This window comes from Pseudomonas sp. IT-P218 (assembly GCF_949767605.1).
GTDB lineage: Bacteria > Pseudomonadota > Gammaproteobacteria > Pseudomonadales > Pseudomonadaceae > Aquipseudomonas > Aquipseudomonas putida_AE.
Window position 1 is genome coordinate 283,947 of sequence record NZ_CATKQQ010000011.1, and the last position, 55,879, is coordinate 339,825.

Annotated in this window: 55 protein-coding genes and 1 pseudogene (2 of these 56 only partly in view); 32 read left to right on the top strand and 24 right to left on the bottom strand. The window is 60.4% G+C overall.

The features are described 5' to 3' along the window. From ACM6I6_RS07915 to yaaA, 9 genes are all read right to left on the bottom strand, one after another. On the bottom strand, positions 1-100 hold the 5' end (the start) of the coding sequence (locus ACM6I6_RS07915; protein ID WP_323625983.1) for a mannuronate-specific alginate lyase. 1,013 nt of this gene lie to the left of the window's left edge; 100 of the gene's 1,113 nt are visible here — the first part of the coding sequence; its start codon is at positions 98-100; its stop codon lies beyond the left edge, outside the window. Positions 101-108: 8 nt separating this feature from the next. Next, positions 109-1,560 carry an alginate O-acetyltransferase gene (locus tag ACM6I6_RS07920; RefSeq protein ID WP_323605619.1) on the bottom strand — a complete coding sequence of 484 codons (1,452 nt, stop codon included), beginning with the start codon at positions 1,558-1,560 and terminating at the stop codon, positions 109-111. A 10-nt stretch (positions 1,561-1,570) separates the two neighbouring features. After that, positions 1,571-3,145, bottom strand: a complete 1,575-nt coding sequence (gene algG, locus ACM6I6_RS07925) for a mannuronan 5-epimerase AlgG (protein WP_274073926.1) — start codon at positions 3,143-3,145, stop codon at positions 1,571-1,573. A 26-nt stretch (positions 3,146-3,171) separates the two neighbouring features. Continuing rightward, positions 3,172-4,656 carry an alginate export family protein gene (locus ACM6I6_RS07930; RefSeq protein ID WP_274073925.1) on the bottom strand — a complete coding sequence of 495 codons (1,485 nt, stop codon included), beginning with the start codon at positions 4,654-4,656 and terminating at the stop codon, positions 3,172-3,174. After that, positions 4,653-6,164: an alginate biosynthesis TPR repeat lipoprotein AlgK gene (gene algK, locus ACM6I6_RS07935; RefSeq protein WP_406592064.1), complete on the bottom strand. Its 1,512-nt coding sequence runs from the start codon at positions 6,162-6,164 to the stop codon at positions 4,653-4,655. The genes ACM6I6_RS07930 and algK overlap by 4 nt, the downstream gene beginning before the upstream one ends. 9 nt (positions 6,165-6,173) lie before the next feature. Beyond that, a complete protein-coding gene (locus tag ACM6I6_RS07940; protein ID WP_274073923.1) occupies positions 6,174-7,343 on the bottom strand; it encodes an alginate biosynthesis protein Alg44 in 1,170 nt (389 codons plus the stop codon). Between the two features lie 36 nt (positions 7,344-7,379). After that, complete coding sequence (gene alg8 / locus ACM6I6_RS07945; RefSeq protein ID WP_406592065.1) at positions 7,380-8,861, bottom strand: mannuronan synthase; 1,482 nt, start codon at positions 8,859-8,861, stop codon at positions 7,380-7,382. A 198-nt stretch (positions 8,862-9,059) separates the two neighbouring features. Beyond that, the gene (locus tag ACM6I6_RS07950; protein WP_274073922.1) at positions 9,060-10,376 is read right to left on the bottom strand and encodes a nucleotide sugar dehydrogenase; all 1,317 of its coding nucleotides are present in this window, start codon (positions 10,374-10,376) and stop codon (positions 9,060-9,062) included. Positions 10,377-11,188: 812 nt separating this feature from the next. Then, positions 11,189-11,968 (bottom strand): peroxide stress protein YaaA, encoded by a 780-nt coding sequence (yaaA, locus tag ACM6I6_RS07955; RefSeq protein WP_274073921.1) that lies wholly within the window; start codon positions 11,966-11,968, stop codon positions 11,189-11,191. 287 nt (positions 11,969-12,255) lie between these two features. On the opposite strand from yaaA, the gene ACM6I6_RS07960 reads away from it, so the two are divergent. The 6 genes from ACM6I6_RS07960 to ACM6I6_RS07985 all read left to right on the top strand — a co-directional run bounded on the left by ACM6I6_RS07960 (position 12,256) and on the right by ACM6I6_RS07985 (position 17,602). Then, the gene (locus ACM6I6_RS07960) at positions 12,256-13,380 is read left to right on the top strand and encodes a polysaccharide deacetylase family protein (RefSeq protein ID WP_274073920.1); all 1,125 of its coding nucleotides are present in this window, start codon (positions 12,256-12,258) and stop codon (positions 13,378-13,380) included. Positions 13,381-13,715: 335 nt separating this feature from the next. Further along, on the top strand, positions 13,716-15,110 hold the full coding sequence (locus ACM6I6_RS07965) for a PhoH family protein (RefSeq protein ID WP_046820461.1): 1,395 nt from the start codon (positions 13,716-13,718) through the stop codon (positions 15,108-15,110). Positions 15,111-15,336: 226 nt separating this feature from the next. Continuing rightward, entirely contained in the window at positions 15,337-15,810 is a 474-nt protein-coding gene (gene moaC, locus ACM6I6_RS07970) for a cyclic pyranopterin monophosphate synthase MoaC (RefSeq protein ID WP_323605626.1), read from the top strand. Continuing rightward, on the top strand, positions 15,807-16,049 hold the full coding sequence (moaD, locus tag ACM6I6_RS07975) for a molybdopterin converting factor subunit 1 (RefSeq protein WP_046820459.1): 243 nt from the start codon (positions 15,807-15,809) through the stop codon (positions 16,047-16,049). The genes moaC and moaD overlap by 4 nt, the downstream gene beginning before the upstream one ends. 3 nt (positions 16,050-16,052) lie before the next feature. Further along, complete coding sequence (gene moaE, locus ACM6I6_RS07980) at positions 16,053-16,505, top strand: molybdopterin synthase catalytic subunit MoaE (protein ID WP_274073918.1); 453 nt, start codon at positions 16,053-16,055, stop codon at positions 16,503-16,505. 320 nt (positions 16,506-16,825) lie between these two features. After that, positions 16,826-17,602: an ABC transporter substrate-binding protein gene (locus ACM6I6_RS07985; RefSeq protein ID WP_274073917.1), complete on the top strand. Its 777-nt coding sequence runs from the start codon at positions 16,826-16,828 to the stop codon at positions 17,600-17,602. Here ACM6I6_RS07985 and ACM6I6_RS07990 read toward each other — a convergent pair whose 3' ends face one another. Next, entirely contained in the window at positions 17,603-18,541 is a 939-nt protein-coding gene (locus ACM6I6_RS07990; protein WP_414919703.1) for a DMT family transporter, read from the bottom strand. Between the two features lie 122 nt (positions 18,542-18,663). On the opposite strand from ACM6I6_RS07990, the gene ACM6I6_RS07995 reads away from it, so the two are divergent. The 9 genes from ACM6I6_RS07995 (at position 18,664) to ACM6I6_RS08035 (ending at position 26,612) form a co-directional block, all read left to right on the top strand. Continuing rightward, positions 18,664-19,557, top strand: coding sequence for a LysR family transcriptional regulator (locus tag ACM6I6_RS07995; RefSeq protein WP_323605631.1), 894 nt, complete (start codon positions 18,664-18,666; stop codon positions 19,555-19,557). A gap of 108 nt (positions 19,558-19,665) precedes the next feature. Further along, positions 19,666-20,175 carry a disulfide bond formation protein B gene (locus tag ACM6I6_RS08000; protein ID WP_274073914.1) on the top strand — a complete coding sequence of 170 codons (510 nt, stop codon included), beginning with the start codon at positions 19,666-19,668 and terminating at the stop codon, positions 20,173-20,175. 805 nt (positions 20,176-20,980) lie between these two features. Continuing rightward, positions 20,981-21,916 (top strand): ubiquinol oxidase subunit II, encoded by a 936-nt coding sequence (gene cyoA / locus ACM6I6_RS08005; protein ID WP_046820452.1) that lies wholly within the window; start codon positions 20,981-20,983, stop codon positions 21,914-21,916. A gap of 3 nt (positions 21,917-21,919) precedes the next feature. Then, a complete protein-coding gene (gene cyoB, locus ACM6I6_RS08010) occupies positions 21,920-23,950 on the top strand; it encodes a cytochrome o ubiquinol oxidase subunit I (RefSeq protein ID WP_274073913.1) in 2,031 nt (676 codons plus the stop codon). Between the two features lie 3 nt (positions 23,951-23,953). Next, positions 23,954-24,577 carry a cytochrome o ubiquinol oxidase subunit III gene (locus tag ACM6I6_RS08015; RefSeq protein WP_033038499.1) on the top strand — a complete coding sequence of 208 codons (624 nt, stop codon included), beginning with the start codon at positions 23,954-23,956 and terminating at the stop codon, positions 24,575-24,577. Then, on the top strand, positions 24,577-24,912 hold the full coding sequence (cyoD, locus tag ACM6I6_RS08020; RefSeq protein ID WP_007916940.1) for a cytochrome o ubiquinol oxidase subunit IV: 336 nt from the start codon (positions 24,577-24,579) through the stop codon (positions 24,910-24,912). The genes ACM6I6_RS08015 and cyoD overlap by 1 nt, the downstream gene beginning before the upstream one ends. 10 nt (positions 24,913-24,922) lie before the next feature. After that, positions 24,923-25,810, top strand: a complete 888-nt coding sequence (cyoE, locus tag ACM6I6_RS08025; protein ID WP_274073912.1) for a heme o synthase — start codon at positions 24,923-24,925, stop codon at positions 25,808-25,810. A 146-nt stretch (positions 25,811-25,956) separates the two neighbouring features. Beyond that, positions 25,957-26,301 (top strand): toxin, encoded by a 345-nt coding sequence (locus ACM6I6_RS08030; protein WP_323605635.1) that lies wholly within the window; start codon positions 25,957-25,959, stop codon positions 26,299-26,301. Further along, positions 26,298-26,612, top strand: a complete 315-nt coding sequence (locus tag ACM6I6_RS08035) for a helix-turn-helix domain-containing protein (protein ID WP_008060552.1) — start codon at positions 26,298-26,300, stop codon at positions 26,610-26,612. The genes ACM6I6_RS08030 and ACM6I6_RS08035 overlap by 4 nt, the downstream gene beginning before the upstream one ends. A gap of 60 nt (positions 26,613-26,672) precedes the next feature. Here ACM6I6_RS08035 and ACM6I6_RS08040 read toward each other — a convergent pair. Further along, positions 26,673-26,943, bottom strand: a pseudogene (locus ACM6I6_RS08040) (DUF3077 domain-containing protein). 228 nt (positions 26,944-27,171) lie between these two features. Further along, positions 27,172-28,590 carry a PLP-dependent aminotransferase family protein gene (locus ACM6I6_RS08045; RefSeq protein WP_274073910.1) on the bottom strand — a complete coding sequence of 473 codons (1,419 nt, stop codon included), beginning with the start codon at positions 28,588-28,590 and terminating at the stop codon, positions 27,172-27,174. Positions 28,591-28,738: 148 nt separating this feature from the next. Between ACM6I6_RS08045 and ACM6I6_RS08050 the strand changes: the two genes are divergently transcribed. From ACM6I6_RS08050 to ACM6I6_RS08095, 10 genes are all read left to right on the top strand, one after another. Continuing rightward, positions 28,739-29,839 carry a hypothetical protein gene (locus tag ACM6I6_RS08050; RefSeq protein ID WP_414919704.1) on the top strand — a complete coding sequence of 367 codons (1,101 nt, stop codon included), beginning with the start codon at positions 28,739-28,741 and terminating at the stop codon, positions 29,837-29,839. Positions 29,840-29,881: 42 nt separating this feature from the next. Then, positions 29,882-31,162: an ATP-grasp domain-containing protein gene (locus ACM6I6_RS08055; RefSeq protein WP_414919705.1), complete on the top strand. Its 1,281-nt coding sequence runs from the start codon at positions 29,882-29,884 to the stop codon at positions 31,160-31,162. Positions 31,163-31,210: 48 nt separating this feature from the next. Then, complete coding sequence (locus ACM6I6_RS08060; RefSeq protein ID WP_274073907.1) at positions 31,211-31,705, top strand: RidA family protein; 495 nt, start codon at positions 31,211-31,213, stop codon at positions 31,703-31,705. An 84-nt stretch (positions 31,706-31,789) separates the two neighbouring features. Further along, complete coding sequence (locus ACM6I6_RS08065; protein ID WP_414919706.1) at positions 31,790-32,275, top strand: cupin domain-containing protein; 486 nt, start codon at positions 31,790-31,792, stop codon at positions 32,273-32,275. 199 nt (positions 32,276-32,474) lie between these two features. Beyond that, positions 32,475-33,131: a glutathione transferase gene (gene yfcF / locus ACM6I6_RS08070; RefSeq protein WP_414919707.1), complete on the top strand. Its 657-nt coding sequence runs from the start codon at positions 32,475-32,477 to the stop codon at positions 33,129-33,131. A gap of 34 nt (positions 33,132-33,165) precedes the next feature. Further along, complete coding sequence (locus ACM6I6_RS08075; RefSeq protein WP_414919708.1) at positions 33,166-34,518, top strand: KamA family radical SAM protein; 1,353 nt, start codon at positions 33,166-33,168, stop codon at positions 34,516-34,518. A 31-nt stretch (positions 34,519-34,549) separates the two neighbouring features. Then, a complete protein-coding gene (locus tag ACM6I6_RS08080) occupies positions 34,550-35,422 on the top strand; it encodes a branched-chain amino acid aminotransferase (RefSeq protein WP_408599806.1) in 873 nt (290 codons plus the stop codon). Between the two features lie 21 nt (positions 35,423-35,443). Then, the gene (locus tag ACM6I6_RS08085) at positions 35,444-36,202 is read left to right on the top strand and encodes a TauD/TfdA family dioxygenase (protein ID WP_274073902.1); all 759 of its coding nucleotides are present in this window, start codon (positions 35,444-35,446) and stop codon (positions 36,200-36,202) included. 65 nt (positions 36,203-36,267) lie between these two features. Continuing rightward, positions 36,268-37,227 (top strand): diiron oxygenase, encoded by a 960-nt coding sequence (locus tag ACM6I6_RS08090; RefSeq protein WP_414919709.1) that lies wholly within the window; start codon positions 36,268-36,270, stop codon positions 37,225-37,227. Positions 37,228-37,241: 14 nt separating this feature from the next. Continuing rightward, positions 37,242-38,042, top strand: coding sequence for an N-acyl homoserine lactonase family protein (locus tag ACM6I6_RS08095; RefSeq protein ID WP_414919710.1), 801 nt, complete (start codon positions 37,242-37,244; stop codon positions 38,040-38,042). A 183-nt stretch (positions 38,043-38,225) separates the two neighbouring features. On the opposite strand, the gene ACM6I6_RS08100 is transcribed toward ACM6I6_RS08095, so the two are convergent. The 4 genes from ACM6I6_RS08100 to ACM6I6_RS08115 form a co-directional block, all read right to left on the bottom strand. Further along, positions 38,226-39,656, bottom strand: coding sequence for a PLP-dependent aminotransferase family protein (locus ACM6I6_RS08100; RefSeq protein WP_406592076.1), 1,431 nt, complete (start codon positions 39,654-39,656; stop codon positions 38,226-38,228). 200 nt (positions 39,657-39,856) lie between these two features. Then, positions 39,857-40,561: a hypothetical protein gene (locus ACM6I6_RS08105; protein ID WP_323605653.1), complete on the bottom strand. Its 705-nt coding sequence runs from the start codon at positions 40,559-40,561 to the stop codon at positions 39,857-39,859. Between the two features lie 304 nt (positions 40,562-40,865). Continuing rightward, on the bottom strand, positions 40,866-42,386 hold the full coding sequence (locus tag ACM6I6_RS08110; RefSeq protein ID WP_414919711.1) for a sensor histidine kinase: 1,521 nt from the start codon (positions 42,384-42,386) through the stop codon (positions 40,866-40,868). Then, complete coding sequence (locus ACM6I6_RS08115; RefSeq protein ID WP_274073896.1) at positions 42,383-43,102, bottom strand: response regulator transcription factor; 720 nt, start codon at positions 43,100-43,102, stop codon at positions 42,383-42,385. The genes ACM6I6_RS08110 and ACM6I6_RS08115 overlap by 4 nt, the downstream gene beginning before the upstream one ends. Positions 43,103-43,387: 285 nt before the next feature. On the opposite strand from ACM6I6_RS08115, the gene msrB reads away from it, so the two are divergent. Then, entirely contained in the window at positions 43,388-43,906 is a 519-nt protein-coding gene (msrB, locus tag ACM6I6_RS08120) for a peptide-methionine (R)-S-oxide reductase MsrB (RefSeq protein WP_414919712.1), read from the top strand. Positions 43,907-43,936: 30 nt separating this feature from the next. After that, positions 43,937-44,644 (top strand): peptide-methionine (S)-S-oxide reductase MsrA, encoded by a 708-nt coding sequence (gene msrA / locus ACM6I6_RS08125; RefSeq protein WP_414919713.1) that lies wholly within the window; start codon positions 43,937-43,939, stop codon positions 44,642-44,644. Positions 44,645-44,650: 6 nt separating this feature from the next. On the opposite strand, the gene ACM6I6_RS08130 is transcribed toward msrA, so the two are convergent. Both ACM6I6_RS08130 and ACM6I6_RS08135 read right to left on the bottom strand, forming a co-directional pair. After that, the gene (locus tag ACM6I6_RS08130) at positions 44,651-45,664 is read right to left on the bottom strand and encodes a diguanylate cyclase domain-containing protein (RefSeq protein WP_414919714.1); all 1,014 of its coding nucleotides are present in this window, start codon (positions 45,662-45,664) and stop codon (positions 44,651-44,653) included. A gap of 78 nt (positions 45,665-45,742) precedes the next feature. Then, on the bottom strand, positions 45,743-46,648 hold the full coding sequence (locus ACM6I6_RS08135) for a LysR family transcriptional regulator (RefSeq protein ID WP_323626808.1): 906 nt from the start codon (positions 46,646-46,648) through the stop codon (positions 45,743-45,745). Positions 46,649-46,750: 102 nt separating this feature from the next. Between ACM6I6_RS08135 and ACM6I6_RS08140 the strand changes: the two genes are divergently transcribed. After that, positions 46,751-47,938 carry an aspartate aminotransferase family protein gene (locus ACM6I6_RS08140; protein WP_406592081.1) on the top strand — a complete coding sequence of 396 codons (1,188 nt, stop codon included), beginning with the start codon at positions 46,751-46,753 and terminating at the stop codon, positions 47,936-47,938. Here ACM6I6_RS08140 and ACM6I6_RS08145 read toward each other — a convergent pair. From ACM6I6_RS08145 to ACM6I6_RS08160, 4 genes are all read right to left on the bottom strand, one after another. Beyond that, positions 47,906-48,160, bottom strand: coding sequence for a Txe/YoeB family addiction module toxin (locus ACM6I6_RS08145; protein WP_274073890.1), 255 nt, complete (start codon positions 48,158-48,160; stop codon positions 47,906-47,908). The genes ACM6I6_RS08140 and ACM6I6_RS08145 overlap by 33 nt on opposite strands. Next, positions 48,157-48,411, bottom strand: coding sequence for a type II toxin-antitoxin system Phd/YefM family antitoxin (locus tag ACM6I6_RS08150; RefSeq protein WP_020795569.1), 255 nt, complete (start codon positions 48,409-48,411; stop codon positions 48,157-48,159). The genes ACM6I6_RS08145 and ACM6I6_RS08150 overlap by 4 nt, the downstream gene beginning before the upstream one ends. Positions 48,412-48,564: 153 nt before the next feature. Then, a complete protein-coding gene (locus tag ACM6I6_RS08155) occupies positions 48,565-49,047 on the bottom strand; it encodes an adenylate kinase (protein ID WP_414919715.1) in 483 nt (160 codons plus the stop codon). Positions 49,048-49,087: 40 nt separating this feature from the next. After that, positions 49,088-51,007, bottom strand: a complete 1,920-nt coding sequence (locus ACM6I6_RS08160; RefSeq protein WP_414919716.1) for an alkaline phosphatase D family protein — start codon at positions 51,005-51,007, stop codon at positions 49,088-49,090. A gap of 259 nt (positions 51,008-51,266) precedes the next feature. Between ACM6I6_RS08160 and ACM6I6_RS08165 the strand changes: the two genes are divergently transcribed. From ACM6I6_RS08165 to ACM6I6_RS08180, 4 genes are all read left to right on the top strand, one after another. Beyond that, on the top strand, positions 51,267-51,635 hold the full coding sequence (locus ACM6I6_RS08165) for a PH domain-containing protein (protein ID WP_406591664.1): 369 nt from the start codon (positions 51,267-51,269) through the stop codon (positions 51,633-51,635). Between the two features lie 347 nt (positions 51,636-51,982). Continuing rightward, complete coding sequence (locus ACM6I6_RS08170; protein WP_323626801.1) at positions 51,983-52,870, top strand: nitrilase family protein; 888 nt, start codon at positions 51,983-51,985, stop codon at positions 52,868-52,870. Between the two features lie 17 nt (positions 52,871-52,887). Then, entirely contained in the window at positions 52,888-54,087 is a 1,200-nt protein-coding gene (locus ACM6I6_RS08175) for a hypothetical protein (RefSeq protein ID WP_414919717.1), read from the top strand. Positions 54,088-54,164: 77 nt separating this feature from the next. After that, positions 54,165-55,160 (top strand): asparaginase, encoded by a 996-nt coding sequence (locus tag ACM6I6_RS08180; protein ID WP_414919718.1) that lies wholly within the window; start codon positions 54,165-54,167, stop codon positions 55,158-55,160. A 121-nt stretch (positions 55,161-55,281) separates the two neighbouring features. Here the strand turns inward: ACM6I6_RS08180 and ACM6I6_RS08185 are convergent, their stop codons facing one another. Next, a complete protein-coding gene (locus ACM6I6_RS08185; protein WP_248687421.1) occupies positions 55,282-55,497 on the bottom strand; it encodes a formate dehydrogenase subunit delta in 216 nt (71 codons plus the stop codon). Next, positions 55,494-55,879, bottom strand: the final stretch of a protein-coding gene (gene fdhF, locus ACM6I6_RS08190) for a formate dehydrogenase subunit alpha (RefSeq protein ID WP_323605669.1). 2,497 nt of this gene lie beyond the right edge of the window; only the last 386 of its 2,883 coding nucleotides appear in the window; its start codon lies beyond the right edge, outside the window — the gene reads right to left on this strand; it ends in the stop codon at positions 55,494-55,496. Before fdhF ends, ACM6I6_RS08185 begins: the two co-directional genes overlap by 4 nt.

Here is a 55,879-nt window from a genome sequence, read left to right on the forward strand (position 1 = left end):
AATAGCCCTGTGGCGGGCGCAGTGGCGCCGCGGCCTGGGTCGCACCGGCGAACATCGCCAGGCTCAACAGCGTCAATGTTGCAAGTTTCGGATTTCGCATAGCAGACCTCATTGCCCGGCTGAAGCAGTACGTTGCTCAGCGTTCGGGAATACGTTGCGTTTGCAGATTTTCGCTTCGACTTTCTGTGGCGCGGTGCCCGCTTTTTCAGGGCCCTGGATTTCGACGGCCAGCAGGTTCTGCGAGGCCCAGTCTTCGTCCGTGCGCAACTCGAAGGCGAAACGTCCGTCAGTGTCGGAGGTTTCCGGTTTGTCAATCTTGATGTCCTCGTGGCGCCCGTTCATGTACCAGAGGGTGGCTTGCAAGGTTTTCACCGAGGTGTCGGCGAAGCGGATGTCGACCTGGTGACTGCTGTTTTGCAGGTTCAGGTTTTTGCTGTTGACCATAAGCTCGTTCTTGCCCGGCTTCAGCGTGGTGCTGGCGGACATCTGTGCATCCTTGCCTTCGCAACCGTTGTCCAGCAGCGCCATCATCTGGCGGTAGATGGTTTCCTGGTCGAGGCGATAGAGCGGCGAGAATTCCCAGATGAGAATCTTCGGCGGGTTCTTCTGGAACTCTTCGCTGCCCAGGTACTGCAGCATCGAACCTTCCAGGCCACCGCCGGGGAACGCCACGTTGAGAATGTCGGCGCCGATGGCCTCTTCGAGGAAACCGGCGAAGTTGTAGTTCTTGCCACTGTGGCTGGTGCCGACCAAGGTGATTTCCGGATTGCCGGAATCGCCGAACAGATCGCCATCGCCTGCTTCGCCTTTCGGCTCGGTGGTGAATTGATCCATGTACTGGATCGCGTAGCTGGTGCCACAGAGTTGACCAGCCATGTTGTGCAATGTTCCGGTCTTGCCCATGCGACCCGACTTGTGGGTCTCGAATTCACGCTTGGGAATGTCGGCGAAGGCCGGGATCTGCTTGACCTTTTCGGCCACGATTTTTGCCGTGCGCTGGGCGCCATACGGCGTCCAGTGCTGGTCGCCGCGGAAGTAGAAATCGTGGGCGGGCAGGGTGTCGGGCAGCGACTCGTTGGTCAGCGGCGACAGGTCCGGTACCACGTAACCCATCTGCGCGAAACGGCCGAGCATGGTCTTGTAGTTCTTCAGCGCCTTGTCGAAATCGAAGCTGGCTTTTTCTGCCGGGTTCAACTTGTTGCGGTTCACCAGGCCACGGGTCGGCTGGTAAACCACCACCAGCTCCACGCCTTTGCTCTTGAACGCATCGTGCAGTTGCTTCATGCGCTTGTAGCCGGCAGGTGTGGTGTCGAATTCGGTGCGCAAGTCTTCTTGCGTACGGAACAACCAGTCGCCCTGGGCCTGTACCAGCGTGGTGAAGTTCTGCTGGTAACGCGTGGTGTAGTTCTTCGCGTCGTGGGCGGCGGGGCACAGGCTGCAGCACGGCTCGGCGCTGAATTTCGGTGCTTGCACTTCATCGGCGCGAACACCACCGCTGGCGGCGAGAATGCCGGCGGTCAGGGCCGACAGGCTGAGTAATTTGATCAAGTGTGGGTGCATAAAATTATCCTCAGTCCCGCATTTCGGTCTGGCGTTCGACAGGGTCGATCAGCACGGCTTTCTGCTGGCGCACCAGCAGGTCGAGAATTTCATCCTGGCGCTCGCCGAGAATCCCCGAGAAGCTGATGCCGCTGGATTTGGTCGGGGCGAGCATGGACACGCGATACAACTCGACGCTCAGCGGCGAGTCGATGGACAGTGGGCCACTGCCATTGGCCGCCAGTTCACCGCCGACCACGATCAGCGACACCTGGGCGTCGAACGGGTCGAGCTTGATGTCACGGTCGGTGTTGGTCAGGTCCTTGATGTGGCCGTAGACGCCGGTCAGGCCGTTGGCCATGGCGACGTTTTCGTACAGGCGAATGTTCACGCTGTTACGAATGCGGATGCCGTGACGACGGTTGCTGATCACCTTGTTGCCCCACAGCAGGTTGTCGGCACTCTCGTAGAGGGTGATGCCGTCGGTGTGGTTCTGGTAGATCTCGTTATGGGCGATCAGGTTGTTCACGCTGTTACGGTCGATCACCAGGCCCGACAACTTGTTGTCGTAGCTGCGGTTGTTGAAGATGAAGCTGTCGTTGACCTCACGGGAAATGATGATCCCGTGCTTCTTCTTGGTCCCGAACACCGTGTTGTCGGCAATGATCAGGCCGTGGGAACGGTCGTGGGGGTCGATGCCGTAGACGATGTTGTCTTTGTAGGTGTTGCCCTTGACCACGAAGTCGCGGGTTTCGTAGCAGTAGAAGCCGTACCACATGTCCGAGAACTCGGAACCGACGATCCAGCCGGTCGGCTCAGGACGCTTGAGTACCTTGGCCATGTTCGGCGTGTACTGGGAAATACTCACGCCGTAGGACTTACTGTTGGCGTAGCCGAAACTGGCGATCTTGCTGTTGGCGATGTAGGTCTCGGTGCCGCCCCAGGACAGCAGGAACGGACGGAATTCCTTGGGCGACTTGAAGGCCGCCGGGCCGTTGGCCTTCTCACTCCAGCCAGTGATTTTGGTATCACGCACGAACAACTGGCCGTCGTTGACCAGGAACGAGCCGGCCTCCTGGGACAGGCGCAGTTCCTGGGTCTGCTTGTCGATTTCCAGGATGCCCTTGTTGCCCACCACGATCGGCAACTTGGCCAGGAATACGCCCGGCGAGGTTTCGCTGAAGTACTGCTTGGGCAGCTTCTTCGCCAGGTCCTTGAGGTTCATGTAGCCGTCGTCAACGAAGATCGCCTGGGGGATGCCGTGCTGGCGCACGACCCACTCGGCCATCTTGTTGTCGCCGCCGATGAAGTCCTTCAGGGCGTCTTCCTGCATCATGCGGCGCACGCTGATCTTGCCGGCCTTGCTGCGCACGACTTTTGCGGCGATGGCTTCGGCGGTGTAGCCCGAGGTGTCCGGCAGTTTCGGCGTGGCCAGCTCCAGCGGCGCGGTCGGTGCGCTGCTGACGGTATAGGTCTTGGCCTGTTGCAGTTCCTTGGCCATGGTGGCCGGCTTGGCGGCCGGCTCCACATTGGCGAAGGCAGTCGCGCTGGCCAGCAGCAGGGCGCCGGCGAGCAAGGTCAAGGACCCTTTCTTGGCACTGTTCATGTCGGGGACTCCCTTCGCAATGTGCATCAGAAGCGCCAGATCACGTCGACGAACGCGCGGTGCATGTACGAATCGACTTCCTTGCCGTAGGCGTCGCCCGGCTTGAACACACCGCCACGGAAGCGCACCAGGGCCGAAGGCTCATCGATCTTCTGGCTCAATGCCGCCGGCAGCAGGCCTTGCTTGAAGTACTTGGTGACCACCAGATCCATTTCCTGGCCGAGGTCTTTATCACCATCGTTCAGTGGCAGGGACGTGCTGGACAGCACCGCGCCGGTGACGTCGTCGGTGTTGTTCTGCACGGCGTCGATGCCGTTGCTGGTGATCGGCTTGTTGCCGTCGACGCGCCAGAACTTGTGGTAGATCAGGCTGGCGTCGTACTCGTCGTTGAGCATCCACGAACCGAACAGGGTGGCCGATTGCATGTTGTTCATTTCGCCACGGAAGGCTTCGCCGAAACGGTGCACACGCGAGCGGGTACCGGTGTAGCTCGAGCGGTTGCTTTCCAGGCCGTTCTGTTCGTAATCGGCGCTGGCACGGGCGTAGGCCGCACCGACTTGCCATTGCGGATCGAGGCGCAGACGTACGCCCAGGTCGGTGGCCCAGCCATCGACATCGCCGCTGTGCTTGGCTTGCGCCGGTGCGGTGCCATCGGCGTTCAGCGGGTTGACCGTGTCGCGGTCGCCGCTCATGCCGGTGATGCTGCCCCAGTAGTTGACCGTGTTGGTGTTGCGCCAGTTGTAGGCGTCGCTGTTGGCCTGCAGGCCCAGCCAGCTGATATCGCCGTTCTGTTTCTTGTCCAGCGAATCGCCGGCCACACCCGGCTCTGGATAATCGAGCTTGCCGTCATCGTGGGTGTGATGACCGCGAATGCCGGCCCAGTGGCCCGGTGTCCATTGGTATTCGGCATCGGCGTAGGCGTGCAGGCGATCCTTGTCCTTCGGCGCCAGTTCCTTCAGGTCAGTGCGGTACTCGCTGAAGCGTTCGGCGATACCGGCGTTGGCGCGCAACAGGGTGGTGTCGAAGGTCCAGTTCAGGGCTTCGATGTTGGTGTCGCGCCATTGACCGTCGTCGTTGTGCAGACGCTGGCGGCCGAATTTCAGGATTTCGCCAGGGTAGGGCGTGAAGCCGCTGTAGCCGACCCAGAACTCGCGCATCGCCAGGTAGTTCTTCTTGGTCTTGCGGTCATTGTTGACGGTGTTTTCGGTGCCTTCGGATTGCTGCAGGGTATCGGTCTCGATGATGTCGGTGGACGTCACGGCTTGACCCATTGCATACGCGCTCCACGCGCCGCTCTCGCCATACACCCACGGGCGCAGGTCGAGGCCCAGGCCATTGACGTCGCCGCCACTCTGGGTGCCCAGGTCTCGGTCGTCTTCGGACTGGCCGGTGATTTTCACGTCCAGGCCGTAGTTCTTGGTTTCTTCAGTCATCGCCGCCAGTGTCGGGCACGACCAGATCAGCGCGAATGTCAGGCCGATTCCGGCCTTCATGAATGGATTCAACTTCATAGGGATTCCTCGCCGTCTTCTTCTTGCAGGGCGTGCAGTTGCAGCGTGTTCTGGCTCAAGTTGCCGCGAACCGCCTGTTCCTGTTTCAACAGGCGCTGGGCCTCGGCCAGCTGCGCAGGCGGCAGTTGGGCTTCGAGGGTTTGCGCAAGCTCGGTGGCTTGCGGGGTGTTCTGGGTCTTGGCCAACTGGCTGAAGACGTATGCATTGAGCGGGTCAGGCTTGGTGCCTTTGCCTTGGGAAAACAGTTGGGCGATGGCGAAGTCGGCGCTGTTCTGGCCGTTACGCGCAGCGGTCAGCAGATGATCCAGGGCCTTCTGCGGATAGACCTTGCCCAGGTAGCCACGGCGATAGATCTGGCCAAGGTAGTAATCGGCGGCGACTTCACGGCCGACGGCTTTCTGGAAGTGTTCCTCGGCGACCTTGGCGTCGGCCGGGACCATCTTGCCTTCGTAGTAGAGCTTGCCCAGCAACAGCTCGGCGCGCGGTTGGTCGGCGGCGCGGCCGTTGTCCAGGTACTTCATCATCTGGTCGACATCGCCGAGTTCCGGGAAGTCGTAGATCAGTTGCGCGAGGGTGACCCACGAGGCCGGGTAGCCTGGAGCGATGGGTTCAAGCAGCGACTGCGCGGTTTTTTCGTCGGGCGTGCCCAGGGTCCGATCGGCGAGCACGCGGGCGACGCTGTCGACACGCTGGGCGGAAACGGCGCCGCGACTGTGAGCGGCCTGCATCTGCTTGATCAGCTCGGCCTGTTGCTCCGGCTTGGCCTGTTTCTGGTAGACCGTGGCCAGTTCGACGTAGCAGATGTCGGTGGTGTTGAGCGCCGCCTTGCAGACCTTTTCCACTTCGTCGAGGTGCTGGTCGTAGGTGCCCTGGGTGCGATACAGCAGCACTTGCGCCAGGCCCGCTTCCGGCTTGCCTTCGGCGCGCCATTGGCTGATCTGCTGCTGGGCGTCGACGTTGGGGAAGCTGTGCGGGTATTGCAGGTACAGCATCGCCAACGGGATCAGGGTGTTGCCTTCGCCGGCGGCCGAGGCTTTTTTCAACAGGCCTTCGGCTTCGTGCTGTTCGGCTTCGGTGGAGCCGGGCTTGGCCACCAGCAGGCGACCCAGGCGTGCCTGGGCCCGCGGTGAAACGCTGGCCGCGGCGCGGTAAGTCGCTTCGGCCTGTTTCATCTGCGCCGGGTCGCGGCTGTCGACCTGGAGATCGGCCAGGCCAACCTGGGCTTCGCTGTAGCCCAGGTCTGCCAGTTGCTGGTAGTTCGCCGCGGCAGTGGCGGTATCGCCGCGCTTGAGCGCTTCGTTGGCCAGGCGCTGGTCGGGCAGGCCGGCGCAACCGGCGAGGCTGACTGCCAATGCCAGCGAGCACACCATCAATCCTATGTGGGAGCCAGCCTGCTGGCGATGCATTCGACTCGGTGTTCCAGCGGTACCGCATTGATCCAATCGCTGGCAGGCCAGCTCCCACAGGGACTGCGGTGTTCTTGGAATTGGTGGCGTCGTCACGTGCATGTCCTCCGGTTACAGACCAGCAGCCATGGCTTTGTCGATCAGCCAGTTCAGGTTCGGGCCACGGTCGCTGTTCACTTCCACCGGACGGCCGGCGAGGCTGCTGTCCAGGGCTTCGTCAGGCTGGATCAGGACGCGGATGTCGGATGACAGGTCGGCGCTTTTCAGGCTGGTGCTGCTGACGATCTTGCCGGTGCGGGTCTTGTCTTCGCCGGCGATCTGGAAGCGCACCGGGGTGCCTGGCAGAACGTCGCCGAACTGGCGATAGGAGAAGCGCGCCTCGACGTTGGCTTCGGTATTGCGTGGCACCAGTTGGAAGATCACGTCGCCTTTGCTGGCGTACTGACCGTCGGCGACCATTTGCTGGGCCACGGTGCAATCGCACGGCGAGGTCAGGGTGCCGGTCATCTGCTTGCCGAACAGCTCTTCAACCTTGGCCGGGGCCAGTTGATCGTCTTCCAGGTGACCCTTGAGCACGTCGAGCATGCTGGTGCTGAAGGTCGCCAGCGGTGCGCCTTTGGCAGCGACGCCATCGCCTTTCACCAGGCTCTGCACGGTGCCGTCGCGGGGCATGGTGATGTTCACGCCCGGCACGCTGACCAGGCCGGCCTGGGCGTGGCTGACGAAGTACATGCCGTACACCGATTTGAAGATGAAGCCGAACGCCGCCAGGCCGACGACGAAAACCCCCAGGCTCAGTGTCACTGCTTTCATGCGCCCGAACGCGCTCATGCCGTGGCCGCCGTCCTTGATCTTGCGCGCCTTGGTGAAGTTGTCGCGCTGCAGGGTCGCCAGCACTTCACCGATGGTGACGATGTCGCCCGCCAGGTGCGAAGTGATCAGGTGGCGCAAGGTCGAGATGTCCTGCGGTTCCAGGTTCTGGAACTGGCAGCCGGTACGACCGGTCTCGCGATCATGGGAGCGCACCTGCAATTCCACGTCCATGGCCAGGCCGAGGTTGTCGATGACGAACTGCAGGCGGGCCTTGTACTTGTCGCCGATCTTCAGTGGCAGTTGCCCGGCATTGAAGGCCAGGCCACCGGCGGACAGGTCGATCACTCGCGCTTCGACCGGCGTACGGTCAGGGCCGAAGAAACGCAGCTTGGCCGGGATTTTCACTCGGGCGTGTTGGCGCTGGGCTTCGGATTCATGCACTACGTTGGCGTTGACGGCGGTATTCATATGGGCGATTTCCTGGTTAATTCAATAAGGGGGCGGTCAGACCATCATCAGCAGCACGGCGACAAAAATGCTGCCGGCGGAGAAGGTCATGGTCCGAGACGACCAGGTGTTGAACCAACGTTGAAAGCTGGCGAGATCACGGGTCAGGGAAGTGGGCTGGCGAGTCCAGGACTGTTGGTCGAGGCGGAAGAACACGTAGATCTTCACCAGCGCGCCGACGATCTGGTTGTAATAGAGAATCGCCGGGTATGCCGGGCCGATCCGGTGGCCGGAGCAGGACAGCAACAGGGTCAGGATCAGGCGGGTGATGCCGATCCACAGCAGGTACACCAGGATGAACGCGGTGCCGTACTTGAAGCTGGCGATCAGCGCCACGGTCAAGCCCAGCAGGGAGGTCCACATCGACACGCGCTGATCGAACAGCACCACCGAGGTGAACGCACCGAGGCGTTTGACCCCAAGGCCGAGGGCCCGGGAGTTCTGGCGCAGGTTGTTGCCGTACCAGCGGAACATCAGCTTGCGGCTGGCCTTGATGAAGCTCTTCTCAGGCGGATGCTCGACGGTGTTGATCGCCGCGTCCGGCACGTAGAAGGTGTCGTAGCCCAGGCGCATCAGGCTGAACCAGCTCGACTTGTCGTCGCCGGTGAGGAACTTGAAACGACCCAGGCGCCAGTGTTGCAGCGAGTCGCTTTCCACGTCGGCGATGAATTCCGGGTTGGTCACCACGGTGGCACGGAACACCGACATGCGCCCGGTCATGGTCAGCACGCGCTTGGACAGGGCCATCGAGCACATGTTGATGTGGCGCTGGGCGAAACGCAGCTTGTGCCATTCGCTCATGATGTAGCCGCCGCGCACTTCGCAGAACTCGTTGGTGGTCAGGCCGCCGACGTTGCCGAACAGCTGGAACCACGGCACGGTCTTGCGCACTGTGCCCTCGCCGAGCACGGTGTCGCCATCGATCACGGCCACCACGGCGCGGTCATCCGGCAGGTGGCGGGAGATGGCGCGGAAACCGTAGGCCAGGCCGTCGCGCTTGCCGGTGCCGGGAATGCGCACGAAGTCGAGCTTGACCCGGGCAGGCGGGTTCATCCGGTTCCACAGGCTCTTGACCAGCAGTTCATCGGACATTTCAACGATGGAGCAGACCACGGTGGTTGGCAGCTCGCAGTCGATCGCTTCACGGATCACCGAGCTGTAGACCTGCGCGGTGGTCAGCGCATCGATACGAAAACTGGTGACCATCAAAAAGACATGGGACGGGTCCGCCGCCTTGCCCAGCTTGCGCACTTTGCGCCGCAGGTGCGGGTAGACCACGTACAGGAACAGCATGCCGCGCAGAAAGTGCGTGGCACCCATCGAGTAGCGCCAGATACCGACGATACCGATCAGGAAAATGAAGTCCTTCGACTCGGAGTCGAACGTGGACACAGGCAGCGCCATGGCGATGCCCATCAATAAACTCAGGTAGAACAGCCAACCGGCGGCCTGGAGTAGGCCGTGCTTTAGCCTGTGCATAATCTGCATCCGTCTCGATCTCGGGCGAGCCTGTGGGGTGGCCCGATGGGGTTAAGGCAGGCTTGTGAAAACTGGCGGCACCCGTTCTGGATGACGCCAGAGTCCCTGTAGGAGCTGGCGAAGCCTGCGATCTTTTGATCTTTAGCCATCGCCTGCGCCAAAAGATCGCAGCCTGCGGCAGCTCCTACAGATACCGCGTTACCAGCAGATGCCTTCAGTCCGGCCAGTCACGCTGGTGGCCTTGGACATGAAGCCGACCAGGTCGATCACCTGCTTGCCGTGTGGAACGTTCTGCACCAGGGCGCGGAATTTCTCGTCACGGTTGCCGAGGATGATCACGTCGGAGTTGTTGATCACTTCGTCGAAGTCGGCGTTGAGCAAGGACGAGACGTGGGGGATCTTCGACTCGATGTAGTCCTTGTTCGCGCCGTGAACGCGGGCGTATTCGACGTTGCTGTCGTAGATGCTCAGGTCGTAGCCCTTGCCGATCAGCATTTCCGCCAGATCCACCAGCGGGCTTTCGCGCAGGTCGTCGGTGCCGGCCTTGAAGCTCAGGCCCAGCAGGGCGACTTTGCGTTTGTCGTGGCTGGAAACGATGTCGAAGGCGTTCTGCACCTGGGACTCGTTACTGCGCATCAGCGAGTTGAGCAGCGGTGCTTCCACATCCAGGGACCCGGCGCGGTAGGTCAGGGCGCGCACGTCTTTGGGCAGGCAGGAACCGCCGAAGGCGAAGCCCGGGCGCATGTAGTACTGGGACAGGTTCAGGGTCTTGTCCTGGCAGACCACGTCCATCACTTCACGACCATCGACGCCGACGGCCTTGGCGATGTTGCCGATCTCGTTGGCGAAGGTCACCTTGGTGGCGTGCCACACGTTGCAGGTGTACTTGATCATTTCGGCAACGGCGATGTCCTTGCGGATGATCGGTGCGTCGAGTTCTTCGTACAGCGATTGCAGAACGTCGCCCGAGGCCTTGTCGAACTCGCCGATGACGGTCATTGGCGGCTGGTCGTAGTCGGCGATGGCGGTGCTTTCGCGCAGGAACTCAGGGTTCACGGCAACACCGAAATCGACGCCGGCCTTCTTGCCGGAGCAGTCTTCGAGAATCGGGATCACCACGTTGGCCACGGTACCTGGCAGCACGGTGCTGCGAACCACGATGGTGTGGCGGGTGGTCTTGTCACGCAGGACAAAACCGATCTCGCGGCACACGGCTTCGATGTAGTTCAGTTCCAGATCGCCGTTCTTCTTGCTCGGCGTACCGACGCAGATCATCGACAGGTCGGTGTCGCGAATCGCCTCGGCGAAGTTGGTGGTGCCACGCAGGCGACCGGTCTGGATACCCTGGGCCAGAAGTTCGCCCAGGCCTGGTTCAACAATCGGCGATTTGCCGGCATTGATCATATCGATCTTGTCTTTGGCAACATCGACGCCAACGACGTCATGGCCCCGTGCAGACAGGCAGCCGGCACAGACAGCGCCTACGTAACCCAAACCAAATATGCTGATGCGCATCGCATTTACCTCAGTGTTGATCAAGCCGTTAGATGGCCGGAGTTAATGGTGTTCAGCGGTTATAGTGCACGCGGAAGTTACGCCTGGCAGGCGCGACAATACCGCGTGCTGGCATAAAAGTTCCGAGTGTCTAAATAAGTGCACTCAAGGTGTGCGCAACTAGGCCTTGTTGTTATGACTTGCCCTGTTATGCAGCGCGTCCTCTGTTCAGAAGAAGTTCGTGCAATGTTCCTGCACGCTCGATGTCAGGCCGAAAGCCCGTAGATCAAGCGTTTTGGTGCCCGGGTGAGCACGTTTATAGGGACGCGGCCTTGGCCTTGCAGGGGATATTAATGGTGCGTATCTCCTGTGCGTTCTGGTGTTGCCCAAATCAGGGGGTTAGTCAGTGGAAGTTAGTATTGCAACTTCACTACATGGTTCCCTGATCTGCGTAAGTTATCTCGTACATCCACGGCGAGAATCGTTACCGGTGGTATGAGCGGTGCATCTGGACATAGTTCCGGCCCGCTCATCACGAAATCTGAAATTTCTTGAAATATTGTCGAAGATGGCACTGCTCTCAAATTGATAGCACTTGCCGTTTCGCCCTTTATATATAGGCGGATTATTGGAGGGGATAGTTTTTTGCCACTATCGATAATTTTTTTCGGTGCCACTACTGAAAAAAATGATCGAAGTCGAGTGAAACTAAAGTTAGAAAATTGACAGGTGGTATTTTGGCGTCATAAAAATGACGAAAAAAGCGAGGGATTTCGAGGAGATCAGTGGGGGCGCACGAGGGGAGTTGGAAGGTCGTGCGCCGACCCGTTGATTTACTCTGGTGCGTGGTCGCGCAGGAACACCAGGTTGTCCGGTTTAGACTGTTCGGCGCTGTAGCGATAGCCCTGAACATCGAACTGCTTGAGGGCTTGCGGGTCGTTGATGCGTTCTTCGATGACGAAGCGGCTCATCATGCCCCGGGCCTTTTTCGCGTAGAAGCTGATGATCTTGTACTGACCGTTCTTCAGGTCCTTGAACTCGGTGTTGATGATGCGTGCGTTCAAGGCGCTGCGCTTGACCGCCGAGAAATACTCGTTGGACGCCAGGTTGAGCAGCACGTCATCGCCCTGGTCGGCCAGGGCTTCGTTCAGCCATTCGCTGATCCGCGTACCCCAGAAGGCATACAGGTCCTTGCCCCGGGCATTGGCCAGTTTGGTGCCCATTTCCAGACGGTACGGCTGCATCAGGTCGAGGGGACGCAGCAGGCCATACAGGCCGGAGAGCATGCGCAGATGTTGCTGGGCGTAGTCGAAGTCGGCTTCGCTGAAAGTTTGCGCATTGAGCCCGGTGTAGACGTCGCCCTTGAACGCCAGCAAGGCCTGCTTGGCGTTGGCCGGGGTGAAGGCGGGTGTCCAGCTGCCGAAGCGGGCGGCGTTGAGCCCGCCGATCTTGTCGGAAACGTGCATCAGTTCGCTGATCTGCGCCGGGGTCAGCTCGCGCAGCTGCAGGATCAGCTCCTGGGAATGGTCGAGGTATTGCGGCTGGGTAAAGCGCTGGGTCGCCGGCGGCGTTTCGTAATCGAGGGTCTTGGCGGGGGAAATCACCGTCAGCATGAAGTCGTCTCCTTTAATCGTGGCGGCGATTCTAGGGGGTTGACCGTGTTGACTCCAGCTATCGGTGCGATAGGTGATCGGTGGCGTCATGGGACAAGATCGCAGCCTCGCTTCGCGAGACAGCTCCTACGGGACCGGGTTGGCTTGAAAATGGACCGTACCCGGGAGCGGGTTGGCTTGAACTCGGAACAGCCCCCCCTGTAGGAGCTGTCTCGCGGAGCGAGGCTGCGATCTTTTGATCTCCCCGCGATATAGTGCCGCCCGGGCCCGGTTATGGAGACTTCCCATTGCGCATCGTTTTTCTCATCTCGATCTGGCTATTTAGCTTCGGCGCCATCGCGGCACCCGGTGAAGTAGCAACGCTGGATCGCAGCACCTGGCCGGAAAAACTCGACAACCCGACCCTGTTCGATGTCGCCTCGCGGGCCGAAATCCTCATGTTCGCCCGGGTGCTGCTGGCCAGTGAAGCCCTGGACGAGGCGGCGCTGGCGCAACGCCTTGGCTTGCGCACCATCAACCTGGAGTCGGTCAATCGGGTTCGCCAGCGCCTGTGGCAACGCCTGCTGGCCAACTACAACTTCGCTCAGCAGAGTTGCGACCAGGACGCCTCCTTCTGTTTCCTGGTCGAGGACATGGCCACCTTGCGCGAGCAGGCCGGCAAGTTCCAGCTCAGCGAGGACAGCTACTACACCCGATGGTCCGAGCCGAGTCGCCTGTTCCACACCCAGTACCTGGATGAGCAACTGCGCAAGGCGGCGCTGTTCCCGCAAACCAGCAGCGAAGTCGATCGTTTTGGCGACTATGAACGCAATGGCGACGGCATGCATGATCGGCTGTTTCTAATGACCTTCGACAGCGCCGCCAATGCCACGCCGGACAATACCGACTGGATTGCCGAGTACCTGCGCAAGGCGAACCTCAGTGGCACCTTCTTCGTGCTCGGCAAGGACCTCCAGGCCCGTTTAAACGAGCGCTCGGTGGCCAGCCTGCAGTCGACCTGGTCAACCCAGTGCATCGGCGTGCAGGGCTGGGAATTTCGCTCCCACAGCCACTGGCAGGACTGGCAGGACTCGGTACGCCGCAGCGTCGAGCTGGCCAAAAGCAAGCTGCCGGAGAACTTCGTGCCGCTGTTTCGCCCGCCCGATGGCCAGCGCCGCGCCGACGCCGCCGCTTTCTTCAAGGCCCAGGGCTTGCAGGTCGCCCTGTGGGATATCGATGCCCAGGACGGTGCGGGCAAGCTCAAGGGCAGCCAGAGTGCGCAACGGGTGCTGACCCTGATGCTGCTGTGGCGCCACGGGGTGATCAATTTCAATGTGAAGCAGGAGGGGGTGAAAACGGCGTTGCCCTGGCTGATCACACAAACGGCGCAGAGCGGGATCGGGTGGGAAGACTGTCAGGAGGGATTTCGCTGAAAACCGCCAAAGCCCGTAAACATTGGGTGAAAGGCGATTTTAGAGGTGATTTTGCTGCAGGTTGACTTCCGACTGTAAACGGGTGATGGCAGTCCGCCAAGTGTTATTGGTCATTCTGAAAAATAAACTTCAAAAAAGCGTCAAAGTACTTTTTTCTGTCATGGGTTTTGGAGTATTACGAAGACAGACCGCCGAAACCTGCAACACAGGTGGCGTCTCCCAAGACCCGCATGTATGCAGAACACTTGAGTCCCCGCAGGTGTATTCGGTAGTCACTTCGAGGCGCAGCACCGCCAAGGTATTGCGTCGACTGGCTCCCACAAAGGTGACCGAGTATGGATGATCACGGACGTAGCTCTTCTTCCAACCAGCCAATCCTTTATGTACTCGATACCAACGTATTGATTCACGATCCAAACGCGCTGCTTAACTTCGAAGAACACCACGTCGCGATCCCGATGACCGTGCTTGAGGAACTCGACAAGCTCAAGAGCGGGCATCACAGCGTTGCCGCCGAATGCCGCCAGGCCATCCGGCTGATCGACAAGACCCTGGGCGATGCCTCACCCGAGGACGTCGAGCAGGGTGTGCCGATCCAGCGGGGCAAGAGCGGACCCAAGGGTTTGCTGTCAATTCTGATGAGCAAGCACGCCGAGCCGAACCTGATTCTGCCCGAGCACCTGAACGACAACAAAATCATCAACCAATTGATCGACCTGCACGCGCGGGACCCACAGAAGCCCGTGGTGCTGGTTACCAAAGACATCAACATGCGCCTCAAGGCCCGCGCCTGCGGGATCGCGGCCGAGGACTACAGCACCGACCAACTGGTCGACGACGTATCGCTGCTACCTAATGGCTACCACAACATGACCGGCTCCTTCTGGGACCGCGTGAGCAAGGTCGAAACCCGCCAGGACCACGGCCGCACCTGGCATCAGGTACAGCTGATCGACAACCTGCCCGCAGTGCACATCAACGAGTTCATCATCGACGAGCAGGGGTTCGTCGGCTGGATCAAGGAGATCGAGGAAGACAAACTGCTGATCCTGGACCTGCACCAGGAACCGCTGCTGCACCAGGAAGCCTGGGGCCTCAAGCCGCGGGACATCTATCAGAGCCTGGCGCTGTATGCCTTGCTCGATCCGGACATCCACCTGGTCAACCTGTCCGGTGCCGCAGGCTCCGGTAAAACCATCCTCGCGCTGGCCGCGGCCATTGAACAGACGATGGTCAGCAAGCGCTACCGCCGCATCATCGCCACCCGCAGCGTGCAAGGCCTGGACCAGGAGATCGGCTTCCTGCCCGGCACCGAAGCGGAAAAAATGGAGCCTTGGCTGGGCGCCATCACCGACAACCTCGAAGCCTTGCACATGGATGACGAAAGCACCCATGGCAGCGTCGACTACATCCTCAGCAAAGTGCCGTTGCAGTTCAAATCCCTCAACTACATCCGGGGCCGCAGCTTCCAACAGAGCCTGATCCTGATCGATGAATGCCAGAACCTCACGCCGCACCAGATGAAAACCATCATCACCCGTGCCGGCGCCGGTTCAAAAGTAGTGTGCCTGGGCAACCTGGCACAGATCGACACCCCTTACCTGTCCGCGACCAGCTCCGGGCTGACCTACCTGACTGAACGCTTCAAGGACTTCCCGAACGGGGTGCACATCACCCTGCAAGGGGTGCCACGTTCAATCCTGGCCGAATACGCCGAATCGCATCTGTAACCTTCACCCAAAACCGGGCGGCCCCAAAGCCGCCCGGTTTTTTATGGCCGACAAAAACCTTGTAGGAGCTGGCTTGCCAGCGAAGGGGGCCTTGAAGCTTGCATTGAATTCAAGGCCCTCATCGCTGGCAAGCCAGCTCCTACAGGAATGCGGCCATCCGATAATCTGGCGTGCGGAAATCTGACCCACAGGTTTACAATCGAAACTCCTGATCAGGAGTAACCCCGTGCTGACTCATCTCGATTCCCAAGGCCGCGCCAACATGGTCGACGTCACCGAAAAAGACGTGACCTTCCGTGAAGCGACGGCCCAGGCGCTGGTGCGCATGCTGCCCGAAACCTTGCAAATGATCGTCAGTGGCGGTCACCCCAAGGGCGATGTGTTCGCCGTGGCCCGCATTGCCGGCATCCAGGCGGCGAAAAAGACCAGCGACCTGATTCCCCTGTGCCATCCGCTGATGCTGACCGGGGTCAAGGTCGAACTCAGTGCCGAAGGCGAGGACAGCGTGCGCATCGTGGCGTGCTGCAAGTTGTCCGGGCAGACCGGTGTCGAGATGGAGGCCCTGACCGCCGCCAGCGTCGCCGCCCTGACCATCTATGACATGTGCAAGGCCGTGGATCGCGGCATGACCATCGAAAGCGTGCGCCTGCTGGAGAAGGTCGGCGGCAAGAGCGGGCATTTCCAGGCGGAGCAGCCATGAACGTCACCGTGAAATTTTTTGCCCGTTACCGCGAAGCGCTGGGCGTCGATGCGGTAAAGGTCGAGGGCGACTTCGCCACCGTCGACGACGTACGCGCATTGCTGGCCCAGCGCGACGGCGCCGAAGTCTTGAGCGAGCAGAACCTGATGTGCGCGCGCAACGAAGACCTGTGCCAGCTCGACGAACCGGTCAGCGATGGCGATGAAGTGGCGTTTTTCCCCACCGTGACCGGGGGCTGAGCCATGGCCATTCGCGTGCAATCGACCGCGTTCGACCCCGGCGCCGAAGTCAACGCCATGCACGATGCCAATGTCGGCGTCGGCGCGGTGGTGAGTTTCGTCGGCTATGTTCGCGACTTCAATGACGGCCTGGATGTCGCCGGGATGTTCCTCGAACACTATCCGGGCATGACCGAAAAAGCCCTCGGCAAGATCGCCACCGAGGCCGAGCAGCGCTGGCCCTTGCTCAAGCTGGAAGTGCTGCATCGCATCGGGGCCCTGGAGCCCGGCGAGCCCATCGTCTTCGTCGGCGCCGCCAGCGCCCACCGCCAGGCGGCCTTCGACGCCTGCGCCTTTGTCATGGACTACCTGAAAACCCGCGCCCCGTTCTGGAAAAAGGAAAACACCAGCGATGGGCCGCGTTGGGTCGAGGGGCGTGACAGCGATCATGCGGCGGCGGATCGCTGGAAGCGGTAATTCCTGCGGCGTTCTTTAGTCAGTCTTCGCGAGCAAGCCCGCTCCCACAGTGATCTTCTGTGAACACAAACTCTGTGTACGACACAGACCCCTGTGGGAGCGGGCTTGCTCGCGAAGAGGCCATCCGCTTCACCCAAGAACCGCTTGATTGACCACCCGACCATCGGCCGGCACGCCACCCATTTACCGGATTGACGCCAAATACATAAAAGTCCAGTATGGAATTCCAAGTATAAAAACAGCTTCAAGCTCCGAGCTTCAAGCTTGGAACTGCTCTTCTTCGTCTTGCCAAACCAACAACAACCCGCGAGAGAACGAACATGAAGAAACTCCCCCTCATCACCGGTCTGGCCCTGAGCCTGTTGGCGTGCAGCACCCTGTTTGCCGCCGAGAAAACCCTGCGCATCGGTATCGAAGCGGCCTACCCACCATTCGCCTCCAAGACCGACAAAGGCGAGATCGCGGGCTTCGACTACGACATCGGCAATGCCCTGTGTGCGCAGATGAAGGTCAAGTGTGTGTGGGTCGAGGGCGAGTTCGACGGCCTGATTCCTTCCCTTAAGGTGAAGAAGATCGACATGGCCCTGTCGTCGATGACCATCAACGAAGACCGCAAGAAGTCGGTGGATTTCACCCACAAGTACTACTTCACCTCGTCGCGCCTGGTCATGAAGGAAGGCGCGGTCGTCGATGACCAATACGCCAGCCTCAAGGGCAAGACCGTGGGCGTGCAACGGGCGACCACCACCGACCGCTACGCGACCGAAGTCTTCGAACCCATGGGCGTCAACGTCAAGCGCTACAGCAACAACGAAGAGATCTACATGGACCTGGCGGCGGGCCGCCTCGATGCCATCTTCGCCGACACCATTCCCCTCAACGACTTCCTGTCGATGCCCCGTGGCAAGGGTTACGCCTTTGTCGGCCCAGAGCTCAAGGACCCGAAATACGTGGGCGAGGGCGCCGGGATCGCGGTTCGCAAGGGCAACACCGAGCTGGTCTCGGAGCTGAACACCGCGATCGACGGCATCCGCGCCAGTGGCGAGTACCAGAAGATCTCTCAGCACTACTTCAAGTCTGATATCTACGGCGAGTGATCAATTGTTCTCGGGGCTTTCTCGCGAAGGCCCCACTGCATTGCAGCCTCTCGATGGCTGCAGATTGAGCGCCAGCACGCTCGCCAGCACGATGACCATCCCACTGATGACCATGATCGACGGGCGCTCAGCCAGAACCACCGAGGCCATCAGCATGGCGGTGGGCGGTATCAGGTAAAGCGAAATGGAAGCGCGACTCACGTTACTGTGAGTCAGTACGTAGGCCCAGGCGAGGTACGCAAGGGCACTGGGGAAAATACCCAGGATAAGCACCGCCAGGTTGGCCGACGCCGAGGCGTTCTGCACTTCGCTCCACAAGCCCGGTGCATACACCAGTAATAATGTGGTGCCCGACCAGATGGTGTAACACACCATCGTCAGCCCGTCGTAGCGATGGGAATGGCGTTTTTGCAGGGCGAAATAGAGGCTCCAGGACAAGGCCGCCAGCAGGATCAGCAGCCCGTGCGCATCCAGTTCTCCAAAGCCACGATCACCCGTCACCACGACCCCCGCACCGAGCAAGCCGCACAGCACACAGATCCACTGCCAACCATTGACCCGGTCCTTGAGCACGAAATGCGCCAGTATCGTGCTGAACAGCGGCGTGGATTGCGCAAGCACACTGGCCGCGCCGGCGCTGACGCCTCGTTGGCCGAAGTTGAGGGCGATGTGGTGCAGGCTGACAGCAAAAAATCCCAGCAAAACCAACAGTGGCAGATCTTTCAGGCGAGGCAGGGAAATACCCTTTACTAACGCCACCCCGGCCATGAACGTTGAGGCAATGAGAAAGCGGATCAGCGCCAGATGACCCGGCTCGTAAGCACCCAGGCCGATGCGGATGCCAATGGGGGAGTAGGCCCAGCAGAGGATCACGAAAACCGTCGCCAGGGCGATTTTTACGCCAGGCCTTTCGGCGAGGCGGCGTTGAACAAAATCCATAAGGCGATCCTCTGTGTCCGGCGGAAAAAGGCGTAGTGCAATGCCGACACTCGAATTATCAAAACCCTATGAATTCACTACAAGTGACTTAAACTGACTTAAGCATTCACTTTGGGTGACCTATGGAGCTGTCCCAGCTGCGCATGTTCAACACGGTTCATCACCTGGGCAGCATCGCGCGCGCGGCCGAGGCGCTGCACTGTGTGCCGTCCAATATCACCGCGCGCCTCAAGTCCCTGGAGCGTGAACTCGGTACGCCGCTGTTTTCTCGCGACGGCCGAGGATTGCGAATCACCCCCGCCGGGGAGGTGTTTCTTGAGTACACGACGAAAATCCTCGGCCTGGCCGAAGAGGCGCGCAGGGCGTTGGCACCCGGCAGTGCGCCGAGCGGTCCTCTGCGCATTGGTGCCATCGAATCCAGTGCCACGGGGCGATTGCCCAGGTTACTGGCCAAGTACCACGAGCTTTATCCACAGGTGATGCTGGAGTTGAGCACCGGAACCTGGGCTCAATTACTCGACGACACCCAGCATCGTCGGCTGGATGGGGCGTTCGTGGCGGTCAACGTTGATCGCCCGGGACTGCAGCGGGAAGTGATGTACCGCGAAGACCTGATTCTCATCGCATCCGCCTCCCATGGGCCTTTGCGCAAGGCGGCGGACCTGCAGGGCAAGGCGATTTTCATGTGGCCCCCGGGTTGCCCGTACCGCTTCGCGCTGGAACAGTGGCTGTTGCGCCATGACCAGGTGCAGCCGATTGTCAGCATCGCCAGCTATGGCACCATCGTTGGCTGTGTCAGCGCTGGTGCCGGCGTCGCGCTGGTGCCCCGGGGTATCTACGAGCAGTATGGTCTTAGCGCAGGTTGCCAGGGCTATGAGTTCCCGGAACTGACGAGCATCGACAACCTCTTTTACTGGCACGAAAGCGCGGGCCGGCACCCGGCTCGCGAGGCCTTTGTGAAGTTGTTGCAGGCCGAGTTCGAGGGGCCGGGGTCGTCAGGGTTAATCCCGTCTTAACCGGCCTGTCGTCTATTTCCCCACAATCCGCCAGTGCGCTCCAGCCCTCTCAAAGGTCAAGGCCAGCGTGTAAACTGGCGGGCAATCGATAGTCAAAAGGGAAACACGATGAGCGAGGAAACGATGCGTCTGGGCCGTGAACGGCGCTACCTGGTGCTGTTGGGCATCATCTGCCTGGCGCTGATCGGCGGTGCGCTGTACATGCAGGTGGTGTTGGGCGAGGCGCCGTGCCCGTTGTGCATCCTGCAGCGTTATGCACTGTTGTTGATCGCGCTCTTCGCGTTCATCGGTGCGGCCATGCGCACCCGCCGCAGCATCACGGTGCTGGAGACCCTGGTGGTGATTTGTGCCCTGGCCGGCGTCGGGGTGGCGGGGCATCACGTCTATACGCAGTTCTATCCGGCCGTCAGTTGTGGCATCGATGTGCTGCAACCGATAGTCGATGGCTTGCCGCTGGCGAAGATCTTCCCGCTGGGCTTCCAGGTCGACGGTTTCTGCTCCACGCCGTACCCGCCGATCCTGGGCTTGTCCCTGGCGCAGTGGGCGCTGGTGGCCTTCGTGCTGGTGGTGGTACTGGTGCCGTTGCTGACGCTGCGCAATCGCAAGTCGCTGCGCTGATAGACCCGAAACGCCCCGGTCCTCGATGAGAGGGCCGGGGCGTTTTTGCATTTCCGGGGCCAGGTGAAAAGACCGTGACGAGCGGCAACGAGGGGTGCGACAAATGTGCGACATGTTGTCACATCGCGAGTGTCGCACGGCGCTTTCGAGGGTTGGATTGGTGTGGCGTCCTGCAATGAAATTGGCGTGTATGAGCGTCGCCTGATATTTGCGGGGGCAAACGGGAACAGACAGTTTTAACAGGTTGTGGCGATTTGCCAGAGCCCTTGTCATACCGGGGCTAGGGCGGGGTTTCGGACCCTGTTCGAGCGTCTAAGGCTGTCTGAATCGAGGGTGGTAGCCCTACTATTTTTGGTGTTTTTGTTGAGAATCAATTTCGATAAGATGCGCCACTTTTACACAATTGAGTCAGGATTGTTGCGGTCAGGGATAAAAATTATTTCGGGATAAGACATGGTTTATAAAACGCTACATATCTACAATCGCCCGCACTGAATTCCCGGCACTGCTCACCCAGGCTCTGGTGCATGAGTGGCACGAGGGTGTCGAGAGGCCTTTTGGCCTCATGTGACGCCCAGGTGTCGGTGCCTCCAACTATCCGCACCAAATGGAATTGGGCTGTAACAAGGCCTTTGACCACGAATTCGAATAAGAACTCACCGCTGGCCCAGGATTTGTCGAAACGCCTCTGACGCTCGACGGGCAAGCCCTTATTCAATCCAAGAAAAATGCCAACCCTTGGCAGGGTGAAGTGTTGGCGATCAAAACCCAACTGCATTGCGCAAGCTGCTTTAGAGGTCGTGAGATGAGTAAAAACAGGTACCCCAGACTACTAGGCTTATTGCCGCTGCTCGGCACGTTGTTGCTGGGAGGCTGCAACATGACCTTGCTCAATCCCACGGGCCAGGTTGGCCTGGAACAGCGAAACCTGATCATCACCGCCACGCTGCTGATGCTGTTGGTCGTGGTGCCGGTCATCGTGATGACCTTCCTGTTCGCCTGGAAATACCGCGCGTCCAACACCAAGGCGACCTACACGCCTAAATGGAACCACTCCACCAAGATCGAGATCGCGGTGTGGACTGTTCCGGTGTTGATCATCATTGCCCTGGGTTACATCACCTACAAGTCGACCCACGAGCTGGACCCGTACCGTCCGATCGAATCCGACGTGAAGCCTGTGACCATCGAAGTGGTCGCGCTGGACTGGAAGTGGCTGTTCATCTACCCGGAACAAGGCATTGCCACGGTCAACAAGATCGTGTTCCCGGCGCACACGCCAATCAACTTCAAGATCACCTCCGACGCCGTGATGAACTCGTTCTTCATCCCGGGCCTGGGCGGCCAGATCTACGCGATGGCGGGCATGCAGACCAGAATGCACCTGATCGCCGACCGCAACGCTGAAATGGACGGCATCTCTGCCAACTACAGCGGTGCCGGTTTCACCGGTATGAAATTCAAAGCGATCGCAACTTCCCAGGAAGATTTCGACGCCTGGGTAAGTGAAGTCAAAAAGGCACCTAAACAGCTTGAACAAGCTGAATACGCAGCCCTTTCCAAGCAGAGCCAGAACAACCCAGTCGAGCTCTACTCCTCGGTGACGCCGAACCTGTTCCAGATCATCGTCGACAAGTACGAAGGCATGAAACCTGGTCCTAAGGTCAAGCACGAGAAGAAAGAGAAAGAAGTGGCCGCTACGGACATGAACTCGCATTCAGCTGCCGGGGCAGAGGAGTAAACGATGTTTGGTAAATTAAGTTGGGAAGCGGTGCCGTTCCACGAGCCGATCGTGATGGTGACCATCGCCATGATCGCGCTCGGTGGTCTGGCACTGTTCGCGGGTATCACTTATTTCAAGAAGTGGACCTATCTGTGGACCGAGTGGCTGACTTCGGTCGACCACAAGAAAATCGGCGTGATGTACATCATCGTCGCCATGGTCATGCTGCTGCGCGGCTTTGCCGACGCCATCATGATGCGTACCCAGCTGGCCATGGCCACCGAGGGTTCGCCTGGCTACCTGCCACCTGAACACTATGACCAGATCTTCACCGCCCACGGTGTGATCATGATCATCTTCATGGCGATGCCATTCTTCACCGGCCTGATGAACCTTGCAGTGCCGCTGCAGATCGGCGCGCGTGACGTTGCCTTCCCGTTCCTGAACTCCCTGAGCTTCTGGCTGCTGGTTTCCGGCGTGGTGCTGATCAACCTGTCCCTGGGCGTCGGCGAATTCGCCAAGACCGGTTGGGTTGCCTATCCGCCGCTGTCGGGCCTGCAGTACAGCCCTGGCGTGGGGATGGACTACTACATCTGGGCGCTACAGCTATCCGGGTTAGGTACGACGCTGACGGGGGTTAACTTCCTCGCCACCGTGCTGAAAATGCGTACCCCTGGCATGAAGCTGATGGACATGCCGATCTTCACCTGGACCTGCACCTGGGCCAACGTGCTGATCGTGGCTTCGTTCCCGATCCTGACCGCTACCCTGGCACTGCTGACCCTCGACCGTTACATGGATTTCCACATTTTCACCAATGAACTTGGTGGCAATCCAATGATGTACGTCAACCTGTTCTGGGCCTGGGGCCACCCTGAGGTTTACATCCTGATCCTGCCGGCATTCGGCATCTTCTCGGAAGTGATCTCGGCGTTCACCGGCAAGAAACTGTTCGGCCACCACTCGATGATCTACGCCTCGGGCGCGATCTCGGTACTGGGCTTCATGGTTTGGCTGCACCACTTCTTCACCATGGGTTCGGGTGCCAGCGTCAACGCCTTCTTCGGTCTGGCGACGATGCTGATTTCCATCCCGACGGGTGTGAAACTGTTCAACTGGCTGTTCACCATCTACCAGGGTCGTCTGCGTTTCACCAGCCAGGTGCTGTGGACCCTGGGCTTCATGGTGACCTTCGCCATCGGCGGCATGACCGGCGTACTGCTGGCCATCCCGGGTGCTGACTTCGTCCTGCACAACAGCCTGTTCGTGATCGCGCACTTCCACAACGTGATCATCGGCGGCGCGGTATTCGGCTACATCGCAGGTTTCGCGTTCTACTTCCCGAAAGCGTTCGGCTTCAAGCTGCACGAAGGCTGGGGTAAAGCAGCGTTCTGGTTCTGGATCTCGGGCTTCTTCGTCGCGTTCATGCCGCTCTATGCACTGGGCTTCATGGGCATGACCCGTCGTCTGAACGCCACCACCAACCCTGAGTGGGTGCCGTACCTGTACGTCGCCATGTTCGGTGCGGTGATGATCGCCTTCGGTATCGCCTGCCAACTGATCCAGCTGTACGTCAGTGTGCGTGACCGCAACAAGCCAGAGAACATGTGCGAACACGGTGACCCGTGGAATGCCCACACTCTGGAATGGTCGACCTCGTCGCCACCTCCGTTCTACAACTTTGCCGTGCTGCCCAAGGCTGACTGCATCGACCCGTTCACCGAAGCCAAGGAAAACGGCACCGCGTACAAGGCTCCGGCCAGGTACGAGCCGATCCACATGCCAAACAACACCGCTACCGGTGTGGTCATGGGCGCTCTGCTGACCGTGTTCGGTTTCGCGATGATCTGGCACATCTGGTGGCTGGCAATCGCGAGCCTGGTAGGCACTGTCGCCTACTTCGTGATCCACGCTGCACGTGACGACCAGGGCTATATGGTCCCGGTTGAAACGATCGAGCGCATCGAAGCCGAGCAGCACAAGCGTCTGGTAGCGGCAGGGAAAATCCCGGCCACCGCCACCCGTGTTGAAACCTCGTTGGAACAGGCTTAAACCATGTCGAACTTAGTGACCAATGTTGGACACGCCCATGGTGACCATGGGCACGATGACCACCACCACGACTCGGGCGAGATGACCGTATACGGTTTCTGGCTCTACCTGATGACCGACTGCATTCTGTTTGCGTCGATCTTCGCGGTATACGCGGTACTGGTTAACAACGTAGCGGGTGGCCCGTCGGGCCACGACATCTTCGAACTGCCATACGTACTGGGCGAAACAGCTCTGCTGCTGTTCAGTTCGATCACCTACGGCTTCGCCATGCTGGCGTTGTACAAGGGCAACAAGAAGGCGGTGCTGACCTGGCTGGGCATGACCTTCCTGTTGGGCGCAGGCTTTATCGCGATGGAGATCAACGAGTTCCACATCTTGATCTCCGAAGGCTACGGCCCTAGCCGTTCAGGCTTCCTGTCCGCGTTCTTTACCCTGGTCGGTACTCACGGTCTGCACGTGTCCGCCGGTTTGATCTGGATGGCGATCATGATGTATCAGGTGCAGAAAAAGGGCCTGACGTCGACCAACAAGACTCGCCTGAGTTGCCTGAGCCTGTTCTGGCACTTCCTGGACGTGGTCTGGATCTGCGTCTTCACCGTTGTCTACCTGATGGGGACCCTGTAATGGCTAATGCACACTCCCATGACAGCCATGATGCTGGCCACGGCAGCGTAAAGTCGTACGCCATCGGCTTCATCCTGTCGGTGATCCTGACCGTCATCCCGTTCGGTCTGGTGATGTACCCGAGCCTGCCGAAGGCCACCACGCTGGCAATCGTTCTGCTGTTCGCAGTGATCCAGGTGATCGTTCACCTGTATTACTTCCTGCACCTGGACCGTTCCATCGCTCAGCGTAACAACGTGATCGCTTTCGTCTTTACGGCCATCGTGATCGTGCTGCTGGTTGGCCTGTCGCTGTGGATCATGTTCAGCATCCACACGTACATGATGGCGAAGTGAGGTAGACCCGATGTCGCTCAAGCACTTTATCCAAATCACCAAACCGGGGATCATTTTCGGTAACGTGCTTTCTGTGGCAGGCGGGTTCTTCCTGGCCTCGAAAGGGCATGTCGATCTGGCCGTGTTTCTGGCAGCCATGATCGGCACTTCTCTGGTCGTCGCCTCCGGTTGCGTGTTCAACAACTGCATCGACCGCGACATCGACATCAAGATGGAACGCACCAAGAACCGGGTGCTGGTCCAGGGCCTCATCTCCCTGAAACTGGCCCTGATCTATGCGACCGTCCTGGGTGTTCTCGGCGTTGCGTTGTTGTACAAGGTGGCCAACCCGTTGGCCGCTTTGTTCGCCGTGATCGGCTTCGTGATCTACGTCGGCTTCTACAGCCTGTACCTCAAGCGCAAGTCGGTTCACGGCACGCTGGTGGGCAGTCTGTCGGGCGCCATGCCGCCGGTAATTGGCTATGTCGCAGTCAGCAACACCTTCGACATGGCCGCGCTGACCCTGCTGGTGATGTTCAGCCTGTGGCAGATGCCGCATTCCTACGCCATCGCGATCTTCCGCTTCAACGATTACCTGGCCGCATCGATTCCGGTGCTGCCAGTGAAGCGCGGCATCCAGGTGGCCAAGAAGCACATCCTGCTCTACATCCTGGCCTTCCTCGTGGCGACCTTGATGCTGACCTTCAGCGGCTACGCCGGCATGAGCTACCTCGCCGTCGCCGCGGCCATGGGCATGTACTGGTTGTACATGGCCTGGACCGGCTACAAGGCAGTGGATGACACGGTCTGGGCACGCAAGCTGTTCGTGTTCTCGATCTTCACCATTACCGCGTTGAGCGTGATGATGTCCCTGGACTTCAAAGTGCCGACCGAGCTGCTGCTGACGTACGCGCCTTAAGATTCAGAGCTGCACCGAAAAGCCCCGCCTTCGAGAGAAGAGCGGGGCTTTTTGTTGGATCTGGGAATAGGGATTCGAAAAGACGGTTCGTCAGGAAGATGATCCGCTGCTTGCCTGACTATAGGCAACTTGCCTATAGTTTGCGCATGCGAACCGTATTCTTCGAAACCACATCCTTCACAGCGACCGTTGGAAACTATCTGACGGACGATGAGTATCGAGCGCTGCAAACCCATATGCAGCTCTATCCGCAAGCGGGGGACGTGATGCCTCGAACAGGCGGTTTCCGGAAACTGCGTTGGGCGGATGGGCGTCGAGGTAAAGGCAAGCGAGGTGGCTTGCGGGTTATCTATTATTGGCTTATGAATGATGGTCAGTTCTGGATGTTTGCAATTTATGACAAAGATGAGCTTGAGAATTTGACTGCCGAGCAAGAGAAGGCGCTCAAGAAAGCCATAGAAGCAGAGTTGAAAAAACGAGGTACCCCATGAAAAAACGCGACCTGTTTGCAGAGTTGATGCAGGGCGTTGATGAGATGGCGGCTCAACGCGAAGGCAAGATTACGTTGCGCAATACGACGGTGGAGGATATTCCGGCCCCCGAGGTAGGGGCGCAAGAAATCGTTGCGTTACGGGAAAAGTTACACATGTCCCAAGCCGTTTTTGCCAAGCGAATTCGAACCAGCCCCAGTACTTTGAGAAACTGGGAACAGGAAAAGTCGAAGCCTAATGCACAGGCAGCCTTGTTGATCAGATTGGTGGAGAAATTCCCGGATATGGTTGATCGACTGGCAGTGGTTTGATCGAGCTTAGCGAACACTTGAAAAGCCCCGAGTTTCGAAAGAAACCCGGGGCTTTTTCATTTACGCGCGGTTGTTACACGGTGCTTCGAGCACCTTCACCACGTCATCGATGATCGCCTTGCTCATGTCCTGCAGGAAATGCGAGGCCCAGGCATGTCGGTCGGAGTCGCGAACCATGGCGGCTTCTGAGGCGATCAGTTTGGCGAGGTGGAGCAGGTCGCAGGCGTGGGAGAGGGCAGAGATGACCGGACACCAGGGTTGATGCGCAACAGTGGTTCGTTGGTGTGGTAGCAGAAGGGGTGAGGCCGATGGTTTTCAGGTCTTGGGGAATTCGAGTTATCAGGCCCGGTCGCTGAATTGGCAGCGACCGGTCGAAGTTAGCGTGTGGATATCGGAAGGCACAATCGTGGCCTTGTGTTGGCCGGGATGGGATTGAGCCCCGCAGGACCCTTGTGGGAGCGGGCTTGCTCGCGAAAGCGTTGTTTCAGGCGACATTGATGCTGGATATAACGTCCTCTTCGCGAGCAAGCCCGCTCCCACAGGGATTGGGGGTGGTCAGTTATTTGTGTGGCTTGTCCAGCAAGCGGAAGAACCGTTCCCGCACCTGCACATGATCACTGTGCGCCACGTTGAACCGCAGAAACTGGTTGCCATCCGCGGCCTTGCTGAGCATGGTCCCCGGCGCCAGCACCAGGTCGATTTCCAGGCCCTTGCGTGCCAGGGTTTCGGCATCGTATCCATCCGGCAATCGCGTCCAGATGTATAACCCTTCACCGGGCAGTGAGGATACTGAACACCCGGCTTCACCTAGCCACGCCGCCACCCGGCTGTTCGACTCATAAAGCCGGTCCACGGTGCGGCGCATGTGCTTGGAGTAACTGCCGTCGCTGAGCATGGTGCAGATGATCTGCTCGGCCATTTCCGAGGTCATGCCGCCGCAGGCCATTTTCAGGGTCACCATCCGCGCCGCCAGTTGCGGTGACAGCACCGCAAAGCTGACGCGGCTGTTGGCGGTCAGGGTCTTGGAGAAGCCCGAGACATAGGACACGTTGTCCAGCCCGCTCGCAGCCAGGCGCGGCGTTCGGCGTTGCTGCATGTCGCAGTACAGGTCGTCCTCGAGGATGTGGAAATGGTAGCGATGGCTCAGTTCCACCAGGCGGTAGACCTGCGCCGAGGTGAACGAGTGGCCGGTCGGGTTGTGCAGGGCGTTGTTGGTCATGTAGAGCACAGGACGGTGGGCGATCAGCAGTTGCTCGAACGCTTCCAGGTCCATGCCGTCGCAATCGCGGCGGATGGTGATGACCTTGGCGCCGTGCCAGGCCAGGTTGGTGTGCATCGTGAAGTAGCACGGGTCGTCGAGCAGCACCGTGTCGCCGGGTTTGACCAGCAGGCGCATCAGCATGTCGATGGCTTGTACGGTGTTGGCGGTGGTGATGATCTGCTCCACCGGCGCTTCGATGCCCAGGGTCGCCATCTTCACCCGCAAGGCCTGGCGCAGTGGCAGGTAACCGCTGGCATTACCGTATTCACCCATGCGCAGCGTGGTGGCGCGAAGGGTGCCGCGCACGGCTTTGAGCAATTCTTCGGCAGGCAACCACGAGGACGGCAGGAAACCGGCCCCCGGGCGCAGCGCGCCATTGTCCAGGAGCACCGCGCGGCGGACCACGCTGAGGGTGTCCTGGGGCAGCAGGTCGGGGCCGGCGCTGGCCTGGAGGGTAGTGCTGGAACGGTGCACGTAATGCCCCGAGCCCTGGCGTGACACCACCAGGCCCTTGGCGCGCAAGCGGTCGAGGGCGTCGACCACCGTGGACTTGCCCACATGCATCAGGTCGGAGAGTTCGCGGATCGGTGGCAGCCTTGAGCCGTGGGGCAGGCCGCCCTTGGTGATTGCCACCGACAACTGATCGACGATCTGCTGCACCAGCGGCACACCCGGCTGGAACTCGATAGCGGCGATCACTGCGCGCTGAGCCTGCATTTTACTGGTCTCTCTGGCAGTAAAGTTCGTTTGATTCTATACGAACTTGCTCTGACCAAGACAAGCATCTCTTTCTACCATCGCCTTACAGAGTTTCTGGAGGGTCGACCTATGCCGGTTGATCGATGCCAGGTTCGTGAGGTGTTGCATGAGTGTCGAAACAACGGTCGTCGCGGCCAAGCCGGTCATCAACCTGCGCTTGTTCACCATCCGGATCATCACCGCCGTGTCGCTGTTTGCGGTGCTGGGCAAGGCCAACGTCTGGCTCGATACCGCCACCAACAGCATCCTGGCCCTGGGGTATCGGGCCCTGTTGCTGCTGTTGCCGTTGACCCTGCTGGTACTCGGCCGCCGCTCCTTGAGCGTTACGCTGCTGTGCGCCGCCATGGGGCTGGTGCTGCTGGCGATCACAAACAACCAAGGCGTGGTCATGTTTGCCGCGGCGTTGTTCGCCTATGGCATTGCGATTGCCGGTTACCTGATCAAGAGCGAAGCGGCGCAGACCAAGGAGGGCGCCGCCTACAACCGTGTCGCCATGAACATGGGCAGCCTGCTGGCAGGGCTGATCCTGCTGTCGCCGCTGCTGACCCCGACCCTGTTCTTCCTGGGCGCCGCCGGTTTCGTCCTGTTGTGCCTGCCGATCGCCATGGGCGCGACCTTCACCTGTGACCCCGTGGTGGCCCGTCCCGCCAGCCAGGACGGCAGCGGCTGGCGCAACAAACTGCCGTGGGTCATCGCCGGCGTCATCATGGGCATAAAGCTGTTCGGCGTGTTCTCGATCCTGCCACAGGCGATCCTGCTCAAGACCGGCGAGCTGCCGGCCTGGTATGGGCTGATGCTGATCCTCAACAGCGCCGTGGTGGTCTTCGCGCAAGTGCCGGTCATGAAGCTGATCGAGAGCACCGGGCGCTTCAAGGTGCTGACGGTGATCGGCATCATTGTCGGCGGTTTTGCCGTGCTGTCGTCGCCTGCCGCGTTCCACGTCGACACCCTGGTCGGCGCGCTCATCTGGGTGGCGCTGCTGTCCATCGCCGAATGCGCCTTCAGCCACCTCGATTATTTCTCGGTCAAGCAGAACAACATGTTCGTCAAGGAAGTGTCCCTGGGCGTCGGCGCCGGGTTGACCGTGTTGATCATGCGGGTCGCGCCACCGCCCTATAACGCGTTGGTGCTGGCTGCCATCGGCGCTGGCGGGATCCTGGTCTGGTACTGGCTCAACCGGCAATCCATCGCGTCGTTGCACGACTGAGTCATCGCTGTTTCGGTTTTCACTTTGCAAGTCGGGGGCTCTATGAATACGACTTCATGCGTAGTAGTGGTGGGGTACAACGGCAGTCGGGTTCACGATATCCAGAAGCTGCGCGATCTGTGCAAGTCGCTGTACAACGCCAGGCTGATCCTGCTGGTCGAGCAGGTCCAGCCCTATGACGATCAGGTGGCGGACCATGTCTGCAGCACTTCGCTGGCCGAGCAGGACGTAGCGGCCTCCCTCGAGCTGGTGGTGGGGTGCCTGAACGCCGATCGCTGGAAGCTGATCGGCGTGCTGCCGTTTTCCGACCGTGGCGTGCTGCTCGGTGCGGCGCTGGCCAGTCATTTCGGCTTGCCCGGTATTTCTCCCGCCGAGGCCCGGGCGGGGTTGGACAAACAGATTTTCCGCCAGCTCGAAGCTTGCGCCAGCACGGCTCCCGAAGATTACCGGCCGGTGGTTTCCAGCCGTATCGAGAGCCTGCCGGACCTGCGTCAGCGCGTGATCGAGCTGGGCGGCAAGGCGTTCATCAAGCCCGCCTGCGAAGGTGCCAGCCGAGGCTGTCGGGTCATCCGACACCCGTCCGAATGCGACGACGCGTGGCAGGCACTCAAGCCTTATCGCGAGGGCGGAATCGTACTCGAAGAGCTGATCCAGAACGCCCGGGAATACAGCTGGGATTATGTCGCCGGAAGTACCTGGATCACCGAAAAAACCACCACCGAAGGCGCCTACCGCGCCGAGATCCAGCAAGTGGTGCCCGCTCCCTTGGCGCCTGAGGTACAGGCTCGACTGAAGGCTGCCGGCCAGCACATGGCGGGGTTGGTTTCCCAGGACAACGGTGCCTGGCACAACGAGGTGTTCTACCGGGCCAACCATCGCACCTCGGCCGTTGAAACCAACATGCGCCCCGGGGGCATGCACATCTGGGACCTGGCACGTCAGGCATTCGTCGATTTCGACCCGTGGGAGCGCTGGGTGCGCTGGGCCGTGGAAGGCCAGGTCGATAACCGGGAACCGGTGCCGCGCGGCTACTGCGGCATACGCCTGCTGCGGGCGAGCACGGGCGGCATCCTGCGCGATGTACCGGACATCCAGGCCCTGGCCCGCTCGCTGGACATCGACCTGGTGGAGGCGGTGGTAACCAAGCGCATTGGCGATGCGGTCAGCGCGCTGGTGAAAGACAACTTCTCGTTCATCGGCCACATCGTGTTGTTCAACGAAGACTACACACAGCTCAGCAATGACCTGCTTCGCCTGGCCGAGGCCGCTGAGTCGAGCATCGGGATCAACAGCCTGGCGCCACCTGCACGGATGCTGTGTTGAGCATCAGGGATCAATGTTTTTTGCAGTACTGATCAAGAGGTTTGTTAAATGATTGAGCACATGACCTGTGATGAGCGCTTCATCGCGCTGGCGAAGGAATTCGACTACGACATCTACGGCGAAAACAGCGTGGGCGGGCATTACGCTCCGCTGATTCGTCACCACGACGAGTTGCATATCAGCGGCATGGTGCCGCGGGTGAACGGCAAGATCCAATACCCCGGCCGGGTCGGCCTGGACCTCGACATGGCGGATGCGCAAGCGGCCGCTAGCCTCTGCGCGATGCGCGGGTTGGCGTTGATTGTCGATGCCATCGGTTCGCTGGACAAGATCAAATCGCTGATCAGGGTCTCGGTGTATGTTAAATCCACCGCGGATTTTGTAGACCTCAGCGAAGTGGCCAACGGCGCCTCGGATGTTTTCAGTCACGTACTGGGCGATGCGGGCAAACATACTCGCACGACCGTCGGCGTTTATCAGTTGCCAAAAAACGCGGCAGTGGAAGTGGACATGATCGTGGCGTTGCGACCTTCTGCGTTATAAGTCTGAGTTGTTCGACTTTACAGCGATTAAATGTTCGCCTAAGGTCGGATAACTCAACTCGGCAGAATAGGTTGGAACCCGAACATGAACAGCGTTCAAGGTGCGTTCTTTTCATATAAGGACTTTCGCCAAAGTCTGGTTCAACAACCGCTAAAACCACGGGTGTGGAAGGATGTTGAACTAACGGCTATGCGCAAAAGCCTTGAGGCGAGCGATGTCGATATTGTCGCGCTGGCCCACCACAGTAGCCTCGACGGCTGCTCGCTGACCCCCGGAATGGCCGTGTCCATGCAATGGTTGATACCGGGCGCGGAACTCATCGGCCATGTTCATGCCTGGTGGCACCTGTTCATCATCCAGAGCGGCAACGGCACCTTGACCCTGGGCGATGCCGAGGCCGTGGGCGTAGGCAGTGGAGACGTGCTGCTGGTGCCGGCCTGGACCCGCCACGGCTTCGTCAACACCAGCGCCACCGAGCCGCTGGCCATGCTCAACATCAGCAACATGCCCCAGGCGCTGCTGCTCGCCAACTACAACGACAACGTTGGCCTGATCCCCCGCTCGCTGTAATTTCCCCTCCGTTGCCCACCAGGGAGTCCGCATTCGCCGACTCCCTTTTTCATTTCTGCTGTACCCGCGTTGCCCCGTGGCAATTTGCCATCTGTATCGATGCAAACGGACAATTTCTGTATCTATTCAGCGCCCGGTCAACTTACTACGATCGCCTGGAATGCAACGGATTTATGTGTTTAGTTCAAGGGAGCGTTCTATGGAAAGCAACAAGCTTAAACTCTATGTGGGTGCGGATTTTGTCAGTGCTTTTGCCATGTCGGCGTTTGTGGCGCTCAGGGAAAAGCAACTTTCATTTGAGTTTGTTACCCTGGATTTAAAAGCGCGCGAGAACTATCAGGATAAATATCGTGATATTTCCCTGACCTGCAAGATTCCCACCTTAGTTCACGCAGGTTTTGCGCTGTCGGAGTCTTCCGCCATCGCCGAGTACCTGGAGGAACTCGCCCCGGGACATACCAGACTCTTCCCGCAAGACATCCAGCAGCGCGCCCGGGCCCGCCAACTTCAGGCCTGGCTGCGCAGCGATTTGCTGGTGGTTCGCAAGGAGCGTCCCTTCGACCTGGTGTACTTCGGCAAGCAACTCGCGCCGCTCTCCGACGATGCCAAGGCCGCGGTCGAACGCCTGTTTTTCGTCGCCGACCGCTTGCTGGAGGAGGGCGCCGAGCACCTCTTCGGCGACTGGAGCATTGCCGACACGGACCTGGCGATCATGCTCAACCGGCTGGTCGCCCATGGCGATCAAGTCCCGGCGCGGCTCGCGGCCTATGTCCGCCGCCAGTGGGATCGCGACAGCGTTCGGGCCTGGATGGACATCGAGCGCAAAGCGCCGGCCATCGCACCCGCTGTTGTTTGAGGCGACTGTCAGGGCAATCACCAGGAGCGCTGCCATGCAAGGACTGTCGGAGCACGAACGCTACAAACCCTATAACGCCCGCACCATTCGCGACACACCCTATTGGCACAAGCTGACGCCTGCGTTGCAGGAAGCCATGACGGTCGTGGCCCGGGTCATGCCGTTTCGCACCAATGAATACGTGCTGGGCACGCTGATCGACTGGAACAACATCCCGGACGATCCGATTTTCCGCATGACCTTTCCCCACAAGGACATGTTGCTGGCGGAGGAATATGCCTCGCTCAAGCAACTGATCGAACAGGATGACGCCGCCGCGATCAAGCGGCGGATCGAGGCGATCTGGCTGCGCATGAACCCCCATCCGGCCGGGCAACTGACGCACAATGGCGTGACTCTCGAGGGCAAAGTCCTGCCGGGCATCCAGCACAAGTACCGCGAGACCGTGCTGTTTTTCCCCGGTGCCGGCCAGACCTGTCACGCCTACTGCACCTTCTGTTTTCGCTGGGCGCAGTTCATCGGTGAGGAAGAGCTCAAGTTCAACGCACGGGAATCCCAGGAGCTGGTCAGTTACCTCAAGGTACACACAGACGTCACGGATGTGCTGATTACCGGGGGCGACCCGATGATCATGAACACCCGCTCGCTGGCAGGGTACATCGAACCGCTGCTGGATCTGCCGCACATCCAGAACATCCGCATCGGCACCAAGTCGGTGGCGTACTGGCCGCAGCGGTTCGTCAGCGACAAGGATGCGCCCGAGTTGCTGGCGCTGTTTCGGCGGATCGTCGCGGCGGGGAAAAACCTCTCGATCATGGGCCACTACAACCACCCGGTGGAGATCCGCCCGGCCATCGCCCGGCAGGCCATCGAGTGCATTCGTTCCACGGGGGCGACCCTGCGCATGCAGGCACCGGTGATCCGCCATATCAACGAAAATCCCGCCGATTGGGCCCATCTCTGGACCGAAGGCGTACGGCTCGGGGCGGTGCCCTATTACATGTTCGTCGAGCGCGACACCGGCCCCAGCCACTACTTCGCGATGCCGCTGGCACGGGCGTTCGAGATCTTCCAGGCGGCCTATCGCACAGTGTCGGGGCTGGCACGTACGGTGCGCGGGCCGTCGATGAGCACCTTCTACGGCAAGGTCCTGATCAACGGCATCGAGACCGTCGCCGGGGAAAAGGTCTTCGTGTTGCAGTTCCTCCAGGCCCGGGATCCGTTGTGGGTACTGCGCACCTTCTATGCGCGCTTCGATCCGCAGGCGACCTGGTTCGACGAGCTGCGCCCGGCTTTCGGCGAACGGGCTTTTTTCTTTCAGACCGAGGCCGAGTTGTTGCTGGCGCCTGCGCCGCAGTTGATACCGGTCCTGCTGCAAACGGCGTAAGCCGACGCTTAATTACTGGGGAGACAAGGACATGAGCGGTATCCCGTTTGATCAGCGCGAAGGATGGATCTGGCTCGATGGCGAGTTCGTCGAGTGGTCCCAGGCGCGCCTGCATGTGCTCAGCCACGGCCTGCATTACGCAAGCACGGTGTATGAGGGCGAGCGCGTGTACAACGGCAAGGTCTTCAAGCTGCGCGAACACACTGAGCGGCTGTATCGCTCGGCGCAGCTGATGGATTTTGCCATTCCCTTCGAACCCGCCGAGCTGGAAGCGGCCAGCCATCAATTGCTGCAACGCAACCAGGTGGGCGACGGCTATCTGCGCCCGGTGGCCTGGCGCGGCAGCGAGATGATTTCCACGTCGGCGCGTTTCAATCGTGTGCATGTGGCGATCGCCTGCTGGCAATGGCCGAGCTATTTCGACCCGGCGGCGCGCATGGCCGGCATCCGCCTGAAGACCGCCGCGTGGCGCCGTCCACCGCCCAGCAGCAGCCCCTTCGAAGCCAAGGCGTCGGGGCATTACCAGATCGCCACCTTGAGCAAGCATGACGCCGAAAACCACGGCTATCACGATGCCTTGATGCTCGACTGGCGCGGCCACGTCGCCGAAGCCACCAGCGCCAATGTGTTCTTCGCCAAAGGGCGGACCTTGCATACGCCAGTGCCGGATTGCTTCCTCGACGGCATTACCCGCCAGACCGTCATCGAGCTGGCTCGGGCCCTGGATTACCAGGTCATCGAACGCACGATCCTGCCCACGGAACTGGGCGACTTCGACGAGTGTTTTCTCACCGGCACCGCCGCCGAAATCACCCCGGTACAGAGCATCGATGAACAGCGCTACCGACCGGGCAACGCCTGCAGTGCATTGATTGCCGCTTACACCTCAACCGTCAACGCCTGATAAACCGCCAGGAAACTCACCATGTCAGACCAAGGGATTGTTGCGTGCACACCTTATGTTTCACTGGGCCATCGCCATGAAGAATTGTCGAGTCGTGGCTGGACGGTGCTCACCCCAGGGGAATTCGCCCACGACGTTACGGGAACACTGCATGAGTTCGGCCCGATCATTCCGCAGTTCAATGGCCAGGTGGCGTTCGCCATCACCCGCAAGCCGGGCTACGAGGACTTGCCGTACTCCCAGAGCATGAACGGCATCGGCCCGCACACCGAAGCGCCGGTGTACGGCCCGCCGCCACGTTACCTGGCGCTGCATTGCCATACACAGGCGACTTGCGGTGGCGGGCATACGGGGCTAGTGGACGGCTACGAATTCCTCAAGTCGCTCGAGCAAACCGAGCCGGAACTGCGCGAGTGGCTCGATGACACGCCGGTGGAATTCGTCGCCACCGCCAAGCCCGGCGAACCGGCGCAAACCCGTGTCAGGGAATACATCCTGACCCCCACCGAGGACGGCGACATCTTTCGCTTCAGCTACAACCAGTTTCACTACGGCGATGTGAATCCGTCGAAGGAGGCGTTGCAGCAATCGCAGGTGGCCAACAGCACGGCGCCGCTGGCAAGATTTGCCGCGCTGGGCGAAGCGTACTTTGTCGAGCACAACATCCCGGTGCTGATTCCCGACGGGTGCCTGCTGATTTGGGACAACTGGCGGATGATCCATGCCCGCAGTCGATACACTGACCCGGCGCGCAACCTGACCCGCTACTGGCTGGCCTGATTTTTCCGTCGCCCTTCTTTTTTCCGCGTACCCCTGACGGGTACGCGTTCTACAGGTATTGCGTCATGCAAACAGCAATCGAGATTGCCCAGGTCGATCACCAACTGATCGTGCGGCTCAATCAGGCCTGGACCAAACGCGCCGGGGTCTGTGCGCCGGACAGGGGCCAGGTCAACGAAGTGTTCGACCCGGCACGCCCGGATTACCCGGAGTGCATGGTGCCGTTTTTCCATCACCCGACATTCCAGGCCTTGAGCGACGAGCTCAAGAGCAAGGTGATGACCTGGGGCTGGATCGGCTACAACCTGCGCACCGTCACCGCCGAGGAGCACGTGGTGAACCCGGCGCTGAGCGTCATCGCCCAGCAGTACCTGGGCAAGGACGACTGGCATTTTCGCGAGGCGATGCAGCAGACCCTGATCGACGAGCACTACCACACGCTCATGCACCTGCGCGCCATCGAGCGGACCAAGCTCGATCGCGCCCTCGACCAGGACCTGGATTTGCCGCCCTCGGTGACCTACCTGCGCCTCAAGGCCCTGCGTGAGGAACTGCCCGAACAATGGCAGCGCGACCTGGCGGCGATCACCTTCGCGGTGGTGGCCGAGATCAGCGTCAATGCCTACCTCGACCTGCTGGCGGACGACCAGACCATCCAGCCGCAGAACCGCCGCGTGGCCGAACTGCACAACCGCGACGAATACGCCCACAGCAAGGTGCTGGCCGAAGTCGCCAAGGTGATGTACGCCAACATGCAGCCCGAACAGCGGGAGTTTTTCGCCCGTCACCTTTCGGTGGCGCTGAGTGCATTCATCGCCCAGGACTACTCGATGTGGGAGGCGATCCTCACGCAGCTTGGGGTCACGGATGCCAGGTCGATCATCGCCGACACTCGCGAGAGCAACAAAAACGCCACGATCATGCGCGACTACAGTGGCCTGCATAAGCTGGCGCAGGACCTGGGCATCAGCGAGCAGATCGATTTCGATTTCCGTCCGACCCTCAAAGCCACCGCAGCCGCCTGAACCCGGAGGTGATCATGTCCGTTCCCCTGTACGAAGTGTTCGCCATCCGGGTCGGCGCCAACGCGCAGCGCACCGCCCGGGAGAACTTTCTCTACGATGCCTGCTGCGGCGACCCCAATGCGCCGATGCCCCTGGATTACTACTTCTGGGTGATTCGCAACGAGCATCAGGTGATTGTGGTCGACACCTGTTTTCAACCGGCCACGGCGGACCGCCGCAACCGTCAGATGTATCGCCTGCCGGAGGATTCCCTGCGGCAACTGGACATCGATCCGGCGCAGGTCGAGCACCTGATCCTCACGCACCTGCACTGGGATCATGCCGGCAACCTGGGGTTGTTTCCCAAGGCCACGGTGCATCTGCAGGAAGCGGAACTGCGCTTCTGCACCGGGCCGAAGATGGCCCATCACACCGTGAACAAGACCTACGAGGTGGAGGACGTGATGTCGGCGCTGCCGCCGCTGTTCGAGGGGCGCATGCGTTTGCACAACGGCACGGTCGAGGTGCTGCCGGGCGTGACGCTGCACGCGGTGGGCGGACACACGCCGGGCAGCCAGGTGGTGCGGGTAAACACCGAGCGCGGCTGGATCGTGCTGGCTTCGGACGCGGCGCACCTGTGGGTCAATATTCGCGAGCGCAGCCCGTTTCCAATCATCGATGACCTGGCGCAAAGCCTGGAGGCGTTCAGCGAGATCAATCGCCTGGCCGACAGCGAAGACCACGTCATCCCCGGCCACGACCCGCTGATCGCCGAGCGCTTCCCGCATTGGAATGATGACCCGCATATCATCTGCCTACACCAAAATCCCCTGTAACCCGACCCCCCTGTAGGAGCTGGCTTGCCAGCGAAGGCGGTGTGTCAGGCACATCAATGCTGGATGTGCTGACACACCGCAAACCTGTAGGAGCTGGCTTGCCAGCGAAGGCGGTGTGTCAGGCACATCAATGCTGGATGTGCTGACGCTTTCGCTGGCAAGCCAGCTCCTACAGGGGGCGTGTTAAGCCTGGTTTTTGAGGAGGCGGGCCAGGGTTTGCAGCGCCTCATCAATCCTTGGCGAATACGGCGCTCCGCAACCTATGCGCATAAAGTGATGGAAACGCCGGGTGTTGGAAAAGATATCCCCAGGTGAAATCTGTATACCGACGTTCAACGCGTCATGAAAAAGCATCATGGACGAATACTGCGCCGGCAGCTCTACCCACAGCAACGTCCCGCCCCGGGGATTGGTCACCCGTGTGCCCTCGGGAAAGTAGCGCAAGATCGCCGCGCTCATCTGCTGGCGCTGCTGGGTCAGGGTTTTGCGCAGGCGCCGCAGGTAGCGTTCATAGGAAGGCGTGGCCATGAACGCACTGACCGCCAGCTGCGACAACTTCTCGCAGCCACGGGTCTGGGTGTGCTTGAGCATTTCCACGCGGTCGTGCCATTTGCCGGCGCTGATCCAGCCCAGGCGCAGGCCCGGGGCCAGGGTTTTGTTAAGCGAAGCGCAATAGATCACGCTGTCGGTGCGGTCCCAGTGCTTGAGGGTGGACAGCGGTTGCTCGGTGTCCACCAGGTCGCCGTAGGTATCGTCCTCGATCAGCACCGTATCGTGCTCGGCACAGAGTTTCACCAGCCGCGCCTTGTGAGCGTCGGGCATGATGCTGCCCAGTGGATTGTGCAGGTTGGGCATGACGATCAGCGCCTTGATGGGTTCCGGCCCTTGTAGCAGCTGTTCCAGGGCCGGCAGGTGAATCCCCGCAGGGGTCGAGGCCGGGACTTCCAGCACCCGCAGGTTGAGGCTTTCGAGAATCTGCAACAGGCCGTAGAAGGTCGGCGACTCCACGGCCACGGTATCGCCGGGGCGGGTTACGGCGCGCAAGGCCAGGTTGATCGCCTCGGTGGCGCCGTGGGTGATCACGATGCGTTCGGCGCTCAGGTGAGTCTTGGCGGTCAGCATCCGCCGGGCCAGGACGTTGCGCAGGTCACTGTGGCCGCTGGTCGAACTGCTGGTATCGAGCAGATGCGGGTCCTGGCGCAAGGCCTTGATCATGTTGTCCTGCAAGACCTTCAGCGGATAGAGCGGCGGAGCGCAGTAGGCACTGGCGAAGTTGACCTTGACCGTCGCGCGCTGGCTGGCCTTGAGCACCGCTGACACTTGCTCGTGGATGCCGACATAGACGCCCGTATCCAGTGGCGGCGGCAGGCTGATCGCGACGGCTTTGCCCGGCGTGTCGGGCTGGCGGATGTAATTGCCCGAGCGCGGTCGGGCTTCCAGTACGCCATAGTCCTCGAGCTCGCGGCAGACCTGCACGGCGGTGGACAGGCTGACGGCGTGTTTTTCCATCATCAGGCGAATCGACGGCAGGCGCTCGCCGGTTTTCAGGGTGCCGCTGCGGATCGCGTCCAGGTAGTGGTTGGCCAACTGACGGTACAAGGGAAGCGTGTTCATGATGACCTCAGCAGTCGCACCACTGAGGTCTGGGCTGGAAAGTGAGTTGACGCTCCCTGCAGGCGGACCCGTGGTGCAGATGGGTGAAGGGAAGTGTTTTTCTGGCCTTGATACTGGAACACTAAACGCGGTTTCGCTGGAATCGCGGGCAATAAAAAGCCCCGCACGGTGGCGGGGCTCTGGTGAAGCGCTGGCGGGTGTTACTGGGCGGCGATGCTGTAGCCGTCGAAGGCGGTCTGCTGTTGCAGGGCGGTGATGATGTTCTTGCGGTTGACCGCTTGTTCGGCGCCCTGGTTGTCCAGGAACGTCTCGCTTTGCAGCTCGGCCTCGTCGCCTTCGCCGACGAAGGTGAAACCGAGGAATTCCAGGGCTTCACGGTCGACGCTCAGGCGCGAGCGCGGGGTGCGCAGCGGCAAGGTGACGCTGATGCCGTCCTTGCTGATGGTGAACACTTCGACTTCTTTTTTCGCCTTGGCGGCCTTGCTCTTGCCGCCGCTCGGGTTGCTGATGGCCTGGTGGGTCTGGTTCAGCACCTTGAGGGCCAGGCCGTAGACGATTTCCTGGAACGCCGGATCGTCCTTGAAGCTGGACAGGATGCGGCTGATCGGGAACTTGCTGCTCAGGTCTTCGAGGGCGGCGATGTCGGCGGCCTCGTCGTCCTTGAGCTGCTTGAGCTGACCCATCAATTCGTAGGCCTTGTCGTCGTCGAAGCTGTCGTGGGCCTGGCGGATCGCGGCGCGCAGCTCGCGGATCTGCTCGCTTTCGCGGGTGGATTGAAACGCGTCCAGGACCATCTCGCTGATGGTCTTGGCCTGGGATACGTGCTGTGAAAGATTGATGGAGTTTTCGTATTCCGCTTTGGACGACAGGGTGACTACGGATTCAGCGGTGTTGGAATCTGACATTGAAATTTCACTACTTCTTTGAACTTGAATAGGGGCGAGAAAGCCCGAGGGCTTTTCAGGCCGCCTAATCTATTGGACCGGGGCGGCGTTGTCACGGCCCAACAGGCCAACGGACAAAATCACGACACACACACCCTGTAGGAGCTGGCTTGCCAGCGAAGGCGTCCTTGAACATTGCCCCTGTCTTTCGGGCGCCTTCGCCGGCAAGCCGGCTCCTACAGGGGAATTGGGTGTACGCTAAATCTGTGGCCGACCCAAAACACTGTGGGAGCCAGCCTGCTGGCGATGCAGTCACCACGGTCTGTCAGGCCTGCCCCGGTGTATTCAGGTTCATCGATCGCACCGCCAGTGCCGACGCGGTCTGTTCATCCATCGGCAATGAAAACCGAAACGTCGCCCCACGCCCCGGCCTGTCGATCAACTGAATCTCAAGCCCATGCAATTGCAGGATGCGATGCACAATCCGCAACCCCAACCCACCATCACGCCGTGCCCCACCGATATTGAACGGCCGCAAAAACAGCCCTTCGCGCAACTCCGGAGCAATACCCGGCCCGGTATCGCTGACCGTCACTTCAATGAACGCCCCCTGCGGACGCAACCCCAGTTCAATCTCGCCCCCTGGCGGCGTATGGCGCAAGGCGTTGTCGAACAGGTTGGTCAACACCCGCTCGATCAATCCCAGGTCCGCACAGGCCGCAGACACGTTGGGGGCGAACGTGGCCTTCAATTCGACCTGGCGCGCCTCGGCGGTCAATTCGAATTTCTGGAAGATGTCCTGGGCCAGGTCGGTCAGGGAAAACCGCTCCAGCACCGGCTGCACGAAGCCATGCTCCAGCCGCACCAGCTCAAGCAGCGACTGCGCCAGACCGCCAACCTTGCGACTTTGATCCAGGGCGATGCCGAGATAGCGACGACGGTCGTCGGGTGACAGTGTGGCGTCCTTGAGCGACAGGGTTTCCAGGTAGCCATGCAGCGACGCCAGCGGCGTGCGCAGGTCGTGGGAGATGTTCGCCACCAGTTCGCGGCGCTCCTGGTCCTGGCGGGTCAGGGAGCGCCATTGTTCGCCCAGGCGCGCCTGCATCTGCCGGAACGTGGCGTCGAGTATGGCGATCTCGTCATGGCTGGCGGTTTTGTCCACAGTGACGGGCAGGGCCGGCGAGACCGGGACGCCGTCGATGTCGAACTGGCTGACGGTGTCGGTGAGACGGCGCAAGGGTCGGGTGATCAACGCAAACGCAGTGAGGCCGGCAATCAGGCACAGCAGCGCGACCAGGCCGATGGACAGCAGGGCAGTATTCAGTGCCGCACTGGTGGCGCCGCGCTCGGCCAGGCGATCGTGGTCTTCACCCAACAGCACCACGTAGAGATAACCGACCGGCTTGCCGTCGACCTTCAACGGCGCGGCGCTGAACACCTTGCACCCATCGACACTGCGCGGATCATCGCCGGCAATCGGCAAGGCATCGCCCCGCAGCAGGCGCTGGATCGGCGCCAGGTCGACGCGCTCACGGCGGATCCGGCCTTCGGGCGCGGCGCTGCCGACGATCTTGCCCTCGGTGTCCAGCAGGTAAACCTCGACGCTGGGGTTGACCTGCATCAGCTTGCTGAACAGATCGCGCACGGCATTGGGCATCAGGCCCTGGGTGTCCATCAGCACCGTGTCACTGGCGATGTGCTGCGCCAGGTCCCGGGACAAGCCTTGCACCACTTCCTGTTCATGCATCTGGTTGGAACGCACCTGCAGCCACGCCGAGGTGCCGCAGCACACCAGCAGCAGCACGGCGAACACCAGGGACAGGCGCTGCGTCAGGGTCAGCCTCATGGCTGCGGCTCCTCACCGGTGGCGAATTTGTAACCGCGACCCCAGACCGTGAGGATGCGTACCGGTTGCGCCGGGTCGGCCTCGATCTTGGCGCGCAGGCGATTGATGTGGGTGTTGACGGTGTGCTCATAGCCTTCGTGGCTGTAGCCCCACACGGCATTGAGCAGGTCCATGCGCGAAAATACCTTGCCCGGCTGGCGGGCGAAAAAGTACAGCAGGTCGAACTCCCGGGGCGTGAGGTCCAGGCGCCGGCCGTCGAGGGCCACTTCGCGGGTGATCGGGTCGATGGCCAGGCCGTCGATGAGCAGGCTGCCGGCGTCCATCTTCAGGTTGCGTGCCATGGCCTCCACCCGACGCAGCAACGCCTTGACCCGGGCCACCAGTTCGAGCATGGAAAACGGCTTGGCCAGGTAGTCGTCGGCACCCAGTTCCAGGCCGAGAATCCGGTGCACTTCGCTGGAACGCGCACTGGTGATGATGATCGGCGTATAGCGGGCCATGGCGCGGGCGCGCCGGCAGATTTCCAGGCCGTCGACACCGGGCAGCATCAGGTCGAGGATCAGCGCATCCCAGTTGCCCTGTTGCAGCAGGCGCATGCCTTCAGTGCCATCGGCGCTGTGCACCACCTCGAACTGCTCGTCCCGCAGGTGCAGGCAGATGAGGTCGGCGATATGCAGGTCATCCTCGACCACGAGGATGCGTTTGGTCTGTTCCATCCAGCTCAATCCTTCTGCGCAGGGTGCGTAATGCCACTCACTGTAGGAGCTGCCGCAGGCTGCGATCTTTTGATCTTGTTTTTAAAGATCAAGATCAAAAGATCGCAGCCTGCGGCAGCTCCTACAGTTAAATCAGTCAAGTCAGTGAAGTCCGTCAAGGGCCCATTGTGCGGTTTTTTCGGCGCCCGAGTTATCACGAATTGTTTAACTTCCCGTGAGGATTTGGCGATCACCCAAAGCCTAGGCTGTGTTCCATGAAACACCCCTGGATTTCTGGAGACGAGCATGTTTTCACGACGGCAATTTCTGCTAACGAGCGGCGGGCTGGGGGTGGCAGCCCTGGCAATCGGCCTGTTGCCGAAGTTTTCCACAGGCACGGCCTTGATCAGCGATGCCAGCGCCGCCGAGGCCTTCGAAGTGACCCACAGCGACAGCGAATGGCACGCCATCCTCAGCGACGAACGGTATGAAATTCTCCGCGAAGAAGGCACCGAACGCGCCTACAGCAGCCCACTGAACAACGAGCACCGCGACGGCACGTTCGCCTGTGCCGGTTGCCAGTTGCCGCTGTTCTCCTCGGCGACCAAGTTCGACAGCCACACCGGCTGGCCAAGCTTTTGGGCGCCGCTGGACAAGGCCGTGGCCACCCGCCAGGACCGTTCCTACGGGGTGCTGCGCGAAGAGGTGCACTGCCGGCGTTGCGGCGGGCATCTGGGCCATGTCTTCGACGACGGGCCGAAACCCACCGGCCTGCGCTACTGCATGAACGGTCTGGCGCTGAAGTTCGAGCCCGGCACCGTCTGAATTTATCTGCATCCTTCTGGAGTCTGTGACATGAAAAGTCTGTTCACCTGGCGCCGTACCCTGTTGGGGCTGGCCGCTGTCGGCATCATCGGCCAATGCTCGGCGTTTTCCCTCGGTGGGGCTGAAGAAGGGGTGCTGCTGCCGCCACCGGCCATCGACGAAACCACCCAGGCCCGCAGCGAAACCGCGGTATTCGCCGGGGGCTGCTTCTGGGGCGTCCAAGGGGTGTTCCAGCATGTCAAAGGCGTGAAAAATGCCGTGTCCGGTTACGCCGGTGGTGCAGCCAATACCGCCCAGTACGACCGCGTCAGCGGTGGCGATACCGGGCATGCGGAATCGGTGGAAGTGACCTTCGACCCGAGCCAGGTCAGCTACGGCACCTTGCTGCAGATCTACTTTTCCGTGGCGCACAACCCCACCGAACTCAACCGCCAGGGGCCGGACACCGGCACCCAGTATCGCTCGGCAATTTTTACCAAGAGCGGCGAACAGCAACGGGTCGCCCAGGCCTACATCGCACAGCTCGACGCCGCGCGTGCGTTCGACAAGCCGATCGTGACCAAGCTGGAAAGCTTCAACGGTTTTTACCCGGCGGAAGAAGAACACCAGGACTTCCTGACCGAGCACCCGACCTATCCCTACATCGTGATCAACGACTTGCCGAAAGTGGCGCAGCTCAAGCAGCTGTACCCGGAGCGTTATCAGGACAAACCGGTGCTGGTGAAGGCGGGGATGTGACGGCGGTTATCCGCTGATCACATTCTTGCCGGCGATTTTCGACCGATACAGTGCCTGATCGGCCCTGGCCATCAGGCCGGTCTTTTGTTCTTCGTCGAAGCGCTGGACCACGCCGAAACTCATGGTCACCCGAAAGTCGCCTACGGCGGGCAAGTCCGCCAGGCCCTCGCGGATTTTTTCGGCCAGGGTTATGGCTTCGGCCAGCGGGGTGTCGGGCAAGATCACGATGAATTCGTCGCCGCCCCAACGGGCCAGCAGGTCACCGTCACGCACAAAGCGCTGCACACGTTCGACCACCTGCACCAAGGCGGCGTCGCCCAGGGCATGGCCGTAGTGATCGTTGATGGTCTTGAAGTCGTCGATGTCCATGGCGATCAGCGACAGCGGCTGTCGAAAGCGCTGGGCCCGCTCACATTCCTGGGGCAGGGTCTGTTCCAGGCGATAGCGATTGGCGATCGACGTCAGGGCATCGGTTTGCGCCAGCTTGCGGTTTTCTTCGAGTTGTACCTGCAGTTGCTGATTGACCCTGGACAGCTCACGGGTGCGTTCTTCGACGATGGCTTCAAGGGACTGATTGCGCCGTTCGAGCGCTTCGAGCAGGCGTTTCCTGTCTTCGATGCTGCGGTGGGCGCCGACCATCCGCGCCACCGAACCGTCGGCATTGCGGGCCAGGACGTGGCCGCGGTCTTCGATCCAGATATAACTGCCGTCGTGGGCGCGGCAGCGGTACTCGGCCTGATACACCGGCGTGTGCTGTTTCAGGTAGTCATCGAACAGGGCCATTACCTGCGGGAAATCATCGGGGTGGATGATGTTTTCCCAGGTCAATGCGTTGTTGTCCAGGGAGTGTGGCGTGTAGCCGAGCATTTCGTACCAGCGGCTGTTGCGGTAGACGAAGCCGGTGTTGGCATTCCAGTCCCAGATGCCGTCGCTGACCAACTCCATGATGGTGTGCAGCATGCCTTCGTTCATGTCAGAGACATTGAACTTCAAGGGCTCGATACTCGATGCCTCTCCCATCGCTGCTCCCCCTGACGCCTGCCTGATAGCAAATGTCCTGCCTAGTCAGGGAGAGTAGTTCAAGGCCCGGTGGACCTGCTAGTGCTTGCCCCACATCTGCAGGGCGAAGTCGACGAAGCGTCGCAATTTCGGCAGGCGGTAGCGGTCCTGGGCATACATCAGGTTCATCGGCCGGCTCGGCGGGGTGAAGCCGGGCATCAAGCCCAGCAGCTTGCCGTCCTGGATGTCCCGCTCGACCAGGACATCGGGCAACATCACGATGCCCATGCCGGTGCGCGCGGCCTGATGCAGCCCGGCCGAGCTGTTGATCAGCATCGGGCCGCTGACCGCCACCGAGACTTCACCTTCGGGGCCGGCCAGGCGCCATTCCTTTTCCACCGAGTGCCAGTCATCCCCGGCCGGATAAGCGAACGACAGGCAGTCGTGGTGGCGCAGGTCTTCCGGTTTCAGCGGCGCGCCGCGCCGGGCCACGTACGCCGGGGAGGCGCACATGGTCAGGGTGTAGTTGATGAGCGGGCGGGCAATCAGGGTGGTCGCCTCCAGGGCTCCCAGGCGAAAGGCCACGTCCAGACCGTGTTCGAGCATGTCCGGGCGACGGTTGGTGAGCATCACGTCGAGTTTTACCCGCGGGTAGAGCAGGGCAAATTCGCTCAGGGCCGGCGCCAGTTTTTCCGTGCCGAAGGTCAGGGGCGCCGAGATGCGCAGGGTGCCACTGGGCTCATCGACCGCTTGCTCGGCCAGGCGTTCAGAGTCTGCCACCAGCCCCAACACTTCGAGGCAGCGCTGGTAATACGCGGTGCCGAATTCGGTCAGCCGCTGGCGCCGGGTCGTGCGGTTGAGCAAGCGCACACCGAGGCGCTGCTCGAGGGCCTTGAGGTGATTGCCGACCATGGTGGTGGACATTTTGCACTGCGCAGCCGCGCCGGTCATGCTGCCGGATTCCACCACCTTGACGTAGACGGTCATTGCCTGGAACAGGTCCATTATCAAGCTCGACTTTAAAATGATTGAAGTATTGCAGTATTTATCCAGTTCAGGTGGCTAACCATACTGCAAAAACACCGACCCTTGATGGAGCCTGATGCCATGACCGCCGCCTGCCTGATGAGCACTTACCAACCCTTGGCCCTGAGTTTCAACAAGGGCCTGGGCACGCGCCTGTGGGACCAGGCCGGTCGTGAGTACCTGGACGCGGTGGCCGGGGTGGCGGTGACCAACGTCGGCCACTCGCACCCGAAAATCGTCGCGGCCATCAGCGAACAGGCCGGCCTGTTGCTGCATACCTCCAACCTCTACAGCATCGACTGGCAGCAACAGCTGGCGCGCAAGCTGACCGGGCTGGCCGGCATGGACCGGGCGTTCTTCAACAACTCCGGTGCCGAGGCCAACGAAACGGCATTGAAAATCGCCCGGCTGCATGGCTGGAGCAAAGGCATCGAGCAACCCTTGGTGGTGGTCATGCACAACGCTTTCCATGGCCGCACCCTCGGCACCCTGTCCGCCAGCGATGGCCCGGCGGTGCGCCTGGGCTTCAACAAGTTGCCGGGGGATTTCGTCAAGGTGCCCTTCGGCGACCTCACGGCGCTGGACAAGGTGCAGCAGGAACACGGCTCGCGCATCGTGGCGATCCTGATGGAGCCGATCCAGGGCGAAGGCGGCGTGCAACTGGCGCCACCCGGTTACCTGAAAGCCGTGCGCGAACTGTGCAACCAGCGCGCCTGGTTGTTGATGCTCGACGAAATCCAGACCGGCATCGGCCGTACCGGGCAGTGGTTCGCGTTCCAGCACGAAGGCATCGTCCCGGACGTCATGACCCTGGCCAAAGGCCTGGGCAACGGCGTGCCCATCGGCGCCTGCCTGGCCCGTGGCAAAGCCGCGGAACTCTTCACCCCCGGCAGCCACGGCAGCACGTTCGGCGGCAACCCGCTGGCCTGTCGGGTCGGTTGTACGGTGCTGGACATCATCGAGGAACAAGGCCTGCTGGAAAACGCCCGGCGCCAGGGCGAACGCCTGTTGGCCAGGTTGCGCATGGAGTTGGCCGACAATCCAAACGTCCTGGCGATCCGCGGCCAGGGCCTGATGATCGGCATCGAACTCAAGCAACCGATCCGCGACCTGAGCCTGATCGCCGCCCGGGATCATGCGTTGCTGATCAACGTGACGCGGGGGCAGACCATTCGCTTGTTGCCGCCTTTGACGATTGATGAGCGGGAGGTGGAGATGATTGTCAGGGGGGTGAGTTCAGTAGTGGTATCTGCACATCACAACGCGTAACTCACCGTCTTCGATGGTGTAGACCAAGCGATGTTCAGCCGTGATCCGGCGCGACCAGAAGCCGCTTAAATTGTGTTTGAGCGGTTCCGGTTTTCCGAGGCCCTCGAAAGGTTCACGCTGGATGGCTTTGATCAGCAGGTTGATGCGCTTGAGTCCCGCCTTGTCGTTTTGCTGAAACCACAGGTAGTCATCCCAAGCTTCAGGAGTGAACTCGATGTTCATTCTTCAATGAGTTGCCGTGACTTGGTTTTCCCGGCGCGCAGGTTGCCGATCGATTTGATCAAGCGTTCGGCATTGGCGGGGGAGCGGAGCAGGTAGGCGGTCTCTTCGAGGGCGTTGTATTCGGCTAGCGACATCATCACCACCGGCTCGCCTTTCTGGCGCGTGACCAGCAGCGGGGTGCGGTCTTCATTGACGCGATCCATGGTCTCGGCCAAGTGCGCGCGTGCGGTGGTGTAATTGATGGTGTGCATGGTGAAATCCTCGCTCGATGCAAGGACTGTACAGAAATGAGTACAGGTCGACAAGGCGATATCTCCGAATGGTCATTGCGCAATGAGCGCATCAACGTGTCTTCCGAGTATCGCCGAAAGCTCCTCGGGACGTTTCCGAGAACGCTGTAGTCCTTATCTGATAAAGGCGAAATCTGCGATTTCAGTCCGGTCCATCAATTGAATTCTGCAACCGGTAAACCCGTCGAATAGCCGCTGATGGGCCGTGTATCCGCTGGAACCGTCACGCTGACGATAACTGCCCGCCCACTCCAGCAACGCGATCAGACGTTCATCGTCATTGACTTCACGCTGACGAATATTGGCGACGCATACCTCGTCGGCAATGCTCAACCAGATCAGCGCAGTCGTGCGGGGCAGGAGTTCGCTGGCGATCCAGCCATACACGCCTTCGATTACCCAGCGCTCCTGCTCGGCCGCGATTCGCGCCATGGCCAAGGCTTCGGCGCGGGGGCGGGCGATGCTGTGTTCGTCGGACAGCCAGTGAAGGTGGTCGAGATCGATCCAGGGCACCTGCAATCGCTCAGCCAGCCGCTGCGCCAGCCAGCTCTTGCCGGAGCCGGAGTTACCGATGATCAGGGTTCGGGTTAAATCCATGAGTGACACCGATCAAACTGTGGTTTTTTGTTCCAGTCCCTCAGATATCACCCTCGGGCGCCACCATCCGCGTCTTCGGCGAGCCATTGGCGTTGTGCTGGAATATATCCCGTGGCTGCCCTTGTTCATTGAAGTACACCTGGCCGATCCCCGCCGAATTCCACAGGCGCTCACCTGCTTCAGCATGCTCCGGAACGTGAGGCACGATGCGCATGCGCCGACGCTTGGTCAGCCAGTTCAGCGGCGAACGCGGGGAATACAGCCAGCGATTGAGACGGTCGAACCACTCCAGCAGGGCCGGCGGGAACTCGTTCTTGATGCCGCTGCTGGTGATCTGCCAGATGCGTGGGCCGGCCTTGCGGTGGCGGATCAGCACTTCGTAGACGAAGGAATAATGCACATCGCCGGACAGCACCACGTAGTTACCCGGCGTGCGCGAGTGGCGGAAAATGTTCAGGATCACCTGGGCCGCGCCGCGATGGGCCATCCAGTTCTCGGCGTCTACCAGCAGTGGATAACCCAGCCAGCTGAACACCCGTTGCACGGTTTCGATCAGCTTGACGCCGAAGATCGGCGCCGGCGACACGATGATCGCCGAAGGGTGATCGAGCAGTTCCTGCTGCAGTTCGCTGAGGGCTTCCCAGTCCAGCAGGCCCGACGGTTGCTTGAGGTTCATCTCGCTGCGCCAGCGCCGCGTGCGGGTATCGAGCACCACCATGGCCGGCGTGGTGGGCAGCACGTAGTGCCAGTGCTGGAAGCGCAGCAGCTCATCGATCAGCGCGTCCTGGACATCGCTGTCCAGGTAATGGTCATCGCCGGTGGCGCTGAGTGAACGGGTTTTTTCCAGCACATCAACGAACGCATCCGGGTTGTTGCCCCAGCCCTGGCACAGCATGTAGGCCAGCAGTGCATTGCCGATGATGCGCCGGGAAAACGGATGGCCGTAGGCCGTTTCCTCCCATTGCGCGGAAAGATTCCAGTCGTCGGTGATGTCGTGATCATCGAAAATCATCAGCGTCGGCACGTGTGCCAGCGCTCGCGCGACCTTGTCCAGGCCAGCCTTGAACGCGTCGATGCGCGTCTGTTCCAGGGCATAACGCTCGCGTCGTTCCTTGATCAACTTCGGCGGTTTGGGCGCGATCAGGGTCCAGGGCGTCGGCGACCAGACCAGCAGGTACATGGCCATGACTTCGGCGAAGGTCACCAGGTGATTGTCGGCACTGCTGCTGGTGAAAATCGGCTTGCGCGCACCCCCGAAAAACCGCTCGCGCAGGGTTTCGTTGCTTTGCAGCGCCGGCAGCAGATCCGCCCGGTGGTAATAACAGGCGGCGTGCCCGTACAGCTCGGCGCTGTCGCTGACGATGGCGCCAGCCAGATGCTCACCGAAAAGCCCCAGCCGTTCGATCAAGGCATGGATCGCCCGCAGGGTCGGCCCGGCGACATCGTCGGCGTAGACCTGGTCGCCGCTCATCATCAGCAGCGCCGGACGCTCGCTGGCCAGGTGCTCTTGCGCCAACAGCTGATCGACGCACAGCAGGCCGTCGGGCGCCGGGTGATGGGGTTTGCGGCAGGAACCGTGCAGCAACTGCTCGATGCGCGCATGCAGGACGAAGTTCGGCGCAGCCGCATCGCCATACAACAGATGCGGCGCCCAGGTGGCGATGCCCGTGCCGTCATCGATCAACAGGTCGTACTCGATCACCTCATCGCAGGGCAGGGCGGCGTCCAGCGCCACATCGATCAGGTGCACAAACGCATGGGTACCCACGGCAACGACCGTGCATTGCCCGGCATCGAGGCGAATATCGCCCACGCCCTGCAAGCGCAGCGTCAACTCCAGCGCCCGCGAACCCACCAGCCACAGCACCAGCCGCGTCGGTTCCAGGCGCCGCAACAGCGGGCCCGCCAGCACGGGTGGCAGCGATTGAGGGTCTTCAGGCAATGGCAGAGTATCGGACATCCGGGGGCAGGGCTCTTGGGAAACAGGGCAGCGATGATAACGCAGGTGGGCGCTGCTGCCCTTGTGTACTGACAGACTCAAATGCGTGCGCAGGCTAAAGTGAGTCATTCATGCTATATGCAGGCATTCGCGAAGAAGAGGGTAAACATGAACAGAATCATCCTGCCAGCGCTGGTTATCCTGCTGACCGCGCAATCCCCGGCGTACGCCATCAACGACAAATACCGCAAGCAACTCGAGCCCCAGACAGGAGCGGGAAATGATTGATTTCAACAACAAGGGATTCTTCAAGCTCAAGCAGAACGACGAATACGCCGAGCGTGTAGCCGACCTTTTGCTCAACGGGGAACAGGTCATCGACTCGTACAAATCCATGCGCGACGGCGTGGTCTTCACCAACAAACGCATCATCGCGGTGAACGTGCAGGGCATCACCGGCAGCAAAAAAGACTTCACCTCGTTGCCGTACAAAAACATCGTGGCGTATTCGGTGGAAACGTCGGGGACGTTTGATCTGGATTCTGAGCTGGAGATTTATTTTTCATCGTTGGGGAGAGTGAAATTCGAATTCACCGGCAGGACGTCGATGGTGGCAATTTCCAAACTGATTTCTCAGCATCTGCTTTGAGCTGAACAGGGCACGCACCAAAAATAACGAGGTGCGCACCCTGTAGGAGCCGGCTTGCTGCGGGCGGAGTTCCGACGATCGCGGACGTACAGTCGACACAGATGTCGCCTGACGAACCGCGATCGCCAGCAAGCCGGCTCCTACAGGAATTGCGTTTCTCCAGTCGCTACCATTACGTCCCACAAAAAGGGTCTGCAAATGCAGGCCCTTTTTACTTTTTCGAACATACATCTTCGGACAAAGACTACAGCACTCAAGGAAGTATCTGACTTACACCCACTGGCATTTCGACTCTCATAAACACGCACTGAAACAGCGTGAAAAACAATAAAAATAGGTCACCCGAAATGAGCGAGCCAACAAGCCCTGTGCGTGTAGCAGTCGTGCAATTCGATCCACAAGTCGGCATCGAAAATTGCGATGCAAATCTGTGTCGTAGCCTGGAACTGGCGCTGGAGGCGGTCACCGGTGGTGCGAACCTCATCGTGCTGCCTGAGCTATGCAGCACCGGTTATTTCTTCAGCAATCGGCAGGATGCCTTTGAACATGCGCAGTTGATACCCGGCGGGCCAAGCGCGCAACTCTGGATCGACTTTGCTTCCAAACACAGCGTCTACATCGTGGCCGGCCTGGCCGAGCGCGACGGCATGCGGCTCTTCAACACCTCAATACTCGTTGGCCCTGACGGTTTCATCGGCAAATATCGAAAAGCCCATTTGTGGAATCTGGAGAAACTCTGGTTCACACCGGGCGATCTTGGTTTTCCGGTTTTTGATACGCCCATTGGCCGCATCGGGATGTTGATTTGTTGGGACATCTGGTTCCCGGAGGTACCGCGCATCCTGAGTCAGCAAGGCGCCGACATCATTTGCAGCGTCAATAACTGGGTCTGGACCCCTCCGCCGCTGTTCGATGAAGCCGGCAAGTGCATGGCGTCGTACCTGACGATGACGGCGGCACACGTCAACAATGTGTTTATTGCCGCTGCCAGCCGGATTGGTGAGGAGCGAGGTGCCCGCTACCTCGGCTGCTCGCTGATTGCCGGGACCAATGGCTGGCCGATTGGCGCCGTAGCATCGGCAGACCAGCAGGAAATCCTGTTTGCCGATATCGACCTGACCAGCTCCCGCAGCGCCCTCATCTGGAACAACCTGAACGATCTGCACCGTGATCGTCGAGCCGATCTCTACGATCAAATGCTCGGCTACACCCAGCACCCATGTCTCCCACGTTGATAAGGGGGACCTGACTGATGGAAACCACAACCGATAAAAACCGGTTTGCCCACAGATCGCCATTCGATGTGGCGGTCATCCTGCTGATGATCGGCGCGATACTGCTGATTATCTGGCTTTCACTCACCAATCGTTCGTTCTGGTCTGCCCATTGGCCGAGTTACAGCGACATGGTGTCGAGTCTTCCCCAGCCGAGTGCCTGGTTACGTTGGCTGCTCGGCGACATCAGCGAGGTGGCATTCTACAAACACGAGTTCGCATCGATCGGACTGTTGGCGGGCGCCTATCTGGCCTACTGGGCGAATCGAACGGGGAGATCCTGGCAAGGCTTCAGCATTTCTTATGGCACCGGGCTATGGCCGTGGCTGATCACCAGTTCGCTGCTCGGGCTGCTGCTGAGTAACGTGCTGTGGGGTTGGACGGTGACCGCCACCAGCTGGCAACCGACATTTGCCGCGTTCGTTTCGCTGCCAGCGGCGATGGTGCTGATGTTTGGCGGTGGCTGGAAGGTCACCATCAACGGCGCGATCATGGGCGCCTTACTCGTCACGCCCATGTGCCTGCTGATCGTCAATTACCTGTGTAACCCGTTGGGATTGCCGGCGGTGATCGGCAATGTCCTGGGCATGGCGGTCGCCAGTGTCGTGGCCTTTCTGCTGTGCCGCTACCGGCCCAGCCTGATGAAGTCCGAACAATCCGCGACACGATCCTCCAAGCCTCCCGCGCCCGTCACCAAGGCGCCCGACTACGGGGTGATCTGGAGCATGCGCCGGGTCTTGGCAGACTTTTCCGAAGCGCCATTCTTCGGCAATGAACTGGCCAGCCTCGGCTTGTTACTCGGGGTATTGCTCGCCTACAGCATGAACCCGATGAGCCCGGCGTACGGTTCAGGTCTGCTGCTGCACATCATCGCTGCACAAGCGCTGACCTCGGCCATCGGGGTGGTGATCTGGCGTCGGCAATGGATGTTGCGCGGCTGGTACCCCACTTACGTGCCTCTGGTGTCGGTGGTGCCCGCGGCGATTCTGACCCATGGCGGCAGTTGGCTGGTGATCGGTTCGAGTGCATTGCTGGGGGCATTGATCGCACCGCCTCTGGCCTGTGCGATTGCCAAGCGTTTGCCGGCCGACATGCATGCCTACATCGGCAATGTCCTGTCCATGGCCATCAGCACGTTGCTGATCGTGCCGCTGATCGGCGTCCTTATCGCGGGGTAAATGCCACCGACCTTTGGGCTGTACCCCGTCCTTAACCGGGTACAGCCACCTCTCTTCCCGAACACATGAGGTATCACATGGAACTGCCCAAACTCGCCATCGCGGCACTCGGCGGCACGGTGAGCATGCAAGCCAGGAATGCCGGCGAAGGCGTTATCCCGACCGTCAGCGGCGAGACTCAACTGGCGTCCGTACCGCATTTGGCGACGTTTGCCCGGGTGACCGTTGAAACCCTTGGACTGCTGCCCAGCGCTTCATTGGATTTCGGATTTTTACTGACTGTATTGTCGTGGGCGCAACTTCAAATCAAGCAAGGCGCCGTGGGTGTCGTGTTGACCCAAGGCACCGACACACTCGAAGAAACGGCAACGTTTCTCGATTACCTTTGGCCCCACGACGCACCACTGGTGCTGACCGGTGCGATGCGCTCGGCAGCACAGCCCGGGGCCGAGGGACCGGCGAATCTGCTGGATGCATGCCACGTCGCCCTGGCCAGGAACAGCCAAAAGCGTGGTGTTCAGGTGGTGATGAACGGGGAGATTCATCAAGCGAGCAGCGTGCGTAAAACTGATTCGATGGCGTTGCAGGCGTTTACCTCTCCGGTCGTGGGGCCTGCAGGCCTGATAATGGAAGACCGCGTTCACTACCTGCGCGCGCCGGTTCAGCGTAGGGTTTTGCCCCTGCCGCACCAGACAACGCAGAAGGTTGCGATGTTGGAGGCATCCCTCTCGGCTGACACGCTGATTCTGGAAAACATCCTTGCGCTCGGTTATGACGGGCTGGTGATCGCCGGTTTCGGCGCCGGACATGTCTCGCAGAGCTGGGCGACGGTGATTGAGCACATCGCCGAAAGAATCCCGGTCATCGTCGCGACCCGCACCGGTTCCGGCTCTACCGCACAAGCCAGTTATGGTTTTCACGGCGGAGAGATGGATCTGATGCGCAAGGGTGCATCGATGGCGGGATTTCTATGTCCGCGTAAAGCCAGGGTTCTGCTTTGGCTGTTGCTTGGATGTCAGCGGCAACATGAGTTGTCGCTCTACCTGAAAAGTGAAAGCCGCATTCAAAATTGATACATAACCCTGTAGGAGCCGGCTTGCTGGCGATGGCGGACATCCAGACGACACACATGTCGCCTGACGAACCGCGATCGCCAGCAAGCCGGCTCCTACAGGGATAGCGTTTTTCCAGGCGCTACCAACCCGCGCCACTCACCGCCTCTTGCACCAACGGATGCAAATCCGCCCCCTGATGCTCCGTCTGCCAGGCCAGCAATTCCTTGCGCATGCTCGGCGCCCAGAACATCTGCAGATGATTACGCACACTGAGCACCGCCTGTTGCTGGTCCGGTTGGCTGGCGAAGTACTGGGCGATCTGGTTGGCCATCTTGATCAGGTTTTCAGTGCTCATCGGCGCACCTCCGCCTTATCACCACGGGCGTGGCGGCGATCCTTGAGCAAGCGGTCCTGTTCCTCGCTGAACTCCTGGAAGCGCTTTTGCCACTCCGAAGGGTGATACACGCGGCTGACTTCCACGGCCGTAACCTTGTACTCCGGACAGTTGGTGGCCCAGTCGGAGTTGTCGGTGGTGATCACGTTGGCGCCTGATTCAGGGAAGTGAAAGGTGGTGTACACCACGCCCGGCGCAACCCGTTCGGTGATCCGCGCCCGCAGTACGGTCTGCCCGGCACGGCTGCCGATGCCGACCCAGTCATTTTCGTTGATGCCTCGGCTTTCGGCGTCAGTCGGGTGGATTTCCAGGCGGTCTTCATCGTGCCAGGCGACGTTCTCGG

What these genes read in the sequence shown, in the direction of transcription:
- cyoB (WP_274073913.1), top strand. Translation starts at nt 21,920, where the DNA reads ATGTTTGGTAAATTAAGTTGGGAAGCGGTGCCGTTCCACGAGCCGATC.
- ACM6I6_RS08170 (WP_323626801.1), top strand. Translation starts at nt 51,983, where the DNA reads ATGAGCGAGCCAACAAGCCCTGTGCGTGTAGCAGTCGTGCAATTCGAT.
- ACM6I6_RS08080 (WP_408599806.1), top strand. Translation starts at nt 34,550, where the DNA reads ATGAGCGGTATCCCGTTTGATCAGCGCGAAGGATGGATCTGGCTCGAT.
- ACM6I6_RS08050 (WP_414919704.1), top strand. Translation starts at nt 28,739, where the DNA reads ATGAGTGTCGAAACAACGGTCGTCGCGGCCAAGCCGGTCATCAACCTG.
- ACM6I6_RS07940 (WP_274073923.1), bottom strand. Translation starts at nt 7,343, where the DNA reads ATGAATACCGCCGTCAACGCCAACGTAGTGCATGAATCCGAAGCCCAG.
- yaaA (WP_274073921.1), bottom strand. Translation starts at nt 11,968, where the DNA reads ATGCTGACGGTGATTTCCCCCGCCAAGACCCTCGATTACGAAACGCCG.
- ACM6I6_RS08110 (WP_414919711.1), bottom strand. Translation starts at nt 42,386, where the DNA reads ATGAGGCTGACCCTGACGCAGCGCCTGTCCCTGGTGTTCGCCGTGCTG.
- ACM6I6_RS08175 (WP_414919717.1), top strand. Translation starts at nt 52,888, where the DNA reads ATGGAAACCACAACCGATAAAAACCGGTTTGCCCACAGATCGCCATTC.
- ACM6I6_RS08185 (WP_248687421.1), bottom strand. Translation starts at nt 55,497, where the DNA reads ATGAGCACTGAAAACCTGATCAAGATGGCCAACCAGATCGCCCAGTAC.
- ACM6I6_RS08100 (WP_406592076.1), bottom strand. Translation starts at nt 39,656, where the DNA reads ATGAACACGCTTCCCTTGTACCGTCAGTTGGCCAACCACTACCTGGAC.
- yfcF (WP_414919707.1), top strand. Translation starts at nt 32,475, where the DNA reads ATGGAAAGCAACAAGCTTAAACTCTATGTGGGTGCGGATTTTGTCAGT.
- cyoA (WP_046820452.1), top strand. Translation starts at nt 20,981, where the DNA reads ATGAGTAAAAACAGGTACCCCAGACTACTAGGCTTATTGCCGCTGCTC.
- ACM6I6_RS08180 (WP_414919718.1), top strand. Translation starts at nt 54,165, where the DNA reads ATGGAACTGCCCAAACTCGCCATCGCGGCACTCGGCGGCACGGTGAGC.
- ACM6I6_RS08045 (WP_274073910.1), bottom strand. Translation starts at nt 28,590, where the DNA reads ATGCAGGCTCAGCGCGCAGTGATCGCCGCTATCGAGTTCCAGCCGGGT.
- ACM6I6_RS08160 (WP_414919716.1), bottom strand. Translation starts at nt 51,007, where the DNA reads ATGTCCGATACTCTGCCATTGCCTGAAGACCCTCAATCGCTGCCACCC.
- ACM6I6_RS07950 (WP_274073922.1), bottom strand. Translation starts at nt 10,376, where the DNA reads ATGCGCATCAGCATATTTGGTTTGGGTTACGTAGGCGCTGTCTGTGCC.
- ACM6I6_RS08035 (WP_008060552.1), top strand. Translation starts at nt 26,298, where the DNA reads ATGAAAAAACGCGACCTGTTTGCAGAGTTGATGCAGGGCGTTGATGAG.
- ACM6I6_RS07985 (WP_274073917.1), top strand. Translation starts at nt 16,826, where the DNA reads ATGAAGAAACTCCCCCTCATCACCGGTCTGGCCCTGAGCCTGTTGGCG.
- ACM6I6_RS08165 (WP_406591664.1), top strand. Translation starts at nt 51,267, where the DNA reads ATGATTGATTTCAACAACAAGGGATTCTTCAAGCTCAAGCAGAACGAC.
- ACM6I6_RS07930 (WP_274073925.1), bottom strand. Translation starts at nt 4,656, where the DNA reads ATGAAGTTGAATCCATTCATGAAGGCCGGAATCGGCCTGACATTCGCG.
- ACM6I6_RS08085 (WP_274073902.1), top strand. Translation starts at nt 35,444, where the DNA reads ATGTCAGACCAAGGGATTGTTGCGTGCACACCTTATGTTTCACTGGGC.
- msrA (WP_414919713.1), top strand. Translation starts at nt 43,937, where the DNA reads ATGAAAAGTCTGTTCACCTGGCGCCGTACCCTGTTGGGGCTGGCCGCT.
- ACM6I6_RS08090 (WP_414919709.1), top strand. Translation starts at nt 36,268, where the DNA reads ATGCAAACAGCAATCGAGATTGCCCAGGTCGATCACCAACTGATCGTG.
- ACM6I6_RS08130 (WP_414919714.1), bottom strand. Translation starts at nt 45,664, where the DNA reads ATGGGAGAGGCATCGAGTATCGAGCCCTTGAAGTTCAATGTCTCTGAC.
- ACM6I6_RS08150 (WP_020795569.1), bottom strand. Translation starts at nt 48,411, where the DNA reads ATGCACACCATCAATTACACCACCGCACGCGCGCACTTGGCCGAGACC.
- moaD (WP_046820459.1), top strand. Translation starts at nt 15,807, where the DNA reads ATGAACGTCACCGTGAAATTTTTTGCCCGTTACCGCGAAGCGCTGGGC.
- ACM6I6_RS08065 (WP_414919706.1), top strand. Translation starts at nt 31,790, where the DNA reads ATGAACAGCGTTCAAGGTGCGTTCTTTTCATATAAGGACTTTCGCCAA.
- ACM6I6_RS07920 (WP_323605619.1), bottom strand. Translation starts at nt 1,560, where the DNA reads ATGCACCCACACTTGATCAAATTACTCAGCCTGTCGGCCCTGACCGCC.
- ACM6I6_RS08095 (WP_414919710.1), top strand. Translation starts at nt 37,242, where the DNA reads ATGTCCGTTCCCCTGTACGAAGTGTTCGCCATCCGGGTCGGCGCCAAC.
- moaE (WP_274073918.1), top strand. Translation starts at nt 16,053, where the DNA reads ATGGCCATTCGCGTGCAATCGACCGCGTTCGACCCCGGCGCCGAAGTC.
- ACM6I6_RS08155 (WP_414919715.1), bottom strand. Translation starts at nt 49,047, where the DNA reads ATGGATTTAACCCGAACCCTGATCATCGGTAACTCCGGCTCCGGCAAG.
- ACM6I6_RS08015 (WP_033038499.1), top strand. Translation starts at nt 23,954, where the DNA reads ATGTCGAACTTAGTGACCAATGTTGGACACGCCCATGGTGACCATGGG.
- ACM6I6_RS08145 (WP_274073890.1), bottom strand. Translation starts at nt 48,160, where the DNA reads ATGAACATCGAGTTCACTCCTGAAGCTTGGGATGACTACCTGTGGTTT.
- ACM6I6_RS08060 (WP_274073907.1), top strand. Translation starts at nt 31,211, where the DNA reads ATGATTGAGCACATGACCTGTGATGAGCGCTTCATCGCGCTGGCGAAG.
- ACM6I6_RS07965 (WP_046820461.1), top strand. Translation starts at nt 13,716, where the DNA reads ATGGATGATCACGGACGTAGCTCTTCTTCCAACCAGCCAATCCTTTAT.
- ACM6I6_RS08140 (WP_406592081.1), top strand. Translation starts at nt 46,751, where the DNA reads ATGACCGCCGCCTGCCTGATGAGCACTTACCAACCCTTGGCCCTGAGT.
- msrB (WP_414919712.1), top strand. Translation starts at nt 43,388, where the DNA reads ATGTTTTCACGACGGCAATTTCTGCTAACGAGCGGCGGGCTGGGGGTG.
- ACM6I6_RS08000 (WP_274073914.1), top strand. Translation starts at nt 19,666, where the DNA reads ATGAGCGAGGAAACGATGCGTCTGGGCCGTGAACGGCGCTACCTGGTG.
- ACM6I6_RS08105 (WP_323605653.1), bottom strand. Translation starts at nt 40,561, where the DNA reads ATGTCAGATTCCAACACCGCTGAATCCGTAGTCACCCTGTCGTCCAAA.
- ACM6I6_RS08135 (WP_323626808.1), bottom strand. Translation starts at nt 46,648, where the DNA reads ATGGACCTGTTCCAGGCAATGACCGTCTACGTCAAGGTGGTGGAATCC.
- alg8 (WP_406592065.1), bottom strand. Translation starts at nt 8,861, where the DNA reads ATGCACAGGCTAAAGCACGGCCTACTCCAGGCCGCCGGTTGGCTGTTC.
- ACM6I6_RS08030 (WP_323605635.1), top strand. Translation starts at nt 25,957, where the DNA reads ATGCGAACCGTATTCTTCGAAACCACATCCTTCACAGCGACCGTTGGA.
- algG (WP_274073926.1), bottom strand. Translation starts at nt 3,145, where the DNA reads ATGAACAGTGCCAAGAAAGGGTCCTTGACCTTGCTCGCCGGCGCCCTG.
- cyoD (WP_007916940.1), top strand. Translation starts at nt 24,577, where the DNA reads ATGGCTAATGCACACTCCCATGACAGCCATGATGCTGGCCACGGCAGC.
- algK (WP_406592064.1), bottom strand. Translation starts at nt 6,164, where the DNA reads ATGCACGTGACGACGCCACCAATTCCAAGAACACCGCAGTCCCTGTGG.
- ACM6I6_RS08115 (WP_274073896.1), bottom strand. Translation starts at nt 43,102, where the DNA reads ATGGAACAGACCAAACGCATCCTCGTGGTCGAGGATGACCTGCATATC.
- ACM6I6_RS07995 (WP_323605631.1), top strand. Translation starts at nt 18,664, where the DNA reads ATGGAGCTGTCCCAGCTGCGCATGTTCAACACGGTTCATCACCTGGGC.
- ACM6I6_RS08075 (WP_414919708.1), top strand. Translation starts at nt 33,166, where the DNA reads ATGCAAGGACTGTCGGAGCACGAACGCTACAAACCCTATAACGCCCGC.
- ACM6I6_RS07990 (WP_414919703.1), bottom strand. Translation starts at nt 18,541, where the DNA reads ATGGATTTTGTTCAACGCCGCCTCGCCGAAAGGCCTGGCGTAAAAATC.
- ACM6I6_RS08055 (WP_414919705.1), top strand. Translation starts at nt 29,882, where the DNA reads ATGAATACGACTTCATGCGTAGTAGTGGTGGGGTACAACGGCAGTCGG.
- cyoE (WP_274073912.1), top strand. Translation starts at nt 24,923, where the DNA reads ATGTCGCTCAAGCACTTTATCCAAATCACCAAACCGGGGATCATTTTC.